The 57,671-nt window shown below is 59.0% G+C and carries 34 protein-coding genes, 2 tRNA genes and 2 pseudogenes; 19 read left to right on the top strand and 19 right to left on the bottom strand.

All coding sequences use genetic code 11. The annotated features are described in order from the left end of the window. Window positions 1-12 precede the first annotated feature (12 nt). From ACXYN8_RS11720 to ACXYN8_RS11705, 4 genes are all read left to right on the top strand, one after another. Entirely contained in the window at window positions 13-729 is a 717-nt protein-coding gene (locus ACXYN8_RS11720; RefSeq protein ID WP_458889641.1) for a winged helix-turn-helix transcriptional regulator, read from the top strand. Then, window positions 695-1,483, top strand: a complete 789-nt coding sequence (locus ACXYN8_RS11715) for a crotonase/enoyl-CoA hydratase family protein (RefSeq protein WP_458889640.1) — start codon at window positions 695-697, stop codon at window positions 1,481-1,483. The genes ACXYN8_RS11720 and ACXYN8_RS11715 overlap by 35 nt, the downstream gene beginning before the upstream one ends. A gap of 89 nt (window positions 1,484-1,572) precedes the next feature. Continuing rightward, window positions 1,573-1,646: transfer RNA gene (locus ACXYN8_RS11710), tRNA-Cys, on the top strand. A 57-nt stretch (window positions 1,647-1,703) separates the two neighbouring features. After that, a tRNA-Thr gene (locus tag ACXYN8_RS11705) sits at window positions 1,704-1,779 on the top strand. A 370-nt stretch (window positions 1,780-2,149) separates the two neighbouring features. Here the strand turns inward: ACXYN8_RS11705 and ACXYN8_RS11700 are convergent. Together ACXYN8_RS11700 and ACXYN8_RS11695 are read right to left on the bottom strand one after the other, a co-directional pair. Then, window positions 2,150-3,856 carry a hypothetical protein gene (locus tag ACXYN8_RS11700; protein WP_458889639.1) on the bottom strand — a complete coding sequence of 569 codons (1,707 nt, stop codon included), beginning with the start codon at window positions 3,854-3,856 and terminating at the stop codon, window positions 2,150-2,152. 264 nt (window positions 3,857-4,120) lie between these two features. Next, window positions 4,121-4,294 carry a hypothetical protein gene (locus tag ACXYN8_RS11695; RefSeq protein WP_458889638.1) on the bottom strand — a complete coding sequence of 58 codons (174 nt, stop codon included), beginning with the start codon at window positions 4,292-4,294 and terminating at the stop codon, window positions 4,121-4,123. A gap of 346 nt (window positions 4,295-4,640) precedes the next feature. On the opposite strand from ACXYN8_RS11695, the gene ACXYN8_RS11690 reads away from it, so the two are divergent. Both ACXYN8_RS11690 and ACXYN8_RS11685 read left to right on the top strand, forming a co-directional pair. Beyond that, entirely contained in the window at window positions 4,641-4,865 is a 225-nt protein-coding gene (locus ACXYN8_RS11690) for an SRPBCC domain-containing protein (RefSeq protein WP_458889637.1), read from the top strand. A gap of 277 nt (window positions 4,866-5,142) precedes the next feature. Continuing rightward, window positions 5,143-6,264 (top strand): hypothetical protein, encoded by a 1,122-nt coding sequence (locus tag ACXYN8_RS11685; RefSeq protein ID WP_458889636.1) that lies wholly within the window; start codon window positions 5,143-5,145, stop codon window positions 6,262-6,264. A 1,086-nt stretch (window positions 6,265-7,350) separates the two neighbouring features. Here the strand turns inward: ACXYN8_RS11685 and ACXYN8_RS11680 are convergent. The 6 genes from ACXYN8_RS11680 to ACXYN8_RS11655 all read right to left on the bottom strand — a co-directional run bounded on the left by ACXYN8_RS11680 (window position 7,351) and on the right by ACXYN8_RS11655 (window position 16,194). Further along, window positions 7,351-10,236 carry a CHAT domain-containing protein gene (locus ACXYN8_RS11680; protein ID WP_458889635.1) on the bottom strand — a complete coding sequence of 962 codons (2,886 nt, stop codon included), beginning with the start codon at window positions 10,234-10,236 and terminating at the stop codon, window positions 7,351-7,353. 131 nt (window positions 10,237-10,367) lie between these two features. Further along, window positions 10,368-12,089 carry an ATP-binding protein gene (locus ACXYN8_RS11675; protein WP_458889634.1) on the bottom strand — a complete coding sequence of 574 codons (1,722 nt, stop codon included), beginning with the start codon at window positions 12,087-12,089 and terminating at the stop codon, window positions 10,368-10,370. Further along, window positions 12,086-13,354, bottom strand: a complete 1,269-nt coding sequence (locus ACXYN8_RS11670) for an SIR2 family protein (protein WP_458889633.1) — start codon at window positions 13,352-13,354, stop codon at window positions 12,086-12,088. Before ACXYN8_RS11670 ends, ACXYN8_RS11675 begins: the two co-directional genes overlap by 4 nt. Window positions 13,355-14,006: 652 nt before the next feature. Next, window positions 14,007-14,165: a hypothetical protein gene (locus ACXYN8_RS11665; protein WP_458889632.1), complete on the bottom strand. Its 159-nt coding sequence runs from the start codon at window positions 14,163-14,165 to the stop codon at window positions 14,007-14,009. A gap of 277 nt (window positions 14,166-14,442) precedes the next feature. Next, complete coding sequence (locus ACXYN8_RS11660) at window positions 14,443-15,081, bottom strand: hypothetical protein (protein WP_458889631.1); 639 nt, start codon at window positions 15,079-15,081, stop codon at window positions 14,443-14,445. 414 nt (window positions 15,082-15,495) lie between these two features. Beyond that, window positions 15,496-16,194: a hypothetical protein gene (locus ACXYN8_RS11655; RefSeq protein WP_458889630.1), complete on the bottom strand. Its 699-nt coding sequence runs from the start codon at window positions 16,192-16,194 to the stop codon at window positions 15,496-15,498. Window positions 16,195-16,348: 154 nt separating this feature from the next. Between ACXYN8_RS11655 and ACXYN8_RS11650 the strand changes: the two genes are divergently transcribed. The 7 genes from ACXYN8_RS11650 (at window position 16,349) to ACXYN8_RS11620 (ending at window position 35,809) form a co-directional block, all read left to right on the top strand. Further along, window positions 16,349-17,731, top strand: a complete 1,383-nt coding sequence (locus tag ACXYN8_RS11650) for a type I secretion system permease/ATPase (protein ID WP_458889629.1) — start codon at window positions 16,349-16,351, stop codon at window positions 17,729-17,731. Continuing rightward, window positions 17,728-19,224, top strand: a complete 1,497-nt coding sequence (locus ACXYN8_RS11645; RefSeq protein WP_458889628.1) for an HlyD family type I secretion periplasmic adaptor subunit — start codon at window positions 17,728-17,730, stop codon at window positions 19,222-19,224. Before ACXYN8_RS11650 ends, ACXYN8_RS11645 begins: the two co-directional genes overlap by 4 nt. A 481-nt stretch (window positions 19,225-19,705) precedes the next feature. Further along, window positions 19,706-20,080 (top strand): hypothetical protein, encoded by a 375-nt coding sequence (locus tag ACXYN8_RS11640; RefSeq protein WP_458889627.1) that lies wholly within the window; start codon window positions 19,706-19,708, stop codon window positions 20,078-20,080. Between the two features lie 127 nt (window positions 20,081-20,207). Further along, window positions 20,208-20,597: a hypothetical protein gene (locus ACXYN8_RS11635; RefSeq protein WP_458889626.1), complete on the top strand. Its 390-nt coding sequence runs from the start codon at window positions 20,208-20,210 to the stop codon at window positions 20,595-20,597. Further along, window positions 20,587-34,890 (top strand): Ig-like domain-containing protein, encoded by a 14,304-nt coding sequence (locus tag ACXYN8_RS11630; RefSeq protein ID WP_458889625.1) that lies wholly within the window; start codon window positions 20,587-20,589, stop codon window positions 34,888-34,890. The genes ACXYN8_RS11635 and ACXYN8_RS11630 overlap by 11 nt, the downstream gene beginning before the upstream one ends. 8 nt (window positions 34,891-34,898) lie before the next feature. Beyond that, the gene (locus ACXYN8_RS11625; RefSeq protein WP_458889624.1) at window positions 34,899-35,414 is read left to right on the top strand and encodes a toxin-activating lysine-acyltransferase; all 516 of its coding nucleotides are present in this window, start codon (window positions 34,899-34,901) and stop codon (window positions 35,412-35,414) included. 5 nt (window positions 35,415-35,419) lie between these two features. After that, window positions 35,420-35,809: a hypothetical protein gene (locus ACXYN8_RS11620; protein WP_458889623.1), complete on the top strand. Its 390-nt coding sequence runs from the start codon at window positions 35,420-35,422 to the stop codon at window positions 35,807-35,809. A 267-nt stretch (window positions 35,810-36,076) separates the two neighbouring features. Here the strand turns inward: ACXYN8_RS11620 and ACXYN8_RS11615 are convergent, their stop codons facing one another. After that, entirely contained in the window at window positions 36,077-37,804 is a 1,728-nt protein-coding gene (locus tag ACXYN8_RS11615) for a hypothetical protein (protein ID WP_458889622.1), read from the bottom strand. 163 nt (window positions 37,805-37,967) lie between these two features. Here ACXYN8_RS11615 and ACXYN8_RS11610 point away from each other — a divergent pair, with 163 nt between their 5' ends. From ACXYN8_RS11610 to ACXYN8_RS11600, 3 genes are all read left to right on the top strand, one after another. Beyond that, window positions 37,968-39,008 (top strand): glycosyltransferase family 2 protein, encoded by a 1,041-nt coding sequence (locus tag ACXYN8_RS11610; RefSeq protein ID WP_458889621.1) that lies wholly within the window; start codon window positions 37,968-37,970, stop codon window positions 39,006-39,008. Beyond that, window positions 38,996-39,445: a GtrA family protein gene (locus ACXYN8_RS11605; RefSeq protein WP_458889620.1), complete on the top strand. Its 450-nt coding sequence runs from the start codon at window positions 38,996-38,998 to the stop codon at window positions 39,443-39,445. The genes ACXYN8_RS11610 and ACXYN8_RS11605 overlap by 13 nt, the downstream gene beginning before the upstream one ends. Window positions 39,446-39,676: 231 nt before the next feature. Beyond that, window positions 39,677-43,129: a calcium-binding protein gene (locus ACXYN8_RS11600; RefSeq protein WP_458889619.1), complete on the top strand. Its 3,453-nt coding sequence runs from the start codon at window positions 39,677-39,679 to the stop codon at window positions 43,127-43,129. A 664-nt stretch (window positions 43,130-43,793) separates the two neighbouring features. On the opposite strand, the gene ACXYN8_RS11595 is transcribed toward ACXYN8_RS11600, so the two are convergent. After that, on the bottom strand, window positions 43,794-44,009 hold the full coding sequence (locus ACXYN8_RS11595) for a hypothetical protein (protein WP_458889618.1): 216 nt from the start codon (window positions 44,007-44,009) through the stop codon (window positions 43,794-43,796). Between the two features lie 358 nt (window positions 44,010-44,367). Between ACXYN8_RS11595 and ACXYN8_RS11590 the strand changes: the two are divergent. Both ACXYN8_RS11590 and ACXYN8_RS11585 read left to right on the top strand, forming a co-directional pair. After that, a pseudogene (locus ACXYN8_RS11590) lies at window positions 44,368-44,856 on the top strand (DUF6946 family protein). 453 nt (window positions 44,857-45,309) lie between these two features. Continuing rightward, a complete protein-coding gene (locus tag ACXYN8_RS11585; RefSeq protein ID WP_458889617.1) occupies window positions 45,310-45,987 on the top strand; it encodes a hypothetical protein in 678 nt (225 codons plus the stop codon). A 460-nt stretch (window positions 45,988-46,447) separates the two neighbouring features. Here ACXYN8_RS11585 and ACXYN8_RS11580 read toward each other — a convergent pair whose 3' ends face one another. From ACXYN8_RS11580 to ku, 9 genes and pseudogenes are all read right to left on the bottom strand, one after another. Continuing rightward, the gene (locus tag ACXYN8_RS11580; RefSeq protein ID WP_458889616.1) at window positions 46,448-47,449 is read right to left on the bottom strand and encodes a hypothetical protein; all 1,002 of its coding nucleotides are present in this window, start codon (window positions 47,447-47,449) and stop codon (window positions 46,448-46,450) included. A gap of 373 nt (window positions 47,450-47,822) precedes the next feature. Continuing rightward, complete coding sequence (locus ACXYN8_RS11575) at window positions 47,823-48,266, bottom strand: hypothetical protein (protein WP_458889615.1); 444 nt, start codon at window positions 48,264-48,266, stop codon at window positions 47,823-47,825. A 148-nt stretch (window positions 48,267-48,414) separates the two neighbouring features. Continuing rightward, a pseudogene (locus ACXYN8_RS11570) lies at window positions 48,415-48,849 on the bottom strand (tyrosine-type recombinase/integrase); the annotation flags it as partial. Between the two features lie 65 nt (window positions 48,850-48,914). After that, entirely contained in the window at window positions 48,915-51,104 is a 2,190-nt protein-coding gene (locus tag ACXYN8_RS11565) for a xanthine dehydrogenase family protein molybdopterin-binding subunit (RefSeq protein WP_458889614.1), read from the bottom strand. Continuing rightward, window positions 51,101-52,084, bottom strand: a complete 984-nt coding sequence (locus ACXYN8_RS11560; RefSeq protein WP_458889613.1) for an FAD binding domain-containing protein — start codon at window positions 52,082-52,084, stop codon at window positions 51,101-51,103. The genes ACXYN8_RS11565 and ACXYN8_RS11560 overlap by 4 nt, the downstream gene beginning before the upstream one ends. Beyond that, window positions 52,081-52,590, bottom strand: coding sequence for a 2Fe-2S iron-sulfur cluster-binding protein (locus ACXYN8_RS11555; protein ID WP_458889612.1), 510 nt, complete (start codon window positions 52,588-52,590; stop codon window positions 52,081-52,083). Before ACXYN8_RS11555 ends, ACXYN8_RS11560 begins: the two co-directional genes overlap by 4 nt. 57 nt (window positions 52,591-52,647) lie before the next feature. Then, a complete protein-coding gene (ligD, locus tag ACXYN8_RS11550) occupies window positions 52,648-55,161 on the bottom strand; it encodes a DNA ligase D (RefSeq protein WP_458889611.1) in 2,514 nt (837 codons plus the stop codon). Continuing rightward, the gene (locus ACXYN8_RS11545) at window positions 55,161-55,682 is read right to left on the bottom strand and encodes an MgtC/SapB family protein (RefSeq protein ID WP_458889609.1); all 522 of its coding nucleotides are present in this window, start codon (window positions 55,680-55,682) and stop codon (window positions 55,161-55,163) included. Before ACXYN8_RS11545 ends, ligD begins: the two co-directional genes overlap by 1 nt. Window positions 55,683-55,686: 4 nt before the next feature. Beyond that, window positions 55,687-56,526: a non-homologous end joining protein Ku gene (gene ku / locus ACXYN8_RS11540; protein ID WP_458889608.1), complete on the bottom strand. Its 840-nt coding sequence runs from the start codon at window positions 56,524-56,526 to the stop codon at window positions 55,687-55,689. 154 nt (window positions 56,527-56,680) lie between these two features. Here ku and ACXYN8_RS11535 point away from each other — a divergent pair, with 154 nt between their 5' ends. Then, on the top strand, window positions 56,681-57,472 hold the full coding sequence (locus ACXYN8_RS11535) for an alpha/beta fold hydrolase (RefSeq protein ID WP_458889607.1): 792 nt from the start codon (window positions 56,681-56,683) through the stop codon (window positions 57,470-57,472). Window positions 57,473-57,671 lie beyond the last annotated feature (199 nt).

Genomic DNA, 57,671 nt, shown 5'->3' with positions numbered 1-57,671 from the left:
CGGGGTCTGCTTGTGGGACGATATTCCTGGCTCGGGCGGGGTACGCAGCCCGTGGCGCAGTTCGACCTGCGGCAGCTGGGCTGGACCCTAGACCTGACGCTGGCAGGAGTGCATCCGCTGCTGTGCGATGGCCGCGATATGCCAGCGCAATGCCTGCGCGCCCGAACGATCGCCGTGGGAGTCGACGACAGCCACCAGCGCATCGGACTGATCGCGGCAGGCTGTGCTGATGTCTGCGGATCGTCCGTCACGCTGGAAGAGCTGGCGATGCGGGTCAGTCGCTCGGTCATCAACTACACCCGCATCCCGCGCAGCTGGCATATCGGGCCGCTGACGCTCGACCTCATCCATCGCGACGCGCAGACCGGCGGGCGGTGGATGGCGCTTCGTCCACGCGAATTCGAGCTGCTTTGGCGGCTGGCCGAGGCGCGGGGTCGGCCCATCAGCCGCAAGGCGCTGCTCCGCGACGTCTGGCGCCTTCATCACGATCCGGGCACGAACAGCGTGGAGGTGCATATCTCGCGCCTGCGCGCGCGGCTGGCGCAGTTCGGGGTGGAAGGGCTGGTGCGGACCGACGACAGCGGCGGCTATCTGATGCACGACATGGACCGCGGCCTTTTCGGCGGCCATGGCTTTCCCGACCCCGGCCGTTATGTCATCACCGAGCCAACCGAAGCGAGAGAGACCCCAGCAGATGAGCGAGCAACGCATCACGATCGAAGTGACTGACCACGTGGCGCAGGTGCGTCTTGCCCGGCCGGACAAGATGAACGCGCTCGATCCCGCGATGTTCGATGCGCTGGCCAATATCGGCGATGCCCTGGCCGCGCATCCGGGCGTGCGCGCGGTGGTGCTTTCGGGCGAAGGGCGCGCCTTTTGTGCCGGGCTCGATCTTGCATCGATGGCAGCCGGTGGGTCGGGCAACGATCTCTCGGCGCGAACGCATGGCAACGCCAACACGCCGCAGCAGGCCGCGATGGCATGGCGAAAACTGCCGATGCCGGTGGTCGCGGCGATCCACGGCGTGTGCTTCGGCGGCGGTCTCCAGATCGCGAGCGGCGCGGACATCCGCGTCGCGGCGCCCGACACGCGCATGGCGGTGATGGAAGCGAAATGGGGCTTGGTGCCCGACATGGCAGGCTATCCGCTGTGGCGCGGCAACGTGCGCGACGACGTGCTGCGCGAACTGACCTACACCGCGCGCGAATTCTCGGGCGAGGAAGCGCGCGAATACGGCTTCGTGACGCATGTCGACGCCGATCCGCTGGCACAAGCCACAGCCATCGCGCGCGAAATCGCAGCACGTTCCCCCCACGCGAGCCGCGCGGCGAAGCGCATCTCCAACGCCTGGTACGACGACAGCACCGACGCGCTGTTGCTCCGCGAGAGCGAGGAGCAGATCAAGCTGCTGCGATCGCCCAACCAGATCGAGTCGGTGCGCGCTGGCATGGCGAAGGAACCGCCAAGCTTTCACGACGCGTGACGAAGCGGTGTGCCAAGCCCATTGCGCCGTCCGCGCGCTTGGGCTAGCAGCGCCGGTCTCCGCGGCGCTTGCGCCGGATGACGGGATGAGGCCCGATGGCGGAGTGGTTACGCAGAGGACTGCAAATCCTTGCACGCCGGTTCGATTCCGGCTCGGGCCTCCACCTGTTGCATTGAGGCATTGCACCCGCACCGCCATGCGGATATGGGCCGCCTCCAGTGCCGCTTTAGCTCAGTTGGTAGAGCACATCATTCGTAATGATGGGGTCAGGTGTTCGAGTCACCTAAGCGGCACCACCACTTCCAGCAGGCAAATCAAATAGGTTAAGGGTAACGCCCCTTGAACTGCGTTGCTCGCTTGGGTCCTGCTTGGGACCTTTCAAAGAGGAAAATCGTCGCCACCCACTGCAATTCCAATTGGCGATCGACTGCTATTTTTGACCGCTTCTGGGCCGGAAGCTGACGGTCCGCTTTTGGCCCCTTTTATCGAAAGGCTGCCAGTCCGCTAACGACCCGATTGCGGACATTGGAGAAGCGTCAGCTACGCGCACTCACTTCGGACGCTCAGGTGCTAATAGCCTGTTGTCGCAAGCTGGCAATCGTTCGCACCAAGTATCGAAGATGGCAGCCTTTTCTTCCTGCCAAACTTCGACCTCGCGGTGCCGTCTCACTGGGTATGAGGGGCGTAATCCACTTCGTGCGAAGTCCATTTGTTGGCCTTGATGCGTGCCTTCTGCGCTTCGACTTCGGCACGGTCCGGCCTGCCATAACAATTGATCGAGAAGGCGCCGGGCACCTGTGACGTGATGTATTCGCGCCAAGGGGGTGTCACGTCGAGATCCTGCGCGCCGCCGCGCGTGGAGACCTGCACCGGGCCGATGCGCGAGAGATACCAGTCGTCACGAGGACCGCCGTCGAGTGGCTTTGCGTTGGCACTACAGAAGTAATACAATGTCTCAATGGGATCGCCGTATGGGGCCGCCGCCGCACTCCCAGAGGATAAGCCTTGCGGTGAGACCGAGCCTCGCAGTTGTCCGTTTTGTGATCCGATCTGCGACTGTCCCTGCGCCGCGCGATATTGCGCGTTGCCCTGCGACAACCCGCGGTTGATGGAGCCTTGCAGCTGTGATTCCATCTGCGCGTTGCTGGCCGCGACCTCTGCGCTACCCTTGGCCATGGCGGCGGCCATCTGGGCATTGCCGCTGGTGACCGCCGCGCCCTTCAACATCAGCTCTGCCGCGGTCGCCGCATCCGCACCACCCGCTGCAGCGGCAACACCGCCGACCGCGGCACCTAGGAGCGTGCCGAACAGGCCGCCGCTCCCGCGTTGCTTGGGAGCGGTCAATCTAGCGATTGTCGATTGGATGTCGGCTCCGGCCGGAGCGTAATCGAAAGTGATGGTCTTCTTCCACTTTCCGTTCTTCAATCTGAACGTGGCTTCTGAATAGCCGCCGGAAGGGCGGACTTGGGATTCCACTCGCGCTTCCGGGTAACTGATCTGAACACCAGTTTCATTGATTGAGACACTGTCAGCGCGGGCGATCGCCACGGATTGGGTGATGGGATCGTAGGAATACATAATCCAAGTAAATGGTTGCTGAGAAATCCGACCCTTCGTAACATCAGCCGAATCGACGAAAAGCGAAACCCCCGGGACATTCCAGTAGTAGTAGTTGATCCTCTTTTGGCTCCCGTCCGAGCTGGCTTTGGCCGAAAATGCGCGACCCGTGCGATCTGCCAGGCTACCCCAGACTTGACTAAGAACAGCCGGGTCTTGAACACGCGTTAGTTCATGGCCGATTTCGACCACCTCATGCGGCGACAAACGCCGATAGGTGACCGGCTCATCCTGAAGGACACGGCCCTGAAACAGATACGTTCTGTCCAGCGTAAGACGCGTGTTGTCGCCCGCCAAGGAGAAACTGATCTTGTCAGACTGGTCGCCCTTCGTAGCTTCGATTGTCGTGGCGGAGACCCGTGTGCTCCATTCGCCAGATGCATCCGTCCAGACGGGGCGACCATCGCGCAGTTCGATCGACGAGGATTTTTCCTTTAGAAGGTCTTCGAAGCGTAATACTTGTCCGGAAGCAGATGGTTCGAACCGGAGAATGCTGCCGGGCGCGTACCAGTATCCTCCATCGGCGAGAGTCGCGAAGGCTAGCCAAGCATCGCTCGCGATGGGACCCGCCCGGACCTTGTCGGGCGCAGCACTTCCGCTTTCAAGCTTTTCCAGCAGGGCCTTGCGAAGCACCTCACAGACTTCGGTCTTTTGATCGACAGAGCACTGATCGGCATAGGATTGCTCCAGGCTCTGTGCTCCCGCAGGTGCCGCCAGAAGGAGCGCTGCTGCGGCGAGCGCGCGGGTCGTAGTCATAGGTTAGTCTACACCAACAGATTTGATAATTCGCCCTTACGCCCACCAAATTACCACATTGTCAACGCCGCGGATCACCGCCCATTCTTACGGCAGCTTTTCATGCATTCACAATTAAAGTGGACAGTCCGCAATCGGCCCCCGAGCTGACTGTAAGGCGTGCTGAGCAGAATGTCCGCTTCCCACCCAATTCGGGACAGCTTCACCGAGCTACAGATGTGCCAATAGCAGACTGGCGGCTATCGACCCGGTTGCGGAGGTTTCTTAGGTGTCGTCTTCCTCATAGAATCGCACTTCGACATTGGCGAAATGCTCTTCATCTCCAAATCCCGCACCAAGGTCGTAAAGATAGAGAGTTACGGGGCAGGATTGGCTCTCTGCCCACTTTATAGCCTCGGACACCGACACGGCTTCAAGCGCCTCGTAATCCACTGTCACCTTCGGGTCTCCTCGGCCGCAATTGGCCAACGAAAGAACGATGGAAGATCAATTTAGAGTTAGTTTCGTGTCCGCTTTCGGGGAGAGCCTGGAGGCACGGCTACGACCGAAATGGGGCGCATTCCAGACCGGCCGAAACTGGGCCGAAAGCGGTCGTTCCGCTTTTTGTCCGAATCTCGAAGCGAACTGACGGACAATCTTCGACCTATCGGGGGGCAAAGCGCACTGCCAATAGCAAAACATCGATAGGTCAATGAAGCGATTGAAACTAGCTAGATCGTCGTAGGGCCTGCCTGTCGATGTCCCGCCGTCAATTTTTAAATTACTGTTGGTCTACACCGAGAGCATGTGTGACGCTCAAGGCAACGTCATCCCCCCATCGCGCATGGGCAAGCCCGAGGGAACACCCGAAGTAACCGACGTAACCGACGTAACCGTCGAGCTGGCAGAGACCGATGGCCGGACACGAATGACGATGACCCATGCCGCTGTGCCTGCAGGCTCTGGCGGAGAAGGCGGCTGGAAGCAGGCGTTCGACAAGCTTGAGGCGGTTTTGCTGGGCGCTGACTAAGACCAAACGTTCTTGCTCGGTCTGCAAGGACATAGCGTATCACGTCCTGCTGCAATACGATCTTTTTTCGATCTCGGCCCGGAATTGGCGAGAGGTTCTCGGAGAAGTCTACACTTTTAAAGGCTCGCTCTGAATTGCCGACGATCCTAGGTAAAGCAGACATTCGGCTAATGAACCGTCTGCTGATAATCGATGGGGAAGATGAACTAGGATGCGGGCTGACTGACCCTCAATCGCCTTAGCGAATGCTTAGCTATCAACTCGGTATCGTTCTCTAATGCGAACGGAAATAGATCTCGACGCGGCTGCTGCGGCCGGTTTGATTGGCGAAGATCAGGCGATAGCGCTGCGCAACTTCCAAGCCAAGCAGGATGGCATGCCCGCTCCGACCTCGGAAAAATTCCAGCTGTTTGGCGGCTACGCAGACCTTGTGATCGGCTTGGGCGCCGCGATGATCCTAGCCGCAGTTGGCCTATTTATGGCCAGTCTCGGCAACCCGAAATACATTTGGCCTTTGCTTTCGATATCTTGCGGAGTCACGTGCGCCGTGCTCTTCAAACTCACCCTGCGGATAAAACTTCGCTCCGCCCCGGCCCTGGCCTTAGTGCTGACGGCAGCATTTGCTGGGTTCTCTTTAATTGGCTTGGGGATCGTGGCAGCTGCCGCTGCCGAGGCCTCACCGATCCGGCCAAGGGACTATACTCTCCCCATCTTCCTTGTGATTATTGCGGCACATGGGCCCCTCATGCGCGCTCACTGGTGCGCCTTCCGCTTCCCTCCGACAATCGCGCTTGCAATCGCAGGCTATGCTTTTGCTCTCTTGCTGGCCATTGGACAGACAGTTGGTTATAAGAACCAGTGGATTGTCGCCGGGGCGGCTCTCGCCATTGCAACTGGCACTATGATCGCCGGAATATGGTGGGACCTCACTGACATTCGCCGTGAAACCGAACGGTCACAGGTCGCCTTCTGGCTCCATTGTCTCGCCGGGGTGCTGATGAGTCGTGCGCTGTTCTGGCTTTTGACCGGAACCGGCATGGAGGATGGCCAACTGATCCTAACCGGGCTCCCTGTTGCAGATCTTCCCTATGTTTTGCTTATGGTGGCAGGCGCAGCAGTGATTTCCCTGCTGCTTGACCGGCGCTCGCTGCTTGTAGGCTGTCTCGTGCCCACCGTGGGCATCTTCGATCAGTTCGGCAACGGCGACTTGGCAGCCGTAATGGGTCTTCTAGTAGCGGGAAGCTCGCTGATCTTCTTCAGCGTGACCTGGAACGATCTGCGCACTCGCCTACTTGCAATAGTCCCACCGCGTCTTGCCGCGCAATTGCCGCGCGCCAGCCTCACTGTTTCGGGCCAACGACCGACCCGCCGCCGGAGCGAACTGTGGCGGTTACGTTAGTCTAATTACAAACGAGGCACACCGATAATTCACTGACCATACCTTGCTTTCGAGAAACTATAATCGAGCGTTCATCCAAAAAACGATACGAAACATTTCGCCCTCGACGGTGATCAAGCACTGCACGCTTACTACACCTTTGGCTCGCGAATTAGCAGCCACGGGTTGAATGCTTAGTCGCTCGCACGCTCCCGGATCGCGGAAATGGTATCTGCTGTTGGCACTGGTAAGGTATCCCTCGGACGTCTGAAATTGGCGCGTTGCAGCCATCGACCCTAGGCTGAAGCCACGGCAGCTTTCGGGCGAAAAGCGCGGCCACTCGAATGGCCGGGATCAGGGCGCAAAGCGGACGTCAGCGAGGCAGAGTGACGAATATTCTCCAAAGATCTGAGTGCCCATCTTTATCGTCTATGGGGCACCACCACTTCCAGCAGGCAAATCAAATAGGTTAAGGGTAACGCCCCTTGAACTGCGTTGCTCGCTTGGGTCCTGCTTCGGACCTTTCAGAGAGGAAAATCGTCGCCACCCACTGCAATTCCAATTGGCGATCGACTGCTATTTTTGACCGCTTCGGGGCCGATAGCTGTCAGTCCGCTGTGAATTAAATACCTGGAAAAGCTGACACCTCCGCGCTGCGTACGGTGTGCTCTATGTCCGCTTCCGGGCGGCGCTGGCGATTGACCTAGTGACCGATATTAGGGCGCGTGGCTGCCATCGACGCTAGGCTGAACCAACGGCAGCTTTCGGGCGAAGATCGCGACCACTCGAACGACCGAGATGGAGGCGCATTCCAGACCGGCCGAAACTGGGCCGGCTGCGGACCGGCGGGTTCGGGCCCGCTGATGTGCGAAGCGGACATTCCTTCAGGAAGTTCGCGAGGCTAAAGAGACTCAGAATCAGTCACTCGCGAGGCCTTTCGCGCTCTCCGGCTTCAGACACTCGTTCATGTCTGCGGCTGAACGGCGCGCATCCTCATTCATCTCAGCAGTCGCGCCGCTTTGACCCTCGTTGGCCCTCCGAGACTACAGCGGCAGTTGACTTTTGGATGGTCGCGTTCCTGGACGCTTGAAGCTTGTCGGCTCGGCGTCAGCCATAGCAAACGAAGCCGCCCCAGTGACGGACGTCTCTGAACCCGACGATCGCGCGCGATGCAGCGAGATCATCCCGCAGGCGTCGTTCGGCGTTCGTGTCGGGTGGTCCGAGCGTGGTCAGCCAGTCCGCGATCTCGCCGTTGCTCGAGTCCCGCAACCACACTTGAGCAAGGCGCACGGCGTCGCGTGGGGCGATGCCGCTGCGGATGGTGTCGAACAGGCGGCGCGAGAACAGTGAGGCGGCTGCGTCGTTCACGTTCCAGAGCGTGCCGACGACAGTGTGGGCGCCCGCCACCAGGAACGCGACTGCGAGGCTGGTGAACTCGTCCGCCATTTCGTGACCGTGCACGGCTGAGCGACACGCGGAGAGGACGACCAGCGACAGGTTCGAGCAATCGACCTCGAGGATGCCGGAGACGCGGAGCGCATCGTCCGCCGTAAGGATCAACCGTGACGCGGTCGGCTCCTCCGTCTCCATGACCCCATGACATGCGAAGTGCGCAATAGTGGAGGTCGGCAGGGCTTCCAGCACGGCACCGCTGGAAAGCTCGGTGCCTGCCAGATCGCGACCTCGGGGCATCCAGGCCCGAAGCTGGCTCGTCTCGGCTGCTGCGTGCCGCAGTGGGTTGCCGGGCAGGGCGTCGGCCGCGTCGACGATCAGAGCGGACGAACCCTCCGGGGCCGTTCCGTTGCCGAGCAACTGCGGCGTCGGCAGCACGGCGAGAATGGAGTCGTCTACGACCTTGCAGGTCCCATGGGCGACCGCGCTCCATGGTATGCCGCCCAGCCGGCCCGCGGGCACGACGAGCAGGCGAGGCGGCAGCCTCTCGGGGAAAGCCGCTGAGATCATGGCCGCCGCGGACTCCATGGTGGCTGGAGAGGGCGGAGACGGCTGGTCCGAGAATTCGAACTCGATGTCCGGCACCGTCCTTCCGGTCATGCCCGAAGAAGTGACGGTCAGGACGTAGGCTCCGTAGCGCGTCGAGACGGGGTAGAGGATGGCGTCGAAGGCTCCTCCGAGATTGTCCCCGCCAACGGGGTCGGCACGGTGACCGAGCAGGAGTGCCGCCTGCGACCTGTCGAGAAGCCGGACGGCAGCATCGGGCTGCCCGAGGTTCACGAGCGCGAGGCCGGCAATAGCGGAGACGCTCTGCTCGCGCCGGAGCGCCATCGCCCGCTCGCCTATCCCCTGCGCTGCCGCCAGCCGCTGCGCGCGCTGCGAGTCCAAGACTTCGAACGCCTCAACGACCGCAGTCCAGTCCCGACCCACGTTGCGGTGCATCAGGTTGGAGGCTGCCAGCCACCCGATCTCGTCGCCGGCATGCTCCCGGGCGGTTCTGTGCAGTAGGGACAGCCAACCCGAGTCGTGCTCCCGGGCCAATCCATGTGCGAGGTGGAAGGTCGCGAGGTTGACGGCGGTCAGGGCATCCAGCTCCCCAACCGTGTCCGGCCGTTCTGGAAGGATGAGAGCCAGGCCGGCAGCGGCGTCGATGAGGCGGGGATCCGGATCCATCGTGAAGCGCTCGATCAGCGCGCACATCGCGGAACCCGCCAGCGCCTCCCGCTGAGCCGAGTCCCGCGGAAGGCGTCCAAGCGCCGACCGGTACAGTTCGCCCGCACGTTCGGCGTCCGCCACGTCGAAAGCGAAAAGTCCGTTAAGGGCACGCTCTTGGTACGCGTTGGCGGCCGTTACCTCTTGGCTCCAGCGGTTAGCGTTTCTTGCATCGGTTAAACAGAGCCCCAGCTCCGCCGCCTCAACGGCGCGATCGATGTCGTCCTGCGCACGTGTGACGCGATGCCGGTCGTGATAGGCGTGCGATACCGCGAAGAGCACGTCGTCGCCGATGAGGTCTTTGTGATCGGCGGCGCGCTCGATCGCCTCGACGGCTTGGTCGAGATGGCTCACCGGCCCCCCGCGCTGGTAAGCCAGAAGGTGCCAGTTCGCCATCGTCCAATTCAGGTGGGCGATCGAGGCGTCATCGTCGCTGTGAGCGAGGCCCTCCTGCAGGGCAGCTTGCGCCTCATCGGACGCGGCGTCGCCGCCGTGGTCCATGAGTGCGATCGCCAGCGAATTGAGCATCCCGGCACGGTCCGTACTGGTCTCGGCAGCTTCGCGCAGGGCGGCCAGGGCCGCGTCCAGATCGGGTCTGCCGCCGCCATGCTCGTGGCGGTCCAGCAGGAGGATCGCGCGTTGCTGTAGAAAACCGGCTCGGCCCGCGAGATCCTCCGGTGCGATGCGCCGATGGTGTGCGAGGCCCTCCGCGGAGAGTTGGATCGCTCTGCCAAGGCTTGGCCGGTGACCTTCGGCCTTCCAGCGCGCCTTGTGGAGGCTCACCATCGCCGCGTATGAAGACCAGACCTCGTGCGCCCTCAGGTTGTGCTTCTGCAGCCGATCAAAGATGTGCTGCGCCCTCCCGAGACGGGAGAAGTCGGCGAAGTCGGGTGCGACTGTCGCATAGCGGACGAGCATCGCGATGAGCACGTCCCGTCCGCCAGCTGTCATTGGGACGGCCAACGCCTTATGCAGGTGGTCCAGCGCGCGCCGACGGTTGGTTCGGGTCCCGGCCTTCACGATCCGCTGCACCGCGGCGAGGTGGGCGGCGGCGGCCTCGGGGTGCTTCGGGCCCAGTCCGGCGAGCGCTACCTCCGACATCGCGATTGCCTGCTCGAGGTCTTCCTCCGTCCCATGCTCGAGGGCGGTAGCGATGTTGAGGATCGCTTCCGCACGCCGGACGGGGTCGCGCTGCTCGTCTGCTAGCTGACGCCATATCGCCGCGACGTGACGGGCCACTCCCGGACGGGTCGGTAGCTCCGCCAACGCGGCCAGCGCCTGGTTCCAACGCTCGCCGTCGGCGTGGCGCCGTCCCGCATCCTCAGGCAAACTAATACCCCCTGCGATTCTGGCAGCCAACAATGCGCGATGCGGACGACGAGGGTATGGGAATGCCGGGCCGCCATGCTGGATGGCACCATTTATCGGTCGTGAAGTAGTGATTAGCCAAGAACGTCTGCTTATGCTGCGTCGGCTGCGGCGGCGTCTGCAACCCGCTGTCGACGTTCCGTCCATGTCTTCTGGAACTGAGGACCTTTTGAGTCGGGCGGTGAGACAGGACGTCGGATGAAGACCGGCACCGGCGCGGGCAGTTCCGGTCCGATCACGATCGCCTCGCCCGGCGCCAGCATCGGAACGAACTGCGCCGCGCCGCGATCAAGATCACCGCATGCTCGCTCGACTGTTTCCCGATCCTGATCGTTGGTGAGGCGGTGAACGACGAGCGTTCCGAGCTGGCTGAGCACGTCCTGAGGAACGTCTCTGGGACGCTGGGTCGCAAGGACGCAGGTCAGTCCGTATTTACGGCCTTCCTTGGCGATGATGCCGAAAGAGTCGAGCTTCACGGAGGAATACTCGTCACCGACGGATCGACCGAGGAACTGGTGCGCCTCGTCCAGAAAGATGACGATCGGGGCCGCGACAAAGGTCCCCTTTCTCGCCTCGCCTAGCAGGAAACGGCCGATGACGTTCAGCAGGATCTCGCGCGTGCCATGCTCGAAGCGCACGTCCTTGAATGACACGATGGCTACGTCACGACGATCATCGACCACGAAGGATCGCAGCTCGTCGACCAGGGAGGCACCGTGCTGGCCAAACACGCATCTCAGCTCCTCCGACGTCACCAGCGTGTTGATCCGCGAGGTCAGGGTCTCGCAATAGGCGACCCCATTGTTGTCGACTCCGCCGAAGTGGCCTTCGTTTCCCGTGGCAAACACGCACTCCTGCCTGATCTGGGCCGGAAGGTGCTCGATCGAAAAGTCGCAGCCGGGTGAGTGCAGCCGGTCGGAATGCGCTCGCACTGCCTCCAGGAAGGGGCGTCGGGGCTTGTTCAGCTTGACGATAAGGCCGTCGGTGACGGTCACACCATCATGAACCGCGTCACCCATAGCGGTCACTAACTTCAGGCTTCTTATAGCCTCGCGAAGTTTCGGTCCTTGGCTCTGACCGGATGGCCGGAACAGGGAGAAGAGGTCGTCTTCGGTCATCTGCCGATATGGAAAGTGCACCTGCCGTTGAGTGCCTCTGGGAGCATCGAACGTAAACACAGTGTCGACGCATGACATTCCGGCGAACTCGCCGGTGGGATCGAGGACGATCGCTTTTCCACCGGCCGTCTTGACCTGCTCGACGAGCGTGGCGACGGTCCAGCTTTTGCCGCCCCCTGTCGCGCCGAACACGCCGCAGTGCCGTCCGAAGAGACGGTCCGGCGGCAGGCAGATATCGACCCCGTCTGCGGCGTCGATCCGGCCGATGCTGAGGGTGAGATCGCCCTTGTCGCTGACCGCGTTGCGTATGAGCGTCGCGAGCAGCCGCGGCTCGGCGAGGTAGACGCCGTCTCCGATTTGCGGAAACTGCACCAGGCCGCGTTTGAGCACGTTCGACTGCTGGTCGACCGTGGCTAGGAGCTGGACGCGACCGATCGGGTTCACCGGTCCGGCATCCCCCACCCTTGGTTCCACGGTCAGGCGCTCTCCGTCGGGTAGCCTGGTTTCCACTATGCGGCCGAGAACGTGCGAACGCTCACAGTCGACGAAGACGAAGTCGCCGACGGCGCCAAGCGACGTGCCCCGATGCTCGCGGCCCGGCACGGAGTTGGGCAGGTTCACGTTGACGTGCGTGGCCGTGACGAGCGTCACCGTGCCGACGTAACGATCCGCGTCGATCGGATTGATCGCCGTCACGCATTCATCTCCGCGGCATCGCGAATGCTCCGGATGCGCTGGACGTGGCGCTCGCGGTCGGTCTCGCCCACAAGATCCGGAAGCGCCGCGGTCAGGTCCTGGAAGCGACCATTCATCAGGTGGATGCGCGCGTCCCCGGAGTCGACCATCCGCTTGAAGCCAAGCAGGAAACGGTTTGTCGGAGGAGCACCGCCGATTTCGAACGCCTCGGCCTCCAGATCGCCATCCGACAAGAAGACCGGATCGCAGACAACGAGACGAAGCGACATGTTCGACTCCACGGCCGACATGATCGGGCTACTTATGTGATCGTCGTTGAAGCCGAATCCGGAGATGAGAACGGCGGTGTCCGGTTCCCGAAGCGCGGCCTGGAACGCGGAAAGCATGTCCAGATAGGGAGCGTCGAAGCTCTCCTGATACTTGCTGGAGCGCGGGTAGATGAGGACAGGGCTGCCGATGTTCGCCCGCGTCCTCAGGATCTCGCCATCGACGCGGCGCCAGTCGATTGAGCCGTGCAGCTTATAGAACTGTAGCACGTTCTGAAGGTAGTCCGGTGTGTCCCGACCAAGGTCACGGCGCACATGATCGATGGTGAAGTTCGTCCGATCGTAGGCCTGATCGAGCGTGTGGGAGAAGCCGTCGATTAGGGTGAAACGGGCACGGCGAGCGACTTCCTCGAAGCAGAGGTCGTAGTTGGTCGTGAAGAGCTTCGCTCTCGGCTTCCGCACTCCTCGCCTGCCGACCTTGCGGACAAGCGCACCATGGGCTTCTAGGTCGGTCTGACGATCGACGAAGTCGACCCGTGCGAGGATAGCGGCCTCAGCCGTGTCGACGAAGGCCAGCATGGCTTGGTGCTCGGCATCGTCTGCAGGGGCGGCGTTGAGCTCCAGGTAGAGCTTGCAGAGTGTCAGCAGCTTCTCAATGTTGTTGTCGACGCGCGCTTCGCCGAAGCGTGCCACGATCGCGTCGAAGGCCGCCGGCCCCGCCGTCTCCCGGACAAACGCCCAGACATCCCACATGCCTGCCGGTGTCGGTCGGCCGGGCGGGTTGACTGCCGCAAAAGACGCGCCGGTGCCGGTGAGGACGACGACGTTTGTGGCATTCAGCACGTTGAGCAGGATACTGCCAATCTCGCGGGCAGCTCCGGTTCTTGGCTGCTGGCCCTCTTCGTCGACAACTTCGTCTGCTGCTGATCGCCAGCCATGATCGCGGACATATAGTCGGAGGTTCTTCGTGGTTGCTGCTCGCCCGGTCCAGAAAGGCATTCATCGATTCCCGCTTTTCGAGATCTCATGGTAGCGGCTTCGACGCGAGTAGCGAGTCTGCCGTTTGTGCTCGCCGACGATGGGCGTCGTCAGCTTGCCGTTGATCCGTGACCTCTCCTGAACGAGCGGCAGCTTACCGCGCTCGGGCCCGAAAGCGGACAGGCGGCCATCCACCCTTCTTGTCCGACGAACCGGCCTGAACGATTGTCGGCTTTCGGGATCAGATCGTTGACGATCGAACGGCTGAGGTTGGGGCGCAAAGCGGACGTCAGCGAGGCAGAGTGACGAATATTCTCCAAAGATCTGAGTGCCCATCTTTATCGTCTATGGGGCACCACCACTTCCAGCAGGCAAATCAAATAGGTTAAGGGTAACGCCCCTTGAACTGCGTTGCTCGCTTGGGTCCTGCTTCGGACCTTTCAGAGAGGAAAATCGTCGCCACCCACTGCAATTCCAATTGGCGATCGACTGCTATTTTTGACCGCTTCTGGGCCGGTTGCTGACGGTTTGCTGTCGGGCGGCCAGAACCTAAAGCCGCCGTTCCGCTAAAGCACTTTGTGCCGCAGATGAATCGAATCGAGGGCGAGGGGATCGACTTGGATTTCATATAACGCCAGGCGCCGCAGGCGAGAATCCCACTCGATCGCTATAATCATGGCAGCGCGGGACGTCGCCGATAGCGATGAACCCCCGCAACACCGTCTCCGATCGCGCCGTTGCCCAAGAAATTATCTTCGAAGCCCACTATTTCTCTGGCAAATCGAATGGCCAAAATTGCATGTGGTTCATTGGCCGCGAGAAGCTTGGCCATAGAGGCTGGTATTGCCCTGTATAGCAACGGCGCCGATTCCAATGTCCTGCAAATTGCTGGAGCCAGCGGGGAGAAAATTCAGGGAGACTATTTCAGATACATACGCAAAAAATGTAAGCGCGTAGCTTTGCTCTTCGGGCGTCAAAATTTGAAAGACGCCTGGATCATCTTCCCGAATAAATGTCCGGTAGAGACGTGTAGAACTGATAATAGAAAGTATTTTTCCCCTGCCAGAATTCTCCGGAAATCGCAGAGAAACTGGAGATCAAGCCTCTAGTCATTTCGCGTCTCCATTTATCGCGCTGCGGATGAACATTTCCGTTATCTCGCTGCTATCACGACCCACCGAAGCCCTTGAGTAAGATTCAAAATTTTTGGAATCTTCTGCTGCAATCTCGATATGTTCGTCCCGCAATCCGTTCCGGCGCTCAATCCCCCCAACCCAAACAGCGGCAACGCCATTCGAGTCGTCCTGCCAAGCAGCCAAAACAAGCCTGTAAGACGGTTTATGATCGCTCTGCATTTTTCTCATTGAGATCATCACTTTTCCATATCCAAGCTCATCGTTTTCCACCTCACCTGCTCGATGGTCGATTTGACAGGACAATCTCGACGTTCCGTTCAAATAGCTCGACTGGCCTAAGTCTTCTAAGGCCTCTCGTAGCTGGCGGCCATCCAGCCCATAGCCAGGCCGAACAGTACAAAACTGAGTAGTAGGCCCAATGTCGAAGTAACCTTCGGAATAGAGCAAATGAATCCGACCATCGGCGGGAAACTCAGTATTCATGGCTCTTTCAATGGTCGCTGGCGTTTTGGCACTTGGCCCAGCTTTAATGCTTTCTGCTTCATCACAACCATTGAGCAATAGAGTTGCAATAAATAACACGCTCCAAACACTCATTTTACGATCTAGCATCCCGTGCCCTTTCAGACTAACTACTTCGGCAAAGGTCGTTGCGCCCGAACAAGCGCAAATGCCGAGTCAAATCCGCCATTGAGAAGTCAGCGCGCCAGGCAGAATGCTGCCGCCTTGGACAATGATTTGTGGGTGCCAACCTAGACCGAACGGTATTCAAAAGAGCGATCCGATAAGATCAGGCGCGCTTGGTTGGCGCGAGGAACAAAATTTTTGCAAGCAGCTCGCTTTCATCTGAAACCAGTGCTTACATGAACCTCCAGCACAGTTCCGTAAACTACGCCATGCTGGACGAAACGCCCATCGCAGCATAATTTGATGAAACTGGCCTCCGGCAATCCCGGGGCGGTTCATACCTTCGATGATAAGCGTCCATTGCCAAGATCGCTAGAAACAGATCGCGGTTCATCGATACTACTCCTCAAAAAAATAATTTGACTGAACCAACTCGATTCTACGTTCACTATCAAAAATGTCTTCGCGACCGTATGGCCCGGGCGGCAGAATCTCTCTGATTCCGTTACTCACACGGTCATCAGTCAATTCTGCAGATATTTGCCTCAGCCGATAACCTGGCCCAAAAATTTCACTAATTTCATCTGGCTGAATGAACTGAAGGCTTTTACGGTCATTGATATCGCAAAAGACCGCTAACACCGGGATGTTTTCAGTCTGCACAATCGCTTCGGTTCGCACATTCTCTCTTGAAGCCAAGCGTTGAGCACTTTCTACAACATCATTATTAAATAGTGGGTCGAGTGTTTCCATAGAGAGGCCGGCCATGTCGTTATAAATGGCTCTAGTCTTCAGGAGAGCAAACAGATTCCGCCCATTCGGCAAATTAACAAGTACCGCTTCCCCGCGCACACGCCATAATCGGTTCTTGGATCCAGGCATGTCATAAGCCGCCCAGATTTCGATTACGCTCGATCCGGTTCTGATGCCTTCTGGAGTATTAATTTCAACAATAAGTCTGAAACGATAGCTTTCGCTAGTCAGTTCTGCGCAACCACGTAGGCCCACCAATGCGGGCGTCACCAAAAGGCTAGCCAAAACAGTACGCCGGTTAACGCTGAACTGATTGCATTCAAGATCGGGCTGAGCCGAGCTCAAAAGAGCGATCCAATCGGATCAAGAGCGATATGTTGGCGCGGAAGGTCGAAGTGCTGCAAGCAACTCGCTTTCGTTTGAAATGATCTACTGCATGAACCTCTGGTGCAATCTCGTCAAGTTGACAGCAATAAGTAGGTTGCGGATATTTAGCGTCTTGGCAGTCACAGTGGTGATCGATCTGTTCTTCACCATCGTCTTCTTCGCGGTAATGTATCTCTACTCACCGTTGCTGACGCTGATCGTCGCGCTCACCATCCCGATCTATGTTGGAATCTCGGTCTTCATTACTCCGCCGCTGCGCGCCCGGCTCGACGAGAAATTCAAGCGCGGTGCGGAAAATCAGGCGTTTCTTGTTGAAACAGTCACCGGTATCGGCACGCTGAAATCGATGGCGGTCGAGCCACGCATGCGCGATCGCTGGGAGAAGCAGTTCGCAGGCTACATCAACACCGGATTTGATGTGACCGTGCTCTCCAACTGGGGCAGCCATCCAATCCAGCTTGTGAGCAAGCTGACCACGGTGGCGATTTTGTTCTTCGGCGCTAAAGCGGTGATCGCGGGCGAACTGACCGTGGGTAGCCTCGTCGCCTTCAACATGCTGGCTGGCCGCGTCGCACAGCCGATCCTGAGGCTCTCGCAGCTGTGGCAGGACTTCCAGCAGGTGCGCATCTCGGTCGACCGTTTGGACGATATCTTGAATGCTCCTGCCGAGCCTGAGCACAACCCCAACCGCGCAAGCCTACCGCCGATCAAGGGGCGGGTCGAGTTTGACAAGGTGCGCTTTCGCTATCGCCCCGATGCGCCCGAAGCACTGCGCGGTATCAATCTCGATGTGGCACCGGGCGAGATGCTGGGCATCGTTGGACCATCGGGTTCAGGCAAGTCGACGCTGACCAAATTGGTGCAAAGGCTCTATGTGCCCGAACAGGGCCGGGTGCTGGTCGACGGAACCGATCTCGCGCTTGTCGACCCTGCCTGGCTCAGGCGGCAGGTCGGCGTCGTGCTGCAAGAGAACATCCTCTTCAATCGTACGGTGCGCGAAAATATCGCGCTCGCCAATCCGACCATCGCGATGGAGAAGGTAATAGCTGCCGCCGAACTTGCCGGCGCGCATGAGTTCATCCTTACCTTGCCTCATGGTTATGACACGGTGATCGAAGAACGCGGGGCGAACCTCTCGGGAGGGCAACGCCAGCGGCTTGCGATCGCGCGCGCGCTGATCACCGACCCCCGTATCCTGATCCTCGATGAAGCGACCAGCGCGCTCGACGCTGAGAGCGAGGAAATCATCCAGAACAACCTTTCGGCTATCGCCGAAGGGCGCACGGTGATGATAATCGCGCACCGGCTTTCGGCTGTGCGACCTTGCGACCGCATCATCACGGTCGAGGCGGGCGAAATCACCGAGATGGGTAGCCATGGAGAGCTTCTTAAGAAGGGCGGTCGCTACGCTCAACTTTACGCCAAGCAGACTGGGATCGCAGATAATGGGCGCAAGCGAGACGATGGCCCGGGACGGGAGCTCGAACCGGCATGAACGCGATCGCTGCCAGGTTTGCTGGACTGACCAGGCACTGGCAAGTGCTGCGCGAGAGCTGGCGCGCACAGGGTGAGGCCGACCGCCTCGTCAAGCCGCGCGACGAGCACGAATTTCTGCCAGCCGCGCTCGAGATCATGGAGAAGCCGCCGAGCCCGGGTCTGCGATGGCTCATGCTTCTGACCTGCGTGCTGTTCGTGCTGGCACTGCTCTGGGCGATCTTCGGCAAGATCGATGTCGTGGCGACCGCCGCAGGCAAGACGGTTCCAGGTGGCAATGTCAAACTCGTCCAACCGATAGAGATTGGCGCGGTGCGCGCTATCCACGTGCGCAATGGCCAGTTCGTGAAGGCGGGCGAGCTGCTGATCGAACTCGATCCGACGCTAAGCGAAGCCGACGAAGCGCAAAGCTCACAATCGCTGATGTCGGCGCGCGTCATCCAGGCTCGCAATGATGCCCTTCTAGCGCATCTCCAAGGCCGCCCGGCGCGCTTCGTCGCGCCCGAAGGAACACCGCCCGACATCGTGCGCACGGAAGAAGCTTTCGTGCAGAACGCTGTGGCGCAATACGAGGCGCAGCGCCGTTCGCTCCTCCAGCAACGCGCCGAGAACCAAGCTGCCCTTGCCGCCGCAAATGCCGAAATCGCCAAGCTCGAAGAGGCGCTGCCCTATATCGACCAGCAGATGAATGCGCGCGCTGAGCTCGCCGAGAAGGGTTTCTACTCGCGCCTCCAGCTTCTCGAATACGAACAGCTGCGTGCCGAGCATATTCGCAACATCGAAGTGCAGCACGCCAACAGGATGAGCGCTGAAGCCTCGATCGGGCGGCTTGATGCCGAGTTGCAGAGCTTGCGGGCGGGCTTCGGGCGCACAGCCGTTACCGATCTCGCCGAAGCCAACGATCGCGCAAATCTGGCGAGCGAGGAACTGCGCAAGGCCGAGCGGCGCCGTCAGTTCCAGGAACTGCGCAGCCCCGTCGACGGGGTAGTCCAGCAGCTCGCGGTGAGCACAGTTGGCGGCGTGGTTCAGCCTGCTCAGCCGTTGATGGTTATTGTTCCTTGTTCGGCTGGTGAGGGTGATGCGGCGAGTTGCAACAGCGGCATCTCGGTTGAGGCGTTTGTTCAGAACAAGGACATCGGTTTTATCAAGGTCGGCCAGCGTGTCGCGGTCAAGCTCGAGGCGTTCAACTTCACCGATTACGGTCTCATCGAAGGCAAAGTTACCAATATCAGCCGTGACGCGATCGATCAAAGCCAGGCTCCGGCGGGCAGCGTACGCGATGAGAACGGTCGCCCGATCCAACCCGGTCTCGTTTATGCCGCCAGGATCGAGCTTGCTTGCGTACCGGGCAACCCTGCCCGTCATGCTCTATGCGACAGTGTCCAGCCAGGCATGAGCGTGCAGGCCGAGATCAAGACCGGCCAGCGGCGGATCATTCAGTATCTCCTCTCGCCCATCAGCCAGGCGCTGGATGAGGCCGGAAGGGAGCGATGAGTGGCCATGCGCAAGGAAGCAATCTGCAGACCCACAGGTTTTCTATAGTGCGCCAAGGGAAGTTCGAGGGATGGTGAATATTTCACTGAATTGTCGTCATTTCTTCGGTTGACGCGGAAATTCTGCGCTGCATAAAAGACGGCAGGGATTCGGGGGTCGTATGAGGTGCTTGCTTCGGAGCAGGTTTGTTTGCGCAGTATCGATTTGCGCTCTATCGGGCGTTACAACTGCCTGCGCTAGGCTCACAGAAGGGCAATCACAGACGATATTTGTGCCCACTTCAGACGGAGTGGAAGCTCAACAGGTCTACACTGGAGCCTTGGAAGAAAATCCTAAGAGCGTAGAAACATGCCTTGGGTTCCAAGCCTCAGATTCTATGCGTTGCCGGTCAGAGCGGCTTGAGGCGAAGCGCTCGAGTTGGCGAGGGGTTACCATAAGTGAGGCTGAAAACGGTACGGGCATTTGCGGCGATCGTAAGCAAGTGTTGGAATTCCCCTTCGACACTCTAGTCAGCACTTGCTCTGAAAGTTTTTATCAGATCGCCCGTGGTGACCAGATCACGATCGCTGTCGACTTGATTGTCCGAGAAGAGGGGTGCCTAGGTGACCCTTGCGCGCCCTTCGGTTTGATCGATCCCATAGAGAATGTTCTCAATGATATTGACATCGCGACTGAAGAAGACCCCCAACTTGCCTCAATGAAGGCGAATGTCGAAGTGACCGAAGTCACAGTCGGCGATGCTGTGTTTTACATTGGCAATTCGGTGCAAGAGGAGGCAGGCTTATGGCTGAAGATAACAATCATGGATCCGATCAGAGTCCTCTTCCTCCTCCATCGCCCACGCTTCCGCGTGTAAGTTGCGACTAGTCATGCTCCATTGTTCAGTACCTGCGCTAACCAAAAAATCGTTGCCAAGAACTGGTCAGGGTCCGCTGATTATATGGTGCGCCTTCTGTTGTCTAATAATGTTGGGGGCATGCTCAATGTCGAAAGACGTTTTTGCCGATTTAGAGCGGCGATGCAGTAGCGAAGCCAGACTGATTGTTCACGATCCAGATCTTTGGGAAGAATACCTCATGGAAGCGGAGGCAACCTACAAAGCGCGTTCCGCGAAGTTTCCTGATACGGGTCGTGCCTTGATTGAGTACGCTCCCAGCTTTGAGCAAAGATACGGGGCTGATCTGAGGGAACGGCCCGAAGCCGTCGAGGGCGCTGTGACTCGCATAGATATTCACATCTTCAAAGATGGTAAGAACGTGGCGCAATTTGTTAATTTCTATGCTCGCCGCGATTTTGCCGGCACCACAATCCAAACGTGCGTGGGCAATTTTCCCGACCTGTATTCTCTAGGGGCCAAAACAAATGAGCAATGATCAATCCCCTCCGCTTTATTCTCGCGACTATGTGACCTCTTCGCAGATTGCGGGATTGGGGTATGCAGCGAACACCGGTTTATTGCAGTCCGGCATGACTGGCGAAGCGCTTAAGTTGGCGATTATCCGGTCGGGGCAAGAGGCGCTTTTCACTCCTGAGCAACTGGACAACTTTGTCGCGAATCACGAGTTCATTGGGTCAACGTCGCGTGGCTTAAACACGACCGGCGGAGATGTAGTCGCATTCCGTAATTTAACCAATAATGCCATCCAGATTGGCATAGCCGGTGTAAATGACGATGTGTTCGGCGTGCCGCTCAGAGAACTGACGCAGACGGATCTTCAGACTGCGCTCTATGGCGCTAACGCGTCAATGTACCGTGATGTCCAAAATTTCGTGTTTGGATTGATGGACGAGTATTCTAACTCATTCTTTGATCTATCCGGCCACTCCGCTGGCGGGCAAATGGTGCAGTTAGTCGTCGGCGATGCATATCTTCGCGGAGATGCATATTCATCGAGAATTGTCACGGCCAACACATTTGGGTCTTTTGGGTTGAGTTTTGGTGCTGCTGACACATTTCTGCCGAACACCGATCTCCCTGAGCTGGAGCAAATACTTAATAAGCTCGATGAAATAGAAGACCTAGTCGGGTTTGTTCATTTTGTGAACAACAGTGATGGCGTGCCGAAATATTCGGATGGAAACGGATATCGCTTGGCAGGATCGCTGATCCTTTCCTTGACAGATTTGCTTGGTCCCCTGGATGCAATTGAGGCTCACGGCATAGGTTTGTATGCTTTGACGCTCTCCCTAAACGTGAATAATCTAGGTCCAATTGTGGGTAATCCCGATGTTCGGCCTGACGCCCTCGCGGCTGCCGCTGAACTGCTCGGCTTGACGATTGATCAGGCCGAGGAGATGCTCGTGCTCGCGCAATCGAACTTCGGTCCTTTGCCAGACTCTGGAGAGGCCACTTTGCGACTCCGAGTGCCAAGTCCCATTTCAAGTCAAGTTGGGGGCATTGATCCTAGAACCGGAGCGACGTTACCGCGCAATGCTCTTTTGCAGATGTTTGGCGACGGCTCCTCGCTTCTCACTGATCTTGCTTCGCGCACCCTGGAGTTGATTTACAAAGTTAGCGATCGAGGCATTCCGGTGAATGCCGCAGGTGAAGAAATTTACGATATTGATGGCAATAGGATTCTTGGCCTCGAAGATCCGGCCCCAGTCGTCGAAAAGACACGTATCTTCGACGGTCTCGGGAGCAATGCCAAAGGTGGCGTGGTCATCGAGCAACTTATAGACCCGAACACGAAAAAGCCAATTTCAACCAAAATTCGAATAGAGGGCAACCCCCTCGGTATTGATTTGTCGGATGTCGGCTCGGTCTTGGGCGCTCAATTGGGCAGCCGAATAGCCGGTGGAAATCTCGCGGTCGATATCGGGGCTTCAGCAATACTCAAGACGCTTGGCAATAGTCTCGGTGACACACTTGATGGAATAATTGGGAACCAGTCCGTTACGGCTGCAGTGAACGATTCATTTTCAACGTTTGGCCCCGAGTTACTCGCGAACCTGAAATCGGCGGGCATAGGTGCCGTTTCTTCGTTGCTTACCGCGGAATTGATCAATGTCGTCGGGCTCGATGGCGTTGCTGGCGAGGCGCTAAATTCAGGCGCAGGCGCGGTTGTCGGCCAGATTTTGGCAAACATCGCTGGAATCAACGATCCATCCGGAGTGTTCTCTGGGGTCGATCTAACCTTGATCGGCAATGCGCTCGGATCTTTTGTGGGATCGAGACTAGCTTCCGAGGTCATTTCGTTCGACACGATTGGTGGCCAAATAGGATCTGCAGTTGGCTCGACGCTCGGTGTTTTGGCCGCAGGTGAGTTGCTTAAGATCGGAGGCGTCCTTGGCGGACCTCTAGGCGCTGCGATCGGCGCCTTTGCTGGCTTCATCATAGGTGGATTGATCGGTTCAGTCTTTGGGGGCACTCCACGTTCTGGCGCTGACGTCGAATGGGATTCCGAAACCGGGAGATTTGTCACATCAAACGTTTACAGCCGTAAGGGTGGCTCCAAAGATACCGCCCGAGCCTTGGCAGACACCGTTTCTGCGACTTTCAACATGGTCCTCGACGCGACCGGCGCAAGACTGTCTGAACCTGGTGCGATCGCGACCGGAAATTACGGAATGCGAAAATCGGATTTCGTTTATCGGCCGGTATCAACGCGCGATAAGTCCGCGATTACATATCGTGTTTCATCCAAAGACGATGACGCCTTTGCGAAGCTTACAAACTTCGGAACCTACACCGGGCTTACCGACAAAAACTTTGAGCTGATTGGTGGCAATACATTTGTCAAGCGGGCGATCTACTCGACGGTTGAGTCAGGCGAGCAGAGTGCCGAGAGCTTTGACGCGTCGGCTCTGGTCGGTAATATTACAGCGGCTCAATCGTATCAAAGTTACCTAAATTCTAGCCGCGCGATAGGAGCGCTTATAAGCGCAGAGAGTGAAAGCGCGTTTGCAGCCGAAACTGCAATTAATCTCACGCGCGCCGTCGAACTTGGTCTTAACAAGCGCCACCGAGCGGATTGGTTTGGCGGCTTCAATGCGTTGATGGAAGAAACTCGGGCAACAGCCGCGCAAATCTTATTCAGCTTTGATCGCGATTTTTATTCCGGCAATGTTTCGCGTCTTATTGGTGTTGGCCAATTTCTCTTGGGTGACACAGTTGACATCAGTGGTCAGACTGCGATCAGCTCTGGTAGTGGCGACGACACAATAATTATTGCTCACTCAAGAACCAATATAGATGGCTTTGAGGTCTCTGGTGGTGCAGGATTTATTGGTGACACAACGGGATTGATCATCAACCAAATCGCCAACAATGGCTCTGCCATCAGCATCAACGTTGCTGCCACCATCAACTCTGGGGCCGGCAACGATGTCGTACATGCTGGTGATTTGGGCAACAATGTCATTGGTGGTTCTGGCAACGACACTCTTTACGGCGGTCGTCTCGACGACTGGCTGCTGGGCGGTGAGGGCAACGATCGTCTCGACGCCGGTGCCGAAAACGGTGGGCTGGGAGGCGACGGTAACTACCTCGACGGCGGCGCGGGCGACGACCAACTCTTCGGCCGCGAGGGCTCCGACTGGCTCGAAGGAGGCGATGGTATCGATACCCTTCGCGCAGGCGACGGCGGTGACATACTATCTGGTGGAGCTGGCGAAGGCGACGAGCTCTACGGCGGTGGCGGTGACGATACATATTTGCTGCGTCGCGGCGACGGTGCGGATATCGCGGAGGATCTTGATGCGCGTGCCCCGACTCCGCCGGCTATCGCCAACCCGGGCGACTTCCCCAACGTCGATCTGAGCGATCCGATCGCCGCTCGCTTTGCTGCGATCCGAAGCGGTGCGATCAAGCGCGATTGGCTCGGCACAACAGCTGCCGTCAGCGCTGGCCAAACCTCGGGCGGCGAGGATTCGATTGCGTTTGGCTATGGTATCACGCTCTCCGATGTACGCCTGTCGCGCTCGGATGATGGCGATGATCTGGTCGTCGAAGTCACCGAAATCGGTGAAGATGGCACGGAAGTTCTGACCGGCGACAAGCTTACGATCCGCGACTGGTTTGCCGATCCATACAAGCGGGTCGAATGGCTCAAATTCGTCGACGGCACTGAAATCCGCATTGGTGATGTGACCTCATTCATCGTTGGAACTTCGGGTGATGATGTCCTGATCGGAACTGGTGGGAATGATTTCGTCTATGGCGGAGCGGGCAATGACGAACTGCGCACGCTGGGCGGCAACGATATCGGGCTTGGCGGTTCAGGCGACGATCTCGTTTCGGGCGGCTCGGGCGACGATATCGTGGTCGGCGGTGTCGGTGATGACCGTGTCATCGGTGGCTCGGGCAATGATGCACTGACCGGCGATGCCGGCAATGACAGCCTCTACGGTAGCCAGGGTGCCGACATCCTCGCTGGCGGGCGAGGCAACGACATTATGGTCGGAGGCGCTGGCGATGACCGCTTCCGCTTTGCCCGCGGCGACGGCCACGACGTGGTGTTCGACGACTATTCGGATGACTGGACGGTGGTCTGGCAGGCAGGCAACTGGCTCAACGGCTATGTTTTCGATCCCGCGACTGGAGAAGTTTTCGATCCGGACGGCAACTACGTGCGCCGCAATTTCGGCACCACCGAGTTTCCCGATTTCCAATGGGTTGGCCAATTCGACTACGACGACACCACCGGTGAACTGAGGCAGTTCACGCCGCCCGCAAGCGCGACGACGCTGGTATCGGATAAGGGCGAGGACACGATCGAGTTCGCGCTCGATATCAATGTCCAGGATATCATGTTCGAGCGGCAAGCCGGTTCGAACGACCTTCGCGTGGTCATCGGGCGTAACAATGCCGAACCCAGCCTCGCTTCGGCGCGCGACAGCCTGACCCTGCAGGATTGGTACAGCGCGCCGGGATCAATCGAGACCTTCGCCTTCTTCGCTGCAGGTGAAATCGATGTTTCGGCAACAGGCTACAATCTGATCGGTGGCACCGATGGTGTTGAAGGCGGCGTGGATACGCCGCTGCGCGGTACGCTCACCGCAGACTGGATGACCGGCGCAGGTGGAAACGATCACCTTGCGGGCGGTTCGGGCGATGATATCGTTGCTGGCAACGCCGGTAATGACCGCCTCAAGGGCGAAGCGGGTAACGACGTCCTCTACGGCGGTAGCGGCAACGACATTCTCGATGGCGGTCTCGGTGCCGACGTCCTTTCGGGCGGCGCAGGCCTCGATGCTGCGTCCTATGCGTCGTCGTCTAACGCGGTCACCGTCTATCTCAGCAATGCGGCGCTCAATATGGGCGATGCAGCGGGCGACACCTATGACAGCATCGAAAATCTCGTCGGTTCGGGTGCGGGTGATGTGCTCGGCGGCGACGATGGCGATAACGAAATCACCGGCGGCAAAGGCTCGGATTTCCTGCTCGGCGGGCTCGGTAGCGACACCTATGTCTGGAACATCGGCGATGGCGCCGATGTTATTGAAGACGTCGAGTTCATCGCCGAAACGATCGTGTCTGCCGAAGGCGACATCGGTGAGAATTACGAGGTTCTCTGGACCCAGATGGGCGCGCCCAAGGGTAGCAATGATAAGACCGAGTTCGAGCTTCGACTCGTCCACTCGGATACCGGCGAATTGATATTTGAGGACCGCGTTTTCACCTATGATGGACTGAACGATCAGCCCGAGGTGCGTTTCTGGCGCAAACAGGGTTGGCAGAAGGGTTTCCTCCCCGCGACCGACGGTTCGGTTACCCGTGTAGCATATGACGAGCAAATGGATGCGGGCGAAGCCGACGCGATCGAGATGGGCGCTGGCATAAGTCTTGCCGACCTGTTCTTCGAACGCGAAGGCAACGATCTGCGCATTTCCTACATCGTCAACGACGATAGCAATAATGGCGATGGTCTGGCGGTCGGTCAGAGCAACAACGCCAACTTGCTCGTGCGTAACCACTTCCTGGAAAAGAACCGCGTCGAATTTCTGATCTTCGCCGATGGTCTCGCAGTCGACCTTGCGAACGTCCTCACCGCCGACAGCAGCGGCGTGGTCAATGGCAGCGATCTCGACGAGCTGATCGTCGGTCAGCGTGGGGTGCGCAACGACGTGCTTGCAGGCGCCGCCGGCGACGACTTCATCTCCGGCGGCGAAGGCGATGACCAGCTTTCGGGCGGCGACGGCGATGATGTGCTCGAAGGTGGCATTGGCGCCGACTCGATCGATGGCGGCGCGCATTCTCCGGCGCCATCCGAAGGCGACCCTTCAACCGGTCTGCGCGGCGACACGGTACGCTACGCAACGTCGGGCGCGGGGGTCGCTATCGATCTCGCATCGACCGGGCCGCAATCGGGCGGCGATGCGCAAGGCGATACGCTCACTGGCATCGAAAACGTCACAGGTTCGGTCCATGACGACAGCCTATCGGGCGATGACAATGACAATGTGCTCGATGCGCTAGGCGGCAACAACATGCTGCTCGGTCGGGGCGGCAATGATGTCCTCGTATCGGGCGACGGTGCCGATACGCTCGATGGCGGTGCCGGCGAAGACAATCTCTCCGCAGGTGGCGGTGACGACATCCTTCGCGGCGGTGCAGACAATGACGTTCTTGCCGGCCTCGATGGCGATGACCAGCTCTTCGGCGATCAAGGCGACGATATCCTGAGCGCCGGTCGCGGCAACGACCGTCTTGAAGGCGGTCTCGGTAACGACGAGCTTATCGCGGGCGAAGGCGACGATACTCTGCTCGGAGGCGCGGGCAAAGATACGCTGGTTGGCGAGGCGGGCGATGACAGCCTGGCTGGCGGCGCAGACGCCGACACCTATTTCTTCGCTGCGGGCTTCGGCCAGGACGTGCTGACCGACAGCGAGGGCGCAAACGAGATCCTCATCGACCAGTCGATCACCTACGAATCCCTTTGGTTCCATCGTTCGGGCGACGACCTCGTCATGACCGTGCGCGGTGCAGACGACACGCTGACAATCAGCGATTTCTTTGCCGCTGCCAATGCGGCCAACATCTATTCGGTGCAGACCGCGACCCATCGCTTGTTCCTGGGCCATCCCGAGGTGCGCAATTTTCTCGACACGATGCAGGCAACCGGGCCAACCGGTGCTCCTGCCGAGATTCCGGCGGAAGTTGCGGCGATCATGGATCGCTATTGGCACGAAGGCACGACAGCGCGTCCCTATGTCGAGGATTTCGATCTGGCGATCGACGAGGACACGACGACCGGGCTCGTTGCCATCGACGCGATCGATCACGACGAAAACATTTCCCGTTATGAGATCACCGGCGATGCTTTGAGTGGTACGGCGAGCGTCGATGAATTCGGCCGCTTTAGTTATGCGCCCGACCTCAACTTCAATGGCGAGGACAGCTTTACCGTCGCGGTGGTGGATGCCGACGGCAACGGCCGCGAGATCGAAGTGCGCGTAGGGATTGCTCCGGTCGACGATGCCCCGGTGATCGATGGTGTCGAAGGCGGTCAGCCGCTTGCGATCGACGAGCGTGCTCCGCTCAGCGCGACCGAAACCGGGTCGGTGGTCGGACGCATTCTGGCGAGCGAGTTCGATGGTGAAGAGATTTTCTTTACGCTAACCGATGATGCCGATGGCCGGTTCACGATATCCGCTGATGGTGTGATCAGTGTCGCCGACGGCGCTGCGCTCGATCACGAAGCGAATGCGAGCCACTCGATCACGGTCCGTGTGACCGATGCGGTCGCTAGCATTGATGAGCAAAGCTTCACGATCGCGATCAATGATGTGAACGAGGCACCGGCAACGCCCGCGCTCATCACCCAGACCACATTCATCGGCGAAGGTTCGCCTGGGGGCACGGTCGTTGCCAGCTTTGCACTTTCCGACCCCGAAGACACTGTGCCGACGCTCGTCGCGGACGGTAATCCCGGCAATCTGTTCGAGATCGTAGGAGGTGAGGTGCGCCTTGCTTCCGAGGTCGATTTCGAGACGCTGGCCGGGTTTGGCTTCGCGATCGGCGACCAGGATGGCGATGGCCGCACGGATATCGCGGTCAGCCTCACGGTCCATGCCTATGATGGCGAGCTGCGCTCGGACGATGCCGACACGATCACCTTCTATGTCGAGGACGTTAACGAGGCGCCGAGCGCGCTTTTGACCGGAAATCTCGCGGCGAGTTTCGCAGAGCGCGACCGTGTTCCGACCGGGACTACGCTTCCCGCGATCACGTTGGCGGTGCTTTCGGTGGCTGATCCCGACCTCGCTTCGCAGCCCAATGCACAATACACCTACACGGTCGACGATGCGCGCTTCGAAGTGGTCGGCAACCAGCTGCGCCTCAAGGAAGGCGTCGCCTTCGACTTTGAAAGCGAAGAACAGGTCACGGTCACAGTTACCGCGACCGACCAGAGCGTCGATCCGCTTTCGATTTCGCAGGACATTACCTTTGCGGTCGACAATGCCGACGACTACCTAGAGGGCACGCCCGATGCCGATACGCTGATTGGGCAGGCCAACCGCGATATCATAACCGGTCTTTCGGGCGATGACCGGATCGAAGGCCTAACCGGCGACGACACGCTGACCGGTAATGATGGCAATGACATCATCTTGGGCGGTGCCGGAACCGACGAGATTTTCGGGAATGCAGACGACGACACGCTCTATGGCGAGGCCGGAGCGGATACGATTTCGGGTGGCTCGGGCCGCGACACGATCTCGGGCGGCGGCGATGCGGATACAATCGACGCTGGCGAAGGCGACGACATCATCCTTGGCGATGACGATGGCGCAAGTGATGCGATCGATGGCGGCGCGGGCGTGGACCGGCTCGACTATTCGGCTCTGACCCAAGGCGTATCCGCCGATCTGTCTGCCGGGACCGCCGATGGCGACGCCGTGACCAATATCGAGGAGATCGAGGGATCGGTTCACGCTGACATGCTAATCGGCGATGCGAGCGACAATCGCCTGATCGGCGGAGCAGGTGCGGACATGCTGTCGGGCCTTGGCGGCTCGGACCGCATCGAAGGCGGCTTGGACAATGACGACATTTCCGGCGGCGATGGCAACGATTTGCTCTTCGGCGAGGAGGGCGACGACATGATCGCCGGCGATGCAGGCTCGGATAGCCTCTATGGCGGCGAAGGTGCAGACACATTGTCGGGCGGTTCAGGCGATGACAGGCTCGAAGGCGGCTTCGGCAACGACACGCTCGATGCGGGCGATGGCAACGACACCTATATCGTCGACCGGCGTTCCAATCACGATACGATTTTCAATTACGACCAGCTCGGTACCGACATCGACGTGCTTGGTTTTAACGATACCTTCGGCGAGATAACCGAGCACGATCTGTGGTTCGAGCGCCAGGGCGACGACCTCGTCGTCTTCGTGATCGGCGAAGACACCAGCGTCCGGGTGACCAATTGGTATCTGGACGTTGACCCGGCCGGACGCGCCAACCACCGGCTCGATTTCCTGCTGGGTGGAGCTTGGGTCAGCCGAGAAACCGATGTCGAAGGTTTGGCCGATTTTCAGAGCAACTTCACCCGTCCGACAACGATCGCAGAGCTTGAAGCCTTGCGCGCCGACCCGGTCTATGACGCGATGGTCGCGAATTTCTATGACATAAACGATCCGCCCCAGATCACGGGGATCGCCGATCAGCGTATTCTCGAAGATGGCCGGATGGAGCTCGTGCTTACGCTGGCCGACGATTATACCCCGGCGGCAGGCATCGCGATTGCCGGCACTGTCGAGACGGGCACTGATCTGCTGGGGCCGCAGGGTCTGGTCGTCGGCGCGGTTGCCAGCAATGGTACGGTAACGGTAACGCTTGAACCCGCGGCGCACGCTGCGGGCACGATCGGCCTATCGTTCACCGCCACAGATGCGGGCGGGGTGGAGAACACACAAACGCTCGAACTCGTGATCGATCCGGTCGCCGATACACCGGTGATCACGCAGCTTGCCAGCACACCGGCGACTTCGGGCGCCGCGATCGCGCTTTCGCTCAGTATCGAGTTTCCGGACCGGGATGGCTCGGAAACTCAATCGATCCGCATTGCGGGAATCCCAGGTGGTGTGGCTCTCAACAACGGCTCGCTCGAGGCCGCGACCGGTGATTGGGTGTTGGCACCTGCCGACCTGGCAGGCCTAGCCGTCCTTGCACCTGCGGGCTGGTCGCAGGATCTGTCCCTTTCGGTGACCGCATACGCCAGCGAGGGTGGGACGAACGCGCAGTCCGCCGTCGCCACGACGACCTTGATCATCAACGCCCCGCCGACCGATATCCTGTCTGGTCTCTCGGTTGACGAAAACGCCGCTGGTGGCACGGTGATCGGCTACCTCCAGGGTGTCGACCCGGATGGCGATACGCTCACTTACGCGCTGCTTGACGGTGCGGACGGGCGTTTCACGCTTGATCCGGATGGCTTGCTCAAGGTCGGCAATGGGCTCAAGCTCGATCATGAAGCAGCGGCATCGCACACGATTCTTGTCCGTGTTACCGACGCGCTCGGCGCAACATACGAACGCTCGGTTGCGGTGAGCGTCAACGACCTCAACGAAGCACCGAGCGTTGCGGGCGACACCTCGGATGCCGTTTTTGCCGAGCCGGTGGCAAGCGGCACTGTGCTCGCGAGCTTTGCTGCCACCGATCCAGATGGAACGACGCCGGTTATCGAGCTGGTCAGCGGCAGTGATCTGTTTGTAATCAGCGGCAGCGACGTGCTGCTCAAGACCGGAGCGCCGGCGACGTTCGTCGATGCCGAAGCCTATGCCAATGCGCGGGGTATCTCTGCCGGCGATATCGATGGTGATGGCCGGGCAGATATCAAGCTCGGCACGATCGAGGTCGTTGCGAGCGATGGCGATCTGCAATCCTCTGTGATCCGCCGTGATATCTATATCGAGAACGTTTCCGAAGCGCCCGACGCGCCGTCGTTGATTACCAACAACCTCTATTCGGAAACCGGCGAAGGTGCGACCCCGCATGCGGGCCAGGTCGTCGCGACCTTCGCATTGTCTGATCCCGACGGCGCGACACCGGCGCTCGTCATAACTGGGGGTAATGACAATGGCTGGTTCCAGGTTGCCGGAAACAGCATCGTCTTCGCTCCGAATGTGGACCTCACCGCCGATTATCTGCGCTCGATCGTCGGAACGCGCGGTGTAGCCGCTAACTTCAACGGCGATCTCGATGCAGATGGTCTCAAGGAACTGCTCGTCGCCAATCTCACCGTGGCAGCGCGCGATACCGAAGGCCTGTGGTCCGATGGCACCACTGTCGCGGTGCGGATCGAAGACCGCAATGAAGGACCTGAATTCTCACCATCGAGCTACTCCTATGGTCTTGCGGAAACCTCCGGTGCCTATACCCAGGTCGGTACTGTAGCGGCGAGTGATGTCGACGGACCGGCAGGCGAGCTGACCTATGGCTTCCATGGGGGAACGAGCCGCTTCGACAACACTCTGAATGCGAATGTCGGCGTCTCCGCCGATGGCCGTCTGCTCGTGCACCGCAAGACAGGTGTGATTTACACCGCAAGTGACACCTCCTTTGCCGGATCGGGCGGCGGTAGTTTCAACTACGACCTCACCGTGACCGATCGGAATGGCGACACTCATGCGCTAACCGCTACGTCCTCGCTCAGCGTGATGGTCAGCGATGTGAACGAGCCACATGATTTGGTCGATGCATCGGGCAGTTTCGACGAGCTCATCAACAATGACAGCCTGCCGCCCTTCACTCCGATCTTCGATCTTGCCGACGAGATGCTTATCGATCCGGAATATGAAGCGACCGGTCAAAATGTGCGCTGGGTGTTTGCGAACGGAACCGATACCGATGGAATCTGGGGTCTGACAACTGACGGTAAGCTTTATCTGAAATCGGGTAAGGTCGATTACGAACAACTCATCAGCCGTACTGAATATGACACAGTGTGGATCGGTGGCGAACCGATGCGGGTCCCGCGTACGGTCAAGGATCCCTCGCTCGCGACCATGGCATTGCAGGTCCAGGCGATCGACGACAGTCTTAGTCTGGTCAAACAGGCAACGTTTACCGCGACCATCAACGATGTGAACGAAGGCGCGGTACTCACATCGACAAGGCAGTATTATGTTGAGGATGATCAAGGCGAAGGGCGGTTTGGGGCAGCGTTGACGGCGCGCGATCCCGACACCGGATCGACCAGCATCGGCTTTGCGATCGATCAGTCCTCCATCGTCTACAGTGAATCCCGATTGTCACCCGGTAGCAGCGCCGATGTCGACAATTCGGGTAATCCGACAATCAGCATCGTCGATGGCAACCGCCTGAGCTTCCAGGTTCCGGGTGACGGTGAATGGGAAGGCGGGATCAAGAACCACCCGACCCTTGGTGGGCGCTGGTATTACCAGCTCGATGTCTCCTTCGATGTCCTGATGACCGATCCTACCGGCCTGCAAAGCCGCGAGAACGTCAATGTGACTTTCGCTAAGCATGGCGAGCGCGCTGCGCCTCCGATCGTCTTCGATCTCGATGGAGATGGGCTCGAACTCATTTCGCTCCAGGCGTCCAATGTTAGCTTTGACATGGATGGCGACGGTATTCTCGACAAGACGGGCTGGGTCTCGGCCGATGATGGCCTTCTGGCGCTCGATCGCAATAGCAACGGCATGATCGACGACATCTCCGAGATCAGTTTCCTTGAAGATGTGGCTAGCGCGCAAAGCGACCTTGAAGGCCTTGCTGCCTTCGACACCAACAGCAATGGCCGTCTTGATGCGGGCGACGAGCGTTTCTTCGAGTTTCGTATCTGGCGTGATCTCAACCAGGACGGGATTTCTCAGGACGGCGAACTGCTCACCCTTCCACAGTCGGGCATCACCGCACTCGATCTCACGAGCACTGGAGGCGATGGCGGTACGCGCGGCCTCGACAACTTCGTACTTGGCACGGTGGATTACGAACGCACCAATGGCACAACCGGCACAGCTGGCGACGTGTTTCTCGCCTATGAAACATCCGTCGACGATGTCGACGACAATGTAGACATTGCGCTAGCCGCGCCGGTGCTGTTCGATTTTGACGGCGACGGCGAAGCGCTGGTCTCACTCAGCCAGTCGATCACATCCTTCGACCAGGATGGCGATGGAGAACGTGAGCGGACCGCTTGGTTCGGCGCGGGTGATGCGGTCCTTGCGATTGACCGCAACGAAAACGGGATCGTCGATGACATTTCGGAGATTTCATTCCTGCAGGACATGGAAGGTGCCCAGACCGACCTCGAAGGGCTGGCAGCCTACGACATCAATAAGGATGGGTTGATTGACGCGAACGACATTGATTTCGCTGCGCTCAAACTGTGGTTCGACCGCGACAGCGACGGTGTTACCGATGCTGGTGAACTCGTATCCTTGAGCGAAGCGGGCGTATCGGCAATTTCACTCGAGTCTACGCGGGACGAAACTACGGGCGAACAGGCAGATGGCAGTATCATCTACGGCAAGGCGACCTTTGTCTTCGATAATGGCAGCGAAGGAACAATATTCGATACTGGCCTTGCCTATCTTGCGAACAATTCGACGCACACGACCGGTATCGCCGGTTCACCCGATGATCCGGTCGCATTCAAGGCAGCAAGCCTTGGTTTCGAGCGCAAGTCCAAGAAGTATTACGCTTATTCGCTCGGCGGCGAGCTAGCCGTCTCGCTTAGGAAAGCGCGCGGCAGCACCGATCCGCGGGCCGGAGCGATGGGTGTGTTCTCCGAAATGCAGTTCTCCAATCGCGCGTATGGATACCTTAACACCATTGTCCTCGATCTTGATGGCGACGGGATCGAACATTGCCGTTTCTCGAAGGCAAAGGCGCGTTTCGATATGAATGGCGACGGGATTGCCGACGACACCGGTTGGACCAAAAGCCGCGATGGGTTCCTCGTGGTCGATCGTAACGAGAACGGTCGCGTCGATGACGGCAGCGAGCTGTCCTTCATGCTCGATGCGCCCGATGCCCGAAACGCCATGCAGGGACTTGCTGCCTTCGACACCAACAATGACGGGCTTATCTCGGTTCTCGACGAGCGCTTCGGCGAACTCAAGATCTGGGTCGACGCCGATCATGATGGTGTGAGCGATGCAGGCGAACTGCGATCGCTATCCGATCACGGCATTGCCTCGATCAGCATCCGGGCTGCGGCAACCGACACTCGAACAAAGGTCGGTCGCAACGTGCTTCTTTCGACCGCCGTGTTCAATCGCGAGGATGGTTCAACCGGCACCCTGGGCGATCTCGCCGTTGGCTATAAGCCTTCTAGCAAGCCTCAGGTTGCGACCAGTGCTTCGGCTCTATCGCTGCGCGACATGTGGCGCCAAGACGGCATGACAAGGATCGAGGAGCTCAGCCTGCAGGATATCCTTAGTGAGGATTTCTTCAGGCGTTTCGAAAATCTGCCACGTGGTGAAGATCCAGTCGAGGAGTGGCTGCGCGCCCGCAACGGGGGACATCTTGAACTGCCGGAAGCGGCCGGGATACAGTCCGAAGCGGCAAGCGAGGATGATGCAGCCGAGGCAGGGAACGACACATCCGCGGCAAGCCAGCAAGACGTTGACCGAGCACGGATGCTTGCGCTGTTGATGCAGGATATGGCAGCATTTGGTGGGCGTGACGGGCTCGATGACGTGCTACGCGACCGCCGCGAGCCCTATGCGCTTGCCGAATTCTATTCGTAAGGACTTTCATGAAATCCAATACGCCCCAAAAGGGCACCCCTCCGACAGTTTCCCATCTTCTGGGAGAGATGACCTGGCTGCTGACCCAGTCGCCGCTGCACAAGGCCATGCAGATCGGGGACATCGAATGGTTGTGCATGCCGGCCTTGCTGAAGCAGCAGTTCTATCTGTTCCGTGATGGCGACCAGCCCGTGGGCCTTGCCATGTGGGCGAAGTGTGGAGCGACAGCCGAAAGGAAGCTGGAGGGCGGGATGATCGAGCCCGATAACCGTCTCACGCTCAAAGAGTGGGACAGCGGCGAGCGTGTCTGGCTGGTCGATCTCATTGCGCCCTTTGCCACCAAACAGAACCAACAACGCGAGATCATGATTGCCGACCTCGTCTCGGGACCGCTTAAGGGCATCGAGTTCCGCTTTCATCAGACCGACCCACTGACCGGTGAACGCAAGGTCCAGACTGTCACTGCCGACGCGGGCGAAAAACTCAAGGCGGCGGTCGACGCTGCGACTGCAACCAAGCAGTAGGGCGGATGGCACCTCGGTCTCTTTCCATTCTTTTGATCCTCGCCCTGGCGGCGTGTTCCGGACGATACATGGGCATTGATCGGGGCTCGCTCGATCCGTCGACGCAAGCATGGTTTGATAAAGCCATGACAGGCGACAAGCATGCGCAGTTCGAACTGGGGATGATTTTTGCCCGAGGCGATGCAGTGCCACAAGACTGCGTAAGGGCGCGCAAGCTTCTACGTCAGGCGGCCAGCCGCACCGGCGGCACCATCTGGGTATACTCGCCGCCTGTTACCAAGGGCGGCGCAGGCCGGGTTGTTCCGATCGACCAAGGACCGTTACAGGCGGGTCTCCAGACCGCCAAAGAAGCCCTGCACTCGCTGGATGAAAGCGGCCCTTGTAGGCCCGCCTGACAACCGGTCCCGTTTCATTTGCCCGTGGCTCGACTTGCGCCGTGCAATGGATAATCACGATGGAGCGAAGACAGAGGATACCCGCAGGATCGCACCAGCGATGTTAACAGATCCATATCATCGCGCGTCGCGAACTCTCGCTTAATTAAAGCCCATTCCGATTCACGCTGCCAGCCTCCACGCTGGAGTTTCGGGCCCTCGATGAGTGGTAATCGTGGATGCGGGGGCGAAGCCATCATTGGCTCGCGAGGCAACAGAAAACCTGTTTTATCCAGTACGATATTCGCGGGGAATAGCTGTGATGTTTCTCCGGCTTAGCAGGTAGGAAGTGCCAAGGAGCAAGAGAATGGTTGCAAGCGATAGCCATGCGCCGACCTTCTCCAATGGCAGACTGGTCCATGAAATCGTGACCAAATTGCGACCGGCTGGCAGATCGAGTTCGACAAGACCTGTCTCATCTTGAGGGCGCAGCGGTGCTTGTTTCTCGTTGACCTTCGCTGTCCAGCTCGGGAAGTGAAACAAGGGAAATGCGAGTGACACCGCTTGAGGGCTCTCGACCCGGAAGTGTATCGCGCCGTTCAGGCGGCCGATCTTCGAGCAACTTGCCTGCCGCGCGGCACAGTGGGCCGACCAATCGAAATCATCGCTGCGATAACCGCGCTCGGCGGCGGCGGCGGTGCGATACTCGTCCAGCCCAGGATACGGCGCCAATGCGCCCAGCTGCTTTTCCAGAGGTTCTCCGTCCAACACCGCGCTCTTGACAATCAAGGCGCTGCCCAATGCGACCGAAGCCACGGCGAAAGCGCTGATCGAAATCATTTGCAGGGATTTTTGATGCTTGAGCCGCGCAATTGCGCTGACAGCGATAAATGGCGCAATGGGCTCCAGCAGTGTGATGAAGCGATGTGGGAATTGCACGCTGCGCAGCGGCGTATCGAAGGTCCAGAGGGGATACGACAATTCGGTCGAAAGAAAGAATGTAACTGCGACAATCGCGATTGTTGGCATAAGCCACAAGGGCCGAGAACCGGCGACGGTGTTGCGCCAGACAAGCGCGAGCCCGGCTACCGACAGGGCAAAGGATGCGAGCGATGCCGGCCATTGGAAGCCAAACCAACGGATACCGTGAGCGACGGCGCTAAAGATCGGTAGGCTAAAGGCGTCGTAGGGCAGGAAATTCTCGCGCCACACCGCCGCCTCAATAAGATTGAGCGATCCGAAGGCCGGCAGCAGGTACCAGGACGACAATGCCAGACCTCCCACGATGGTCAGGACTGACTTCCAGATGTCAGGCAGCCTCCAGCAAGCGACAGGTGCGCGCAAGAACGCCGGCAGTCCGGTCGCGCCGACCATGATCACCGCCATCAAGCCGCTGACCGTATGCGAACAGATCACGAGGGCGAGCGCGACGATTGCGACGGGATCGACGACTCTCCTGTCGAATGCCAGCGGCCGCATTATGGACCAGAAGAAATATGCCAATGCGCCGCCGGACGTCGCCCAGGGATACCCGTTGAAGCCATGGTGCAAGAGAACGAGATTGGGCGTGAATGTCGCAATCGGAATTGCGACCAGAGAGAGACGTCCCAAGCCCCAGTCGGAACACAGACGCCATACAAACCACCCCAGCATCGCGCCGCCGGCTATCTCGACCCACTGCATGGCGTGCCAGACAGACCCGAGAGCCAAGTTAGCCGCCCAAACCGCGTAATAATACAAAGGAGAATAATAAAGGAGTCCAGGTTCCCCGAGGCCCTGATGCGCGTCATAAGCCCAGCGCGGACGCCACTCGCCCGCCTCGATCGCCGCAACATATTCGCGGGCATAATTGTAGTGCACCCAGAAATCGAGGTTGGGCGTGGCGCGCTCCAGAACCAGGTCAGGGGTCTGGACGACGAAAGCACAAACCAGAGCAAGGGCCATGGCGACCCAGGCGCAACTGGGGTGTCGCACGGCAAAGTCGGGATCATCGATGTTCTGCGAGAAAGCTCGCATATCTGAAAACTCTTTCTCGCAGCGCTCGACTGACGGCAGGCTTACCTTGGCAAGCTTGAAATGCGGTTAAGGCCAAGCGGCCTGCCCCTTAACGATTAGGATAATTTTAGCTTCCGGAGCCTAGAGGTCTTCACTCCGCCAACCGTTACAGGTCGACTGCCAAATGTCGCGCGATCCCGAACTGTCACTCGTCGTCCCGGTTTATGACGAGGAAGAGGCCATCCCGGTTTTCCTCGCCGCGGTGCGTCCCGTTATCGAGCAGATCGCGATCGAAACGGAGATCATCTTCATCAACGATGGCAGTCGCGACGGCACGATTGACGTCCTCAAGACCGAGCAATCTCGCGACCATCGCATCAGGATCGTCGATCTGAGCCGCAACTTCGGCAAGGAAGCCGCGTTAACTGCAGGCCTCGATTTCTCGACTGGCGACGCGGTGGTGCCCATGGATGTCGATTTGCAGGACCCCCCCGAGCTGCTCGTCGCTTTTGTCGAGAAATGGCGGGACGGCTACGACAACGTTTACGGACAGCGCGTGGATCGTTCCCAGGACAGCGCGTTGAAGCGCCTGAGCGCAGGTTGGTTCTACCGGGGGTTCAACCGCATTGCCGATCACCCGATCGAGGAGAATGCCGGGGACTTCCGCTTGATGAGCCGAGCCGTGGTCGATGCAACGCTGGCCTTGCGTGAACGCAACCGGTTCATGAAGGGCATGTTCGCCTGGGTTGGGTTCAACTCGGTTGCCGTGCCCTATGCGCGGCCCGAACGCGCGGCCGGCGAGACCAAATTCAACTACTGGAAGCTGTGGAACTTCGCACTCGACGGGATTACCAGCTTCTCGACTTTGCCGCTGCGCATCTGGACGTATGTTGGCGGACTGCTGGCTTTATGTGCCTTGGCATATACGGCAATCATCATTGGGCAGACCTTGATTTTCGGTCGCGACGTCCCCGGCTATGCTTCGATGATGGTGGCCGTTCTCGTTCTCGGCGCAGCGAACCTCATTTCTCTCGGCATCATGGGCGAGTATATCGGGCGTCTTTACGTCGAGGCCAAAGAGAGACCAATTTACGTGGTCGGCGAGGCGATTGGCTTCAAACCGATAGAACGGCGCACCGGCGATCCAAGAACTCGCACGGTCGCCCCGAAGGTCCAGAGACCAGTGGCGACGTCGGCCAAGGCTGCCACCCGATGGCGGGCCTAGGCAAGGGAGAATCCCACGCGCAGGTGATGGGAGATCGCTTCGGCGAAATCCTGCGGTTCGGTGTCGTCGGGTTGATTGCAACCGCGACCCACTTCCTGGTGCTGTGGCTGTCGATCGAGATGGCTGGAGCTCCAAAGGCGCTGGCCAATGGCCTCGCCTTCCTCGTGGCGCTATCGGTGACATTCCTTGGCCAATCGCGCTGGGTCTTTCGAGCTGCTCGCCGCAACGCCACGCGCGCGCTGCGCTTCATTGTCACTGCTGTTGGCGGGTTCATAGCCAACGTTGTCATCATGGCTTTTGCCATCGGACCATTGGGTTGGAGCTACAGGGCAGGCTTCGTCGCCGCCGTTTGTATCGTGCCCGCGCTCAGCTATCTTGCCAGTCGTCACTGGGTGTTTCGCAACGAAGTGCCGAACGGACCGCCTCTCGCGAAATAGTATTCTGCACCCGCGAAATCGGTATTCTGCCAATTGGGCTTCGGTTCGCCGTGCCTGGGGCTCACTTGGCCGCGAGCCACTTGTTGAAGAAGGTGCGGCATCGTCCGCTGCAATCGGGGATAGGTAGATCGTAGCGAGCACCTGCGCGGGAAGCAGTGCCGATCAAGCTTTCTACCCAGACGAGGATGCGAATGCCGCGGGCAGGCGCAGTGTTTGTTTGGGAGAATGATTATGGCAGAAGCAACGGTCTCAACAATCCAACAACTCCGGGCCGCGCTTAGCGATCCGAACATCACGATCATCAACGTGGCGCCTGGAAATTACACCGTGTCCGACGGGGTTTATCTCGGTGGATCCAACGGATTTAACATCACGCACGATGTCACCATCCGGGTAACTCCGGGAGCAACGGGTCGCGCCAACTTCTTCGCGGCGACCGATTTTGCCAAGGGCTTGTTCTTCGTTGCCGAAGGCGCAAGCGCGACCTTCGAGGGAATCGGCTTTTACAACACAGACGACGACCCAACCGGGAGCGCCTCCTCGAACGAAGCGGGGATCCGGTTCGAAGGCGTGAACCTGACAGTGATCGACAGCTATTTCGAGAACAATAAGAACGGTATCCTCGGTACGTCCCCGGGCAGCTCAGCCACACTCACGGTCCGCGCCAGCTTCTTCATCGACAATGGAACTGACTCGGGACAGGAGCATGCGATCTACTTCCAGGGCCTTTCGGTCGACGTCGAGGACAGCGAATTCAGCGGGTTTGGCGACGGCCATGCCATCAAGACAGTCGTCAACTCCACTCGCGTCGTCGACAATATCATCAGCGATGGTGGCTATGGCTACTCCAACCACCCGGTCAATCTCGAGGGTGGCGGCTCGCTTATCGCGACTGGCAACACGATCACGAAGTCTTCGAACGCGGCAAACCAGTATTCCGGTAACGGCTACATTTTCTACACTTCTGCAGCCCGTTCGAATGACGATGAGGGCGAGACGATCCTGATTGCAAACAATGCGATCAGTTCCGCCTATGTGAATACGGGCGGAAACCCGGGGACAGTGCTCCTGGGCAATTTTTCGGGCGCTGCAGCCACTATTTCGAACAACACGCTGACCGGCACGTTCGATCCGGATCTGGGCGTTTACGGCTATGCAACTTTCTCTGGAAACACGCTCGATGGAAACGCCCTCCCTTCAACCTACGACTGGGCGGCGGTTGCAGTTTCGCTGACCAACGGCGCAGACACGGTCACGCTCGATACCTCGTCAGGCCTTTATTCCGGTAACTACTTTGCCGCCTACGAAGGCCTGGACGGTGACGACACGATCAATTCTGCGTCATCAGGATATTTTGTGAAGGTCGTCAACGGGGGGCTTGGAGATGACATCCTGACCGGGGGAAGCGGTAACGACTGGCTCTATGGCGGAGCTGGGAATGACGTCGTCAAGTCCGGCTCTTTCAATAGCAATCGCATGCAGTATCTCAATGGCGGTGAAGGCGACGACTATCTCGAAGTCCAGGGTGCGAATGGTTTTGCCGATATTCTCGTGGGCATGGAAGGCAATGACGTGCTGGATGCACGCAACGCCACACGCGCAGACCTGGGAGGAGGGACGGGCAACGATATCCTGATCGGGAGCGCCGAGACCGATGCCTTCAGCGGTGGGGCCGGCGACGATATTGTCTACGGCAACGGTGGGGGCGAGCAGTATCTCTATGGTGGAGAAGGGATCGATACCTTCGTCTATGCGGGCACTTACGGAGCCAATGCCGATCTCTTCGTCGAATGGCAGTACGACGTCAATCTGCTCGTAGTGAGCCGATCGTCCGCCGGACAGGTCGAAACCGGGGGTGCTGAGCACCTATCCGAATTCGAGTACATCCAGTTTAGCAATGGCGTCTACGATGTCGCCGCCAGGGCTTTCACCTCCGGTGAAGTGAGAGTCGATCTTGCCGCAATCTTGTCGCTCAATTCGACCAACTACCTTTCAGGCACGGGTACCGGCGGCGGGTCCGGCGGATCGGGCGGATCGGGCGGTGGTGGAGGTTCGATCCCTTATCCCGTGACGACCAATTCGGTCGCTTACGATGGCTATACCATGGATGGGACCTCGCAGAACGACTTGATCGATCTCACCGCCGGCGAGGCAAACGGCAATTATGCGCGCGGATTTGGCGGCGACGATCATATCATCAGCGATGACTGGAACTCGGCGCTGGTCGGCGGTGATGGCAGCGACGTGATCGAGGTGCGCCGGTTCGCCAAGGTTGCAGGCGATGACGATATCGATCGTTACGGCGGGGTCATCAGCGTCAATACTACCCGCGCGGCAGATTACTTCGTGTTCGATGTCACGGCCTTTGCCGGGGCAGGGTGGGAGATGAGTCCCTCGGAAAACTGGGGCCGGATCCTCGATTTCGATGACGGCCTCGACAAGATCGCCCTGCTCAATGCCGGTAGCGACGGAGACGACTTCGCTGATCTCACGATCGTGCAGGATGGTGCCGACACGGTCATCACGACAGTCGACACTGCGCAGATCAGGCTCATCAATTTCTCGGCCGCAAACCTCGATGCATCAGACTTCATCTTCAGCGACGATGGCACGGGTACCGGCGGCGGGTCCGGCGGATCGGGCGGATCGGGCGGTGGTGGAGGTTCGATCCCTTATCCCGTGACGACCAATTCGGTCGCTTACGATGGCTATACCATGGATGGGACCTCGCAGAACGACTTGATCGATCTCACCGCCGGCGAGGCAAACGGCAATTATGCGCGCGGATTTGGCGGCGACGATCATATCATCAACGATGACTGGAACTCGGCGCTGGTCGGCGGTGATGGCAGCGACGTGATCGAGGTGCGCCGGTTCGCCAAGGTTGCAGGCGATGACGATATCGATCGTTACGGCGGGGTCATCAGCGTCAATACTACCCGCGCGGCAGATTACTTCGTGTTCGATGTCACGGCCTTTGCCGGGGCAGGGTGGGAGATGAGTCCCTCGGAAAACTGGGGCCGGATCCTCGATTTCGATGACGGCCTCGACAAGATCGCCCTGCTCAATGCCGGTAGCGACGGAGACGACTTCGCTGATCTCACGATCGTGCAGGATGGTGCCGACACGGTCATCACGACAGTCGACACCGCGCAGATCAGGCTCATCAATTTCTCGGCCGCAAACCTCGATGCATCAGACTTCATCTTCAGCGAAAGCACCCAGTCCACCTCCCAGTTCTCAACGACACGCGTGGCAGCGAACGAGATCGAAGGCGGGGCTTCCCTAGGTCGGATGGCGCCCCCGCAGAAGGACTATCGGAGAAGATGGGCACAGCCTTTCGACGAGCCTGCGTTCGCTGCCGATCAGCCAGTTGCGGGTCGGGGCAGAAGCCAGCTGCCCGGTCCTATCAGCACCTCAGCCTTTGCAGTGCCGGATCTCCATGCGTTGATGGAAACCCCATTCAGCGAGGCGAGGGGATCGATAGCAGGAATATCTCAATCGAGAGATTTTGACGGGCAGGACGTCGTTCAGTTCTCGGAAGACGCAGCGCCCATGGCGATTTCGTCACGGCTTGCTCGGATCGTGGAGGACATGGCGGCATTTGCGCCGGCAGGAGCCACTGGCATCACGGCATCGCAAGCAGGTCGAGATTCTTGGTATCAACCCGAAATTTATTCATGATCGAAGGAGTGGATCTGCTGGTTGCGTAATTCGCTAGGAAGTGAGGTTGAGGCTTCTCCGAGCGAATTTTTCCGCAACGGCCATGTCAGCCGGAACCTCGCTTTAACATTTGGACGCGTTTGTATGTGCGATGCAGCGGGCTGTGACGCTCGACATTGCTCGATGCTGCGAAGAATGATGTGATTATACGATTGCAGCAATCGTCCAGCTGGAGGGTCTGGGTGACGGACGCAGCGACCTTTCGGTGGTCTGCTGCGTGTGCCTGCAATTCGGTTCTTGACCCTCCCTAGGAACGTGCAATTTCTGGCCCCTGTCGTTCTAACATCTGTCCTCAGAGACGCGACGGGCATTGGTTCAGAGCTTCGCATCCATCGTCTTGAACCTTGCGTACGCAGCTGGGATCTCACACAGATCTGGGATGTAGCGCGAGAGCTTTCAAATAAGTGCCAGCGGTTCTGCGGAACTCTCGCATTCGGTTCGGCCAATCCAACTGCCTCTGCAGGCCATTCGCCAGCGTCTGGCTCAAAGCAGTGAGGTAGCCGGCCTCGGTCGCGATCATCGAATGAAGACGTTTATCGCTTTCCCCACCACGGGACGTTTTATCCCGCATTTCCTGCTTTCTTGAGATTTGCGGGATAAATTTTTTTGAATTGGCTAAGCTTGGTCATGCGCGACGGATGACCTTCTTGTAAGAACCGCAAAGCGTGCAGGTATCGACCTGGCGCTGGAAACCCGGTGACCCGGCCAATTCCCGCGTCTTGTGATTGGCGTGTTGCCTCACCGACGGTCCCAAGCGGTCGGCAATGCAGTCATCGCAAACTGCATCCGGTCGTAAACGCTCGACGAACGCTCGCACTTTTTCAAGAACCGTCTGTGTCATCGCTCAACGCTATCCCCCAGACCAAGCCAGATCCATTGTCGCAACAGGCGTCTCTCTGTCACGCACAGGCTATTGGTCCGGTGGCACTCCTGCTCATTCCATTTTGTTGCCAACGAGACGCGGAACTCAAGTAACCTTGGTTTGGCGAAGACTACAAGCGGGGAAGGTGAGCGACTGGTAATACGAGACGGGAATTCGATCCGAAGGGTTCACATTCCGTAGCTTCGACCAAAGGGCGCAATTCATCATCTCGGTTCGCCAACCTATCGGCAGTCCGGAAGTTCAGTCAAATCTGTGGTCGACCTCTGGTTTGCTGCGAACGCGTTGCCGTCGTCTGTTCTGGCTGCGTTGAGCAACAATATCGTCCTTCGCGATTGCTGATTGCTGGGTTTTTCATCGATCTGTCGATCTTGTTGAAGGTCAACGGCCAAGCCAGACAGACCTCATTGCTAGCAATCGTCACGAGGGCGGGCTTGGCGCTGTTGCCATCGAAGCGAAGGTCTTTGGGACTTTTAATCCAACGGTCGCGGAGTAGTTGGCTGACCCAACGGGTAATCCTCCTACCAGGACAGCTCGACTTGATCAGCTGTGCGGTATCCTTGGTCTCGATCCTGCCACAGACGGGTCGTTGCGGTATCACCGTAATCACGGGACAGCATCGGCAATTATCGAAGCAAAGAGCTACCACGCACATAACGCGGTCATGTTTGTGCAAAGCTTTTGGCCGCGCCGGTCGTGGTTTGATGATTTCAGCGCCTTCGCAACTGTCCTAAGTTTCCCTCCTCCTCAGATGGGAACGGTTATCTTGCTGCAAGTTAATGACGACGTTGCGTTTGGTGTTCGGTAGGTCGCGGAGCCAACAAGCTACCACGATGTTCTTCCGAATAGTTGACCCCTAACAAAAATATTGACGTGCTGACTGTTGAGCTCTCAGCCCGGTACACATTAAATTCCATGACAACTCTCTGGACATCAGGAATTGGCCCGATAGCGGACGGTCTCCTTCAGGCGCCTCTGACCCGGAAAGAAGACTGTCGGCTTACGACCCCATTGAAGACGTTCGCCGTTGGCGCTGGACTTCCTAGAAGCCGACGTTCAGGTCATCCATGACGCCCTAGCCGGAACAGCGAAAATTGGGGTGGTTTTACGACTGTCGGATTTTGAAGTTTGAAGTGGAGAAGCGGACATTCGCAAATTCAGAATGCATGAACTGTTCATATGCAATCGGGCGCAAAGTTGAGTCAGCAAAGATAGGGCCAGAAAATTGAAATCTCTACCAATCCTACTGGCTGCGATCTCAATGAACTTCAGTGGTGCTGCGTCAGCACAGTCCGAGCAACTTGATTTTGGCCCTAAGTTCGAGACGGTCCTGATCGTCGCCCGCCTAGATGCCGATTGCACCTACCGGCGGATAACTATTACCACCGGAGTCCAGAGACCCTGTGTAGTTCCCGCAGGCCCTTCTCAGTTGCTAAAACAAGAAATCGATGGCGCCCGTTGGATCGGCACTGGTGGCAACGACTATGTGAAGGGCTATCACGACGGTCTGGCTCGCTATTTGGTCGAGCAGAAGGTGCGCCTTGGGATCGATCCAAACTTCTCGGCAGCGGATCGAGGTCGCGCAGAACTGGCGCTGAATATTCTCGGTCGATATTGGGATTGCCTTGATCGCCAAATTAGGATGGCAGATGAGAGCGAACTGGCGACCGATGCTGCGCTAGATGACTTGGCAGAGGATGCTTCCGAGAATTGCTCCGAGTATCGCATTCGGGCGATGAGGCGCATTGCACCGGACGCTCCTGATTTTGCCGGTTTTGATCCTATCCGTGATGGGGGTTTACCCAATGCGGGAGTTGCTGAAGTTCTGCACGCCATCCAGCACTTTGCCGTCGCGTACAACGCAGGTCTACGAGGTTATCGACACGGCCACGCGATTGAGCTTATTGTGCTGCCAGCGCCAATAGCAACCCGGCCATAACCCTTCACGATCAGTGACCGGTCTTAGGTGAAGTGGGTTGATCGTCCTGCGGCCATTTTTGGGTCGTTTCCCGCCATCGTCAAAATCCCTGCCCGCCGAACCTACGTCCGCTATCTTGCCCAATAGCCGACAGTCGCGAAACCACCCGAAAGCAGACTAAGTCTGGCTGCGGTTTACGCCCCATAAGCGGACTGGCGGCTTTGTCTACTCGCCAGCTAGTACCGGACGGTCCGCACACAACCACATCGCGGACGTTCGAAACCTTTAAACTCGATGCCGCGGCCCGCCTTTGCTTCTCTTGGATGGCCTAAACTCGATAATGAAATAAAGTGATGCGCGCGGATGTCGCGACGGGCTTTGTCGAGAACGTCCTATCTTTCAGCGCACGTTCGAAGCCGTTTTACGCGCCGAAGCAGTAGCCCAAGCTGGAATGGCGCTGTCCGGAGATTGGCAGCGTTGCTCAGTTCCGTTTTGACGAATGAGTGGGTCTTGTCTGAATGACGGGGCTCGGCTTGCCCTTCCAACTTTGTCTCATTCGCTCGCGAGTCATTTCCGTCTGCGCTCGCAAGGCCTCGTCGCACCACTGATTTAGAGAACTCTCACCACGTGAGTATCTCCAAATGGCAAACCGTTTCCATTCAATGCCCTGAACGACACAAACCCGCGGATTGTAGGTTCTCTCAATAGTCCTGTCATAAAAGAACAGGCGGGTTCCATCGTCCAAATCGGCCACCCCCATCTGGCGTTGGAACGGAAAGAGGACCATGCTGCTTACAACCCGTCGATTGCCCGCAGCTAGGTCAAGTGCCTTCTCGACATCGAATTCCGAGTTGTCCCCCTCGGGTAACTCGATGAGCCATGCTCTCCCTTCATCAGGTATCGTTGTCTCACGAAAAACCGAATACCCGTTTTTCGCAAGCCGTTCATCGAAGAGCGCTTGTTGCTCTGTATCGATTTCCTGCTCATGACATTTGTGGTCTGGCCAATTGGCGACGAAATCTTCGAACTTTGCTGCTCGAAGCGGGGTATCCGCGTTCCTGATCACGACAATTCGGCAGACGGCAACTATTTCAGCGCCACCTTTGATAGTGACGCTGTCCCAAGGATCGTGACCATCGGGGCCTGGATATGGCCCGAGGAACGGCGCGATATAGAATACGCCGCCGCCCGGCCCCATAGCAGCGGACAAAAGATAATCGCCACGCGGTCCGATTTGAGTGGAATACGACGTTGCCTCTATTCCCATTTCCTGCGCAGCAAGCCGGGCATTCTCCTCCAGATGATCGCTTATAGGCCCTAAACGGTTCATCTTCGGATTTGGATCTGCCACCTCGGCAGGCGGAACGACGACATCAACACTTTTATAGGTCACGCCATCATTCGCGTGGGCTTCGCACCCCGCACTAGCAAGCATTACGCTTGCCAGCGCGAGATATGTCAATTTCCGGACGCTGCGAGCCATCTTGTCACACTTTGTCGTCAATCTTGAATGAGCCAGCTTATTTGGCAAATATTATAGCAAAGTGAAAGAAATCCAAGCTTTCTATCGATCTCTCAGATCGCCGGCGTACATCGATTGCCGGACACCGCGCGAGGATCTCATTCTTCAACTTGCGGGAGAAATAAGAAGGGGGCGTAACAAACGGAAGCTTCGTCACGCGCTTCGCCAGAACCTGACGGTCGCCAATCCACCCCATAATCAGACGTTCGCGCTAGGTGCGCCGCCCGCCAGAAGCCGACCGGCTGCTAAGCTCGACTTAGTTTCAAATCCGGTCGATCCGCTGACGACCCTTTAGCTGACGAGCCACTTGGAGGTCAAAGCCGCGGCAGACAATCTACGTGCCCTTAGGGGCCAATTGATCTAGTAATGACTCGATTTCTTCAATGTCATCGCGCTGTCTTTGCAGGCAGATCAATTTCGCTGGTCCGACTTCTTCAGGAGACAGTTCGGGAGGAATACGAGGTTCGTAGATTATCCCAGATTTTTCGCGCACTTCGAACACGAGGCCACTTCGTTTAGCGCGATCACGCACTTCGATCATCCTGTTGAAAATCTGCTCGTCAAGATCGCGATAGATGGTTGGTTCGGGGTCGATCGAGCAAACGTGATCACAGCCGTAGAAGCAATATGAAAACCGGCTGCGCCTTACAGCATTCGTCAACTCTACCCTTTTATCAAAGTCGCGAATAATCAGCGGGTCAAGCCAGTCCGAGCCGGTCGGTTCCTTGCATCCGCCGACGAGAAGAAGCGCGATAATGGTCACGGCCAATCGTTTCATGTGCAGCTTAATAGCCGTTTTTCTTTACCAAATTGCACCCCCATCTCATTAGCTCAAGTCCGGTTCCCACCCGATGTCGGCCGATCAGTGCACCTTCGCGGCAATTTGGAAGCGGTCGATCAGGGCTGCCGAGCGACCGCTTCTTTGGCTAGATTTCAGTTCGCTCCGCTAAGAGCAAGGCGTCTCCAACGTCGACGCCCAAGTAGCGCACAGTGTTTTCGATTTTCGTGTGGCCGAGCAGTATTTGGATAGCTCGGATGGCGCAGGTTGCGCGGTAGATCATGGCCGCTTTCGTCCGTCGAAGCGAGTGTGTCTCGTATTCTGCTTTGCGCAGTCCGATCGCCGTTACCCATTCATCGACCAGACGCGCATACTGTCGCGTGCTCATGTGGCCGGCGTGGTCAACGCGGCTGGGGAACAGATAATCGCGCGTAGAGCCGCCCCGGCGTTCCAACCACTCTAGCAATGTCGCTCGCACATCGGCCGTGATCTCGAATTGCACAGGCCGATTAGTCTTCTGCTGGATGACGGTCGCGCGATTGCGAATCTCGGTGCCCGCAACCACATCACCGATCTTGAACTTGCACGCGGCAGCTAGCGCGAGGTGATCCTCGTTGCGCACCCTTTAAATCGCATAATTGGCCAGCATCAGTCGGGCATTGCAGCCAGAACGCGGTCCGGTGTCATCGGATAGTCGAACAGACGCGCCCCGCAGGCATTGTAGATCGCGTTGGCGATGGCTGCCGCGCCTCCGCACATTCCAAGCTCGCCGATGCCCTTGGCCTGAATGGGACTTGCCGCGCCATCGCGTTCTTCCACCAGCACGACTTCCAGATCGGGAACGTCGCGGTGAACGGGCACGTGATATTCCGCAAGATCGCAATTGACGAGGTGTCCGTCGCGCGGATCGAACTCCAGTGCCTCGGTCAATGCCACGCCGATGCTCCAGGTAATGCCACCGATGCACTGCGAACGGGCGGTCTTTGCATTGAGGACGCGCCCGAAGCCGAATGCGCCGAGCATGCGATCGACGCGAGTCTCACCGGTGTAGTGATTGACGCGCACTTCGGCGAAGAAGGCGCCGAAGCCGGAGGCGGTGTAATCGTCTTCGATATCGCCCGGCTCGTAATGGCCTTCGCGGGCTATGTCGTTGCCACTGAGAAGATCCGTGAGAGCATCGCCGCCGGCAGTTTTGCCTGCGCGAAGGTCGAGTTCTTTCTCACTCGTGCCTGCCTTGTCAGCCAGGTCCTCGCGGATCGCCATGCATGCGATATAGACCGCCGAACCGATCGAAGCTGCGCCCCAACTGCCGCCCGACCCTGGTCCCCTCGGATGGCGCGTATCGCCCAGTTCGACCAGAACCTGATCCGGATCCAGTCCCAGCATCTCTCCGGCAATCTGCGCGAGGATGGTGTAGGTACCGGTGCCGATATCCGTCATGTCCGTTTCGACGAGCGCCGTGCCATCGGCTCTCAGCGTCACGCGAGCCTTCGCTTCGGAAATGTTATGGACGCGAGCGGCGCTAGCCATGCCGGTACCGATCCACCACTCGCCTTCACGCCGCTGGCGCGGTTTGCGGAGGCCCTTGTCCCAACCGAAGGCTTCAGCGCCCTCCTTCAGGCAATCGGCAAGCTTATGCGAGGAGAACGGCAGGTCTTCCTCGGGATCCCTCTCGGGTATGTTGCGCAGGCGCAGCTCGACCGGGTCGATACTCGCCTTCTCGGCAAGCACATCCATGGCGCCTTCGAGCGCCGGCATGCCCACCGCCTCTCCCGGAGCCCGCACCGATCCGGCCGTCATGCGGTGAATGCGCGCGACGTTGAGTATCAGTTCGCGATTTTCACCACCATACATGAAGTGCGACGATTGTAGCACGGGCTCGACAAAGGTTTCGCCCGGAAGGTTGGAAACCAGCGCCTCATGACCGAAGCCGGTGAGCTTGCCTTCATTGTCTGCCGCAAGTCGCAGACGCTGCGTGGTTTCGCTCCGGCGCATGACCGTCTGGAATACCTGCTGGCGCGACTGCACTACCCGGACGGGCCGCCCAATCTGTTTCGCTGCCAGCGAGGCTGCGACCACCTCTTCGCTGACGCCCAGCTTGGAACCGAATCCGCCCCCGACGAAGCGGGATATGAGGCGGATATTCTCTTCCTTCATATCGAGCGCGTCGGCCAGTTCGGTGATGTTGTAGTTGAGCATCTGGAGCGAGGCGTGGACGGTCAGCTTGTCACCGTTCCATCGTGCAATTGCGGCGTGCGGTTCCATCGCGGCTGACGCATGCCCCTTGGTGGTGTAGGTGACGTCGACACTGTGCGCGGCTTCGGCCATTGCAAGCGCCAGATCGCCCTGATGCACCGTCTCTTCCTCCTGCTCTTCCGGTTCGACCGCGTTCGGGCCGAGTGGGGCCCCTTCGTCCTCGCGATACTCGACCTTCAAATGTTTGGCCGCATCGCGCGCCTGCTCGAACGTTTCGGCAACCACCAGCGCGATCGGCTGGCCCCAGTAGCTGACCTGCCCCGGCCCTTGCATGGGCGCTTCATTGGCGGTCCCCTGCGCGGCGCGAGTGCACATCTTCTCATCATCGACCACTGCGATCACGCCGGGCATGGACAATACGCTTGCCCGATCGATGGAGAGAACCTCACCGCGCGTGATGGTCGAGGTGACCAGCACACCCTCGGCGCAATTCTCGACCGGATATTCGGCGGCGTAGGGCGCTGTGCCGGTGACCTTTGCCAGTCCCTCAATGCGCGGCAGGGGCTTGCCTAACACGCCCTGCTTCATATCATCGAGGCGATTGGAATTGTGGGGCTCATCCTGCTTGAAATGGACCGTCATGCTGCGTCCTCCGTCGCTTGCGCCAGAACGGCATGAAGCGTGCGCCGCGTGAGCGGTATCTTGAAATCGTTCTCGCCAAACCCGCGCGCATCCTCGAGAAGGATATCAGCGGCCTTGTCGAACAGCGCTTCGGAAGGCGAATGGCCCAACAGGACCTCTCCGACCCGCGCATCGTGCCACGGCTTGTGCGCCAGTCCGCCGAAGGCGAGGTCGGCGCGGGAGAACTTGCCGTCGCTCATTTCGACGATGGCGGCGATGGAAACGAGCGCAAAGGCATAGGACGAACGTTCGCGCACCTTGCGATAGATTTGCGTGCCGCCAACCGGTGCCGGAAGAACGATGCCAGTGATGATTTCGCCCGGCTCGAGGACATTCTCGATCCACGGCGTATCGCCCGGCAAGCAATGGAAGTCGCGCACCGATACGCTGCGCTCGCCCGTGTCGCCGGAAATCTGCACGGTCGCGCCGAGGGCGCTCAGCGCAACCGCCATATCGCCTGGATAGGTCGCGATGCACTGGTCGCTTGTGCCGAGGATGGCGTGCAGCTTTGCGATGCCGTCAATCGCGCCGCAGCCGCTGCCGGGGTCGCGCTTGTTGCAAGGCTGGTCGACATTGGTGAAGTAGAAGCACCGCGTGCGCTGACACAGATTGCCGCCATTGGTAGCCTTGTTCCGCAACTGCTGCGTCGCTCCGGCCAGAATGGCACGCGACAGGACAGGATAGTCGCTGCGTACACGTGGGTGCACTGCGGTCTCTGTGTTGGTGGCAAGCGCGCCGAGGCGCAGGCCGCCGTCATCCGTGTCCTTGATATCCGCAAAGCCCAGCCGACTGATGTCGGCAAGTTGTTCCGGTTTTTCGACCTGCAGCTTCATGAGGTCGAGCAGGTTGGTTCCCCCCGCAATGGCGAGTGTATCCTCGCCTGCGGTCAGGTTCGACGCTTCGGCCAGCGAAGGCGCGCGGGTGTATTGGAAAGGCCTCATGAGCGCTCTCCCGCTGCGACTTCCTCGATCGCGGCCACGATATTCGCGTAAGCGCCGCAGCGGCACAGATTGCCGCTCATGCGCTCGCGTATCTCTTCGCCGGAAATGGCGATGCGGCCTTCGAGACTTTCGCTGGCATCGCTCGGCCAGTCGGCGGCCAGTTCCTCCAGCATGGCGGTCGCCGAACAGATCTGGCCCGGCGTGCAATAGCCGCACTGGAAGCCATCATGCTTGAGAAAAGCCTGCTGGAGAGCGGACGGTCCGTCGGGTGTGCCAAGACCTTCGATGGTTGTCACGGCGTCGCCATCATGCATTGCCGCCAGCGTCAGGCAGCTGTTGATGCGGACGCCGTTCACGAGCACCGTGCAGGCCCCGCACTGACCGTGATCGCAACCCTTCTTCGTGCCGGTGAGGCCTGCGTGCTGTCTCAGAAAATCGAGCAGACTGACCCGCGGGTCGTCAGAGATGGGGTGAGCAGTTCCATTTACGGTAATTGTGTCGGCCAAGCGCGCCTCCTTTCCAGTTAAACCGTCAGGAGCCGAAAGGTGTCCGAAAACCGGACTTTAAAAATCGGGAAGGCGCTGGTCGGCAAAACCCCAGCCGTGCAACGCCTTCGACGAAGCGCGTCGCAACAGCGTGTCTGCCTGATCGATGGAAAACGGCTTTGCGCTGTCCATTCCTTTGAGCTCGTTCCACGTGACCGGAACAGCGACCGGCGCGCCGGAGCGTGCCCGTGCCGAATAGGGCAGGATCGCAGTCGCGCCGCGCTGGTTACGAAGCCAGTCGATGAAGATCCGGCCCTTGCGCTTCGCCTTGCTCATGTTCGCCGTGAAACGCTCCGGCTCGGCAAGGCTCAGGGCTTCCGAAAACCGTCGGGCGAAATCCTTGTGAGCATCCCAATTATGCCCCGGCGTTAGCGGCACAACCACGTGCACGCCTTTTCCGCCTGAAAGCATGGCGAAGCTAACTAGACCGATGTCGGACAGTCGCGCGCGGATGTCGCCGGCGGCCTGCTTGACGTCGCCGAAGTCCAGTCCTTCGTCCGGGTCTAGGTCGAAAATCATGCGGTCGGGCTTCTCCACGTCGCTGCTGCGCGAGGCCCAACCGTGGAACTCTATCGTGCCCATCTGCACACATTGCAGGATGCCGCGCGCATCTTCGATATAGAGATAGTCCTCGGTCCCTCCGTCCTTTTCGCTGATCGGCACATGGTGGACTGCGTCGCCAAAGCTGCCGCTGTCGTGTTTCTGGAAGAAGCACTTCTTGGCCCGCCCTTGCGGACAACGCACCAGGCTGACGGGACGGCGCGCGGCAAAGGGCAGCATGATGCTCGCAACGGCTTCGTAGTAATCGGCCAGCTCGCCCTTGGTCTGCCCGCTATCGGGGAAGACGACACGATCACGGCTGGATATCTTCACGTCAGAGCCGGTCTTGGGCGGAGGAACTGACCTTTCCGGCTTAACGTCGCCTGCATCCTTGTCGCGGCGCAGGCCCAGATAGCTGCCGTGGCGCACGTTTCCGTCGGCGGTGAACTCGGCAAAGGCGATCTCGGCGACGAGCTTTGGGGTCACCCAGGTGACGCCGCGCGCACTTGCTGCGTCGGTCTCGACCGGCGGGGTCTTGCGCTTGAGCCGCTTCATCTTCGCCGCGAGATCGTCAAGCTCGTCGGCGGTGAAGCCGGTGCCGACATTGCCTTTGTAGACCAGCTCATCGCCTTCGTTTTGGGCCAGCAGCAGCGATGCGAAGGGGCGGCCCTTCGCGCTCGACTTCTTCCAACCGACGATGACGAATTCCTGCCGCCGCGTGCATTTGACCTTCACCCAAGCCCTGCTGCGCGAGTGGCGATAAGGCGCATCGATCTTCTTCGCTATGATGCCTTCCTGCCCGGCCCGGCACATGGCATCGTAGAGCTTCTCGCCAGCGCCGATAACATGGTCGGCGACGTGCACCGGCGGCTCGGCGGTGGAGAGCAGCGCCTCTAGCCGTTCCTTGCGCTCGATATTGGTGAGTTTGGCGAAGTCTTCACCGTTCAATTCGAGCAGGTCGAAGGCGTGGAACGCCAAATTGTCCGCTTTCGACTGGCTGCCGTGGCCGCGTTTCAGCACCTGTTGCAGAGTAGAGAAGTCAGGATTGCCCCTGGCATCGTAAGCGACGATCTCGCCGTCGATCAGGGAGGCGGGCAGGTCGAGCGCGACGATGGCTTCGACGAGCGGACCGAATTTGTCGGTCCAGTCCTTGCCGCTGCGGGTGTAAACGCGCACCTCGCTGCCTTTAACGGCGATGATCGCGCGGTAACCGTCGAACTTGATCTCGTGCATCCAGCCGTTGCCGGTCGGCACATCGTCCACCAGCGTCGCAAGCTGGGGTTTGCGAAATTTTGGAAGCGGAGCGGCCTTGCGCTTCTCCGGTCTTACCTTATTCGCAATGTGCGCTGCGGCCTTTTCCATTTGCGCGAGGAAGGCATCGTTCTTCTTGTCCGCTAACGAGAATTCGCCCGCCTTGTCTGCTGCAATCTCCGTCATGGAGCGACCAGTCAGAACGCTCGTTAGTTCGCGCTCGACGAGCGCGTCGCCTTCCTCAGCGTGATCGTCTTGCAATTTGCGTAGCAGCCAGTTCTCCCTCTTCTCTCCCGGCTTCTTCTTCAGCCTGATAAGCAGCCATTCGCCGCGCATCCGCTCGCCTTTAAGGGTGAAATGCAGGTGTCCCTCGTCGAGATCCTCGGCGCTCTTGCCCGCGATCGGTGCCCAGGTGCCGCGGTCCCACAGCATTACCGTGCCGCCGCCATATTCGCCCTTGGGAATCGTCCCTTCGAACTCGGCATAGGACATCGGATGGTCCTCGGTCCGCACAGCCAGCCGCTTGACATCTGGATCGGGCGAGGGACCTTTCGTGACCGCCCAGCTTTTGAGCACGCCGTCCACTTCCAGCCGTAAGTCCCAGTGCAACCTCGTGGCGTCGTGCTTCTGCACGATGAAGAGGTCGCCGCCCTTGCTTCTTTGTGCTTTGCCCGATGGCTCTGGCGTTTTGTTGAAGTCGCGCTTGGCGTTGTAGGTGGCGAGCGGGTCGGGGCGGGCCATCAGGTGGTCTCGTCGGCTGGATTGATCGAGCCATCCTTGCAATCATCGTTGCTGGTGTCGTCGATCCTGCGGTCTCTGTCTTTGGGTTCGACCACGCGCAGGATCGTGAGCATGATCAGGCTGATCGCCGAGGCAATCGCGACCAGTGGCCATTGCGCGGCGCCGCATGCAATTCCAATGACGGCCGCGAGCCAAAGATGCGCAGCGGTAGTCAGATTGTGCACCTGGCCCTTGCTGAACACGATCAGCCCGGCGCCGATTATCCCGATGAAAGCGCCCGCTGCTTCGTAAACGCGCAAGGGATCCATACGCTGACCACCGAGCTCGTTGTAGAGCGCCACAGTCGAGACAGTCATCGCGGCCGCCGAAAAGCATATCAGTCCGTGTGTGCGCATCCCTGCGGCATGGCCACGCAACTCGCGGTCGAGGCCCAACGACAGGCCGATGGCGGCTGCCACACCAAGTCGCGAGAGAAGGTCCCAGTCAAACCAATGAACCAGAACGGGGTCATTGAGCTCCATCGCCCTATGCGCTCTTCTTGCGCTTGCTCGCCGCGGACCTAGAGGATTTCTTCTTGCCGTCGACCGACTGCTTCAGCGCCGCCATCAAATCGATCACATTATCAACGCTCGCACCATTGTCGCCATCGGCGTCCTCGATGATCGCCTTGTTGCCCTTCGACTTGGCCTTCTTGTCGATCAGTTTGCGCAGTGCATCGATGTAGCGATCTTCGAACTCGCCTGCATCGAAGGGCGCGCTGCGCTGGTCGATGAGCGTGGTGGCGAGGTCGAGCAGCTCCTTTTTGGGCTTTGCCTCGTCGATGTCGTCGAAGAATGACTGGCCCGCGCGCACCTCGTCGGCATAGCGCAGGGTTTCTAGCAGCAGGCCTTTGCCGCATGGTTTGATTGCGACGAGCTTCTCGCTGCCGCGCACCGAGAGTTGGCCCAGTGCGACCTTCTTTGCCTTTCGCAAAGCCTCCCGCAGGACGACGAACGCTTCTTCGGCCAGATCGTCCTTCGGCGCGACGTAATAGGGTTTTTCGAAATAGAGAGGGTCGATCTCGCACTGATCGACGAACTGGACTAGCTCGAGGGTTTTGCGGCTCTCGATTTTGACCGCCTCGATCTCCTCGTCGTCCAATAGGACGTATTCGCCCTTCGACACCTCGTAACCCTTGATAATCTCGTCGGTGTCGATCGGACCGATGCCGGGCACGACCTTCTCGTATTTCACCCGCTTGCCGCTGGGCTCGTGTATCTGGTTGAAGCTGACCTTGGCGCCGGATTTGGTCGCGGTGTATATCTCCACCGGTATCGAAACCAGCGCCAGCCTGATCTGACCCTGCCAATATGCGCGTGTCGCCATGTGTACCTCCGTTTCGACGGACTCAGCGATTGGATGCTAGAATCGTTTCAATTGGGCTGAAATTGGGCCGGTAGCGGACCGTCCGCTCTTGGCCTCACGCGCGCCAATACAGACATTTGTGGCCCTATATGTCGGTGCGAGGCGTTACCCTTGCATGACCATGCGTTACACGCGCACGGGGCGCGGAAAACCCCTCCTCTTTGTCCACGGACTTGGCGCAAACTCCAACTCGTGGGACACGATTTTGCCTGCGCTTTCTCAAGTCAGGGACCTAATCGCCGTGGACCTGCCCGGCCACGGGCAGACACCCGAAGAGGCCGACAGCGGGACGTTCGACGGGCTGGCGCGTAGTCTCGACGACTGGCTCCGCGCCGAAAATCTCGTCGGGGTCGATATGGTTGGCAGCTCGCTGGGTGCTCGCCTGGTGCTCGAGATGGCGCGGCGCGGCCAAGCTGGCGCGGTTGTCGCACTGGATCCGGGCGGCTTCTGGCAGGGGTGGGAGCGGACGTTCTTCAAAGCCACCATAACGCCATCGGTTGCTCTGGTTCGCGCGCTGCGACCGGCGCTTACTGCCATCACCGGAAATGTCGCAGGCCGGACCGCGCTCATGGCCCAGCTCTCTGCAAGGCCGTGGGCACTCGATCCGGCATTCGTTGCGCGTGAACTGAAGTCATTGGCCAATACGCGCACCGTCAATTCGCTTGTGAAGGATCTCGCCAACGGCGCGATGCAGAAGGGCCCTTCGGCAACGGATGCGCCCGTTGTCATCGGCTGGGGACGCAAAGATCGGCTGTGTCTGCCGCGCCAGGCGGATCGCGCGATGAAAGCCTTCCCTGAAGCGACGCTGCACTGGTTCGAGCGTAGCGGACACTTCCCGATGTGGGACCAGCCAGAGGAGACGGTTCGCGTGATTCTGGATGCAACGAGCAGTTCGGAATCGGAATAATACTGCAACTGGGCGGTAAGCAAATCGAGAGCCTGTGATGGGCCAGTCACATTCCGAGGTCCTTTGTTGGGCCGGAGCACGAACCCGCTTCGCGGGAGGGGTGCTGGCGGCGCGGGTTACGCCAGAGCAAGACCGTAGCGAGTAGATTGAACAAGGCCGATCATTCCGGCTCCTTCAACCGAGGAGTCGAGAGATGAAC

The sequence above is a fragment of the Altererythrobacter sp. CAU 1778 genome (assembly GCF_054482795.1).
The sequence above is the reverse complement of the archived record's forward strand: the minus strand, read 5'-3'. Positions and strand labels throughout refer to the sequence as shown.

Excerpts from the sequence above, each read along its gene's own strand:
- ACXYN8_RS11715 (WP_458889640.1), top strand. The coding sequence starts at position 695 with ATGAGCGAGCAACGCATCACGATCGAAGTGACTGACCACGTGGCGCAG.
- ACXYN8_RS11700 (WP_458889639.1), bottom strand. The coding sequence starts at position 3,856 with ATGACTACGACCCGCGCGCTCGCCGCAGCAGCGCTCCTTCTGGCGGCA.
- ACXYN8_RS11690 (WP_458889637.1), top strand. The coding sequence starts at position 4,641 with ATGTGTGACGCTCAAGGCAACGTCATCCCCCCATCGCGCATGGGCAAG.
- ACXYN8_RS11685 (WP_458889636.1), top strand. The coding sequence starts at position 5,143 with ATGCGAACGGAAATAGATCTCGACGCGGCTGCTGCGGCCGGTTTGATT.
- ACXYN8_RS11670 (WP_458889633.1), bottom strand. The coding sequence starts at position 13,354 with ATGCCTTTCTGGACCGGGCGAGCAGCAACCACGAAGAACCTCCGACTA.
- ACXYN8_RS11665 (WP_458889632.1), bottom strand. The coding sequence starts at position 14,165 with ATGGCCAAGCTTCTCGCGGCCAATGAACCACATGCAATTTTGGCCATT.
- ACXYN8_RS11660 (WP_458889631.1), bottom strand. The coding sequence starts at position 15,081 with ATGCTAGATCGTAAAATGAGTGTTTGGAGCGTGTTATTTATTGCAACT.
- ACXYN8_RS11645 (WP_458889628.1), top strand. The coding sequence starts at position 17,728 with ATGAACGCGATCGCTGCCAGGTTTGCTGGACTGACCAGGCACTGGCAA.
- ACXYN8_RS11635 (WP_458889626.1), top strand. The coding sequence starts at position 20,208 with ATGTCGAAAGACGTTTTTGCCGATTTAGAGCGGCGATGCAGTAGCGAA.
- ACXYN8_RS11630 (WP_458889625.1), top strand. The coding sequence starts at position 20,587 with ATGAGCAATGATCAATCCCCTCCGCTTTATTCTCGCGACTATGTGACC.
- ACXYN8_RS11625 (WP_458889624.1), top strand. The coding sequence starts at position 34,899 with ATGAAATCCAATACGCCCCAAAAGGGCACCCCTCCGACAGTTTCCCAT.
- ACXYN8_RS11620 (WP_458889623.1), top strand. The coding sequence starts at position 35,420 with ATGGCACCTCGGTCTCTTTCCATTCTTTTGATCCTCGCCCTGGCGGCG.
- ACXYN8_RS11615 (WP_458889622.1), bottom strand. The coding sequence starts at position 37,804 with ATGCGAGCTTTCTCGCAGAACATCGATGATCCCGACTTTGCCGTGCGA.
- ACXYN8_RS11610 (WP_458889621.1), top strand. The coding sequence starts at position 37,968 with ATGTCGCGCGATCCCGAACTGTCACTCGTCGTCCCGGTTTATGACGAG.
- ACXYN8_RS11605 (WP_458889620.1), top strand. The coding sequence starts at position 38,996 with ATGGCGGGCCTAGGCAAGGGAGAATCCCACGCGCAGGTGATGGGAGAT.
- ACXYN8_RS11600 (WP_458889619.1), top strand. The coding sequence starts at position 39,677 with ATGGCAGAAGCAACGGTCTCAACAATCCAACAACTCCGGGCCGCGCTT.
- ACXYN8_RS11595 (WP_458889618.1), bottom strand. The coding sequence starts at position 44,009 with ATGACACAGACGGTTCTTGAAAAAGTGCGAGCGTTCGTCGAGCGTTTA.
- ACXYN8_RS11585 (WP_458889617.1), top strand. The coding sequence starts at position 45,310 with ATGAACTTCAGTGGTGCTGCGTCAGCACAGTCCGAGCAACTTGATTTT.
- ACXYN8_RS11580 (WP_458889616.1), bottom strand. The coding sequence starts at position 47,449 with ATGGCTCGCAGCGTCCGGAAATTGACATATCTCGCGCTGGCAAGCGTA.
- ACXYN8_RS11575 (WP_458889615.1), bottom strand. The coding sequence starts at position 48,266 with ATGAAACGATTGGCCGTGACCATTATCGCGCTTCTTCTCGTCGGCGGA.
- ACXYN8_RS11565 (WP_458889614.1), bottom strand. The coding sequence starts at position 51,104 with ATGACGGTCCATTTCAAGCAGGATGAGCCCCACAATTCCAATCGCCTC.
- ACXYN8_RS11560 (WP_458889613.1), bottom strand. The coding sequence starts at position 52,084 with ATGAGGCCTTTCCAATACACCCGCGCGCCTTCGCTGGCCGAAGCGTCG.
- ligD (WP_458889611.1), bottom strand. The coding sequence starts at position 55,161 with ATGGCCCGCCCCGACCCGCTCGCCACCTACAACGCCAAGCGCGACTTC.
- ACXYN8_RS11545 (WP_458889609.1), bottom strand. The coding sequence starts at position 55,682 with ATGGAGCTCAATGACCCCGTTCTGGTTCATTGGTTTGACTGGGACCTT.
- ku (WP_458889608.1), bottom strand. The coding sequence starts at position 56,526 with ATGGCGACACGCGCATATTGGCAGGGTCAGATCAGGCTGGCGCTGGTT.
- ACXYN8_RS11535 (WP_458889607.1), top strand. The coding sequence starts at position 56,681 with ATGACCATGCGTTACACGCGCACGGGGCGCGGAAAACCCCTCCTCTTT.